Here is a 56128-nt window from a genome sequence, read left to right on the forward strand (position 1 = left end):
GACCTGCTCCCCCAGGTCGTCCCCGGCACCGAGCCGTTCGCGGCCGCGCTGACCGGCACCACACCCGCCTTCTCCACCGCCAAGGCGGAGCGCCTGCTCGGCTGGCAGCCCAAGCGAAGCTGGCGTACCGAGCTCAAGGACGACTCCCCCCTCCTCGAAGCGGCCGGCCCGCACAGCCACCCGTGAGGGGATTCAGCGGCACCTGTCCGACTTTCCGTCCCGCCCACAAGGCCGGGGTTTCTATTCTCAAGGAGATTCCGTGAATCTCAGCGGTGTGCTGTTCTTTCCCGTGACCCCGTTCGACGCCGGCGGCGCGCTCGCCGAGGAGGTGCTGGCCGAGCACGTGCGGCGGGGGATGGAGCACGGCCCCGGCGGCGTGTTCGCGGCCTGCGGCACGGGCGAGTTCTCCGCGTTGTCGGAGTCCGAGCACGCGCGGGCGGTACGGGTGGCCGCCGAGGTCGTGGCCGGCCGGGTGCCGGTGTTCGCGGGCGCGGGCGGGCCGCTCGGCGCCGCGCTGAACCAGGCGCGGGCAGCCAGGGAGGCGGGCGCGGACGGGCTGCTGCTGATGCCGCCGTACCTGGCCCAGGGGCCTGGGCACGGCTTCGAGGCGTACGTGCGGGCGGTGGCCGAGGTGCTGCCGGTGATCATCTACCAGCGCGGCTCCGTGGTGCTCGAACCGGAGGCCGTGGTGGCGCTGGCCGGCCTGCCCGGGGTGATCGGGCTCAAGGACGGCGTGGGCGACATCGACCGGATGCAGCGCATCGTGCTGGCCGTGCGCGAGTCGTACCCGGACTTCCTGTTCTTCAACGGGCTGCCCACGGCCGAGCTGACCATGCCCGCCTACCGGGGGCTCGGGGTCGAGCTGTACTCCAGCGCGGTGTTCGCCTTCGCTCCCGAGATCGCGCTGGCCTACCTGAACGGCGAGGAGCGGCTGCTCACCGAGTTCTACGCCCCGCTCGTACGCCTGCGCGGCAAGGTCCCCGGCTACCCCGTCTCGCTGGTCAAGGCCGGCGTCCGGCTGCGCGGCCTGGACGTGGGCTCCGTGCGCCCGCCGCTGGTGGAGGTGAGCGGCGAGCACCTGGAGGAGCTGGAGACGCTGATCAAGACCGGGCTGGAACGGGTGGCGTCATGACGATCGCGGACCTGCGTACCGAGCTGCGCACCGCCCCGCTGCCGCGCCCGTGGGGCGCGGACGTGCCGGCCAACCACGTGATCGTCACCCATGTCACGCTCGCCGACGGGCGTACCGGCACCGGCTTCTCGTGGACGCCGCAGATCGGCGCGCACGCGGTGCGGGCGCTGCTCGACCACGACATCCGGGAGGCGCTGATCGGGCTGCCCGCCCATCCCGAGGTGGTGTGGGACCGCCTGTGGCGACACCTGCGCGAGGCGGGACCCGGCGGGATCACCACGGTCGCGCTGGCCGGCGTCGACCTGGCGCTGTGGGACCTGCGCTGCGGCGCCGAGGCGCTGCCCGACGTGCTGGGCCGCCGGCGCGACGAGCTTTCCGTGTACGGCAGCGGCGTCAACCTGCACTACCCGCTGGAGGAGCTGGTCGAGCAGGCCGGGCGCTGGGTCGCGGCCGGCTACCGGGGCGTCAAGATCAAGGTGGGCCGTCCCGACCTGGCCGAGGACGTGGCCAGGGTGGCCGCGGTGCGCGCGGTGATCGGCCCCGATCGGCTGCTGATGATCGACGCCAACCAGCGCTGGGACCTGCACAGGGCGCGGCGGGCGCTGGCCGCGCTGCGCGAGTTCGGGCTGCACTGGATCGAGGAGCCGCTGCCCGCCGACGACGTGGCCGGGCACGTGGAGCTGCGCCGCTCGATCGACGTGCCGGTGGCGGTGGGCGAGAACGTCTACACCACGTACGGCTTCCGCGACCTGCTGGCGGCGGGCGCCTGCGACGTGGTCCAGCCGAACGTGGTGCGGGTCGGCGGCATCACGCCGTTCCTGCGGATCGCGGAGCTGGCCAGGACCTATGACGTGCCGGTCTATCCGCACCTGCTGAGCGAGGTGTCGGGGCAGCTCGCCCTGGCCCTGCCGCTGCCGTCGATGGTGGAGGACGTGGAGGACGCCTCGTTCGGGCGGCTGGGGCTGCTGGCGGAGCCGTACCCCGTGGAGATCTCCGGCGGTGTGCTGCGGGCCGGCGGCCGGGCCGGGCTCGGGCTGAGGTGGTCGTGATGGCGCCGGCGAAGGTCGTCCTGGCCGGGGCGCAGGGACACGGACAGCACCATCTGGGCATTCTGCGCGAGCTGAGCGGGCGCGGGCTGGTCACGCTGGCCGGGATCTGCGACCTGCGGCCCGTGGAGGTGGACTTCGCCACGCCGCCGCAGTCGTCCGACCTGGGCGAGCTGATCGTCAAGACGGGCGCGGAGTTCACCGTCGTCTGCACGCCGATCAACACCCACGCCGACCTCGCGGTGACCGCGCTGCGGGCCGGCTCGCACGTGCTGCTGGAGAAACCGCCGGCGCCGAACCCCGACGAGCACCGCAGGATCGCCGCGGCGGTCGCGGAGACCGGGCTGAGCTGCCAGGTCGGGTTCCAGTCGCTCGGATCGACGGCCGTCCCGGCGCTGCGCGAGCTGATCGCGGGCGGCACGCTCGGCCGGGTGCGCGGCATCGGCGGCGCGGGCGCCTGGGCGCGTCCCGCCTCCTACTTCACCCGCTCCCCGTGGGCGGGCCGGCGCCGGCTGAACGGCGTGGACGTGATGGACGGCGCGCTGACGAACCCGTTCGCGCACGCCGTCGCGACCGCGCTGGCCATCGCCGACGCCCCGATCGCGGAGATCGAGACCGAGCTTTACCACGCGAACCCGATCGAGTCGGACGACACCTCCTGCCTGCGCGTCCGGCTGGAGGACGGGCTGACGATCACGATCGCGGTGACGTTGTGCGCGCCCGACGAGCAGCCGCGGCACGAGCCGTACGTGACCGTGCACGGCGACGCGGGCCGCGCCACGCTCTACTACACCCAGGACCGGCTCACGGTGGAGCTGGACGACGGCTCGGTCACGACGACCGCGCACGAGCGGACGGGCCTGCTGGAGAACCTCATCGACCACGCGCGCACGGGCGCGGACCTGCTGGTGCCGCTGGCCGGCACCGAACGGTTCACGCGCGTGCTGGACGCGATCCGGCTGGCCCCAGAACCGGTGCCGATCCCCGAACGGCACCAGATCGTGCACCGGGACGAGTCGGGCGAGGTGACCGGCCGGGTGCTGCCCGGCGCGGTCGGGCTGACCGACCTCAGCGCCAGGGAGCTGGCGCTCTACTCCGAGCTGGGCGCGGCGTGGACGCGGGTGGAGCTGCTGGTGTCGGGCCGGGAGGTGGCCGTCTACGACTGGCGTCCCGACCTGCCCGCCACCGACTCGCCCCGCCCCTACCTGTACGGGGTGCGCACGCTCGGCGGCGTGGAGGTGACCGAGGTCCGCCCCGAGGACCACGTGCACCACCTGGGCGTCGGCGTGGCGATCTCCGACCTCGGCGGGGCGAACTTCTGGGGCGGGCGCACGTACGTCAAGGACCGGGGGCCGGCCTGGCTGGCGGATCACGGCCAGCAGCGGCACGTGGCGTTCACCCGGCTGGAGGACGGCGGGTTCGCCGAGCAGATCGAGTGGATCGGGCCCGGCGGCCTGATGGCCCGCGAGGAACGAACGGTCACGGCCCGGCCGATCGGGACAGCCTCGACGCAGGACCCGCCGCAGCTCGGAGCCTGGGCACCGGGCTCCCCACCGGGCTCCCCACCGGTCGGGGCCGCCTGGGCGCTGGATTTCGCGTTCACGCTGACCAACCTCACCGGCGAGCCGCTGACGATCCAGAGCTCGGCCACGAAGGGCCGGGCGGGCGCCGGCTACGGCGGCTTCTTCTGGCGCGCCCCCGGCACCTCCCACGCCCGCCGCACGCTGCCCGGCGACGAGCGGGCGGTGCACGGCAGCCGGGAGCCGTGGATCGCCATGTCGGGCCGCACCCCGGAGGGCCGGGACTGGACGCTGATCTTCGTCCAGGCGGACGACCCGTGGTTCGTCCGGGTCGAGGAGTATCCGGGCGTGGGGCAGGCGCTGGCCTGGGACACGCCGCTGATCGTCGACAGCACGCTGACCCGGCGGGTGGTCACGATCGTCGCGGACGGCAGGCTGAGCGAGGAGGAGGCGTCGGCACTCGCCGCCGAGGTGCGGCTCTGAGCGAACGCGTCACGGCCCGCCGCGAGCCGCCCCGTCCCCCGGAGCCGCCCCGTCCCCTGGAGCCGCCGCTTCCTGAGCACCGTCCCCCGGCGCGGCCTCGTCCTGAGGCCGCTCCGTGGGGGCGGCCTTGGCCGACGTGCTGCGCAGTAGCCGCAGGGCGCCGCGGGACAGGGCGGTCAGGATGTCGGCGGCCTCGTCCAGGTCGGGGTAGCGCCCCTCCAGGTGCCCCATGGCCAGCGCGTTGGTGGCCGCGTTGATGCCCTCCGCGATCATCTCCAGCCGCCGCCTGTCGCGTTCGTCGTCGGCGGTGTAGCCGAGCGCGGCCAGGTCGGCGGCGTGGTGATCGCGATGGGCCGCCGCCGTCGCCACGGCGAAGTCGCGCAGCGAGGACGAGGGGTCGTACCTGGCTCTGAGCTGGATGCGCAGCAGCTCGGGATGGCGGCAGATGGCGACCAGCGGGATGCGGAACGTGTCGCGGTGCCGTTCGAGGTCGTCGGGGGCCTCGCGGGCCTTGCGGCGGGCCTCGCGCATGGCCGCGAACAACTGCTCGCCGCCCTCGTCGGCGAGCACCCGCAGCAGCTCCTGCATGTCCTTGAAGTGCACGTAGAAGCTGGACTGCGCGATGCCGGCGGCCTTGGCGACCTTGACCGTGGACAGGCCCGCCTCGCCCTCCTCGTCCAGGATCGCCAGCGCGGCGCGGATGAGCCTGCGCCTGGTCAGATCCTTGGCCTCGCTTCTGGTCAGCGGTGTGCCCGTCATCGATCCCCCTCCCCTCGTAACGATTGTCCCGCGGCACTTGTGCGGAATTTCACCGATAGTACTATCGGTGAAATTGCTCTCGGGGGATCAGCCGGGAGGAGGGCGTGCATGAGACGCTGGAGGACGCCGGCCACGTTGGTGCTGGCCGCGACGGTGCTGCTGGCATGCAGCGGGCAACGGCCGGTCGCGGGGCCGCCGCAGTCAGGGGCGCCCGCGACAGTGCCCGTAACAGGGCCCGTGCAGGGCGGACGCCTGGTCTACGCGCTCAGCGCGGACGCCAACGGCTTCAACCCGATCACCGACCAGTTCGCGGCGCAGAGCTACAGCATGGCAGGCACGATCATCGAAGCCCTGGTGAGCGTGGACGCCGAGGGCGACTGGAAGCCGTACCTGGCCGAGTCGCTCACCCCGAACGACACCTACGACGAGTGGACCATCAAGGTCAGATCGGGTATCTCCTTCTCCGACGGCATGTCCCTGACCGGTGACATCGTCAAGGCCAACCTGGAGGCGCAGAAGAAGTCGCCGCTGACCGCGGCCGTCTTCGTGCCGATCAAGTCGTTCGAGCTGGCCGACCCCATGACGGTCAAGGTCGTGCTGAACCAGCCGTGGGTGGCCTTCCCCTACTACCTGTCCACGCAGACCGGCATGATCGTCCCGCCGGCCTCGCTGAACGACCCCAAGGCCGCCAGTCTCAAGCCGGTCGGCACCGGCCCGTTCCTCTTCAAGGAGTACGTGCCGGACAACCGCATGGTCGTCACCCGCAACCCGCGCTACTGGCGCCAGGGCCTGCCCCACCTGGACGAGGTCGAGTTCCGGATCCTGCCCGACAGCCAGACCAGGGCCCAGACCCTCGAAGCGGGCGGCGTGGACGCCATCGGCACCTCCCGCGACGAGGACCTGACCAAGTTCGGCGCGCTCAAGGACGCCTACACCATCCACCGGGCGCAGGGCATGGCCGTGGCCGAGTACATGTTCCTGCTCAACACCGAGGTGGCCCCGCTCGACGACGTACGGGTGCGCAAGGCCATGGCCCACGCCACCGACAGGAAGGCCGTCATCTCGACCCTGCGCGGCGGGCTGACCGAGCCGGCCGACGGCCCGTGGTCGAAGGACTCCAAGTGGTACGCCCCCGGCGGCTATCCCGAGTACGACCTGGCCAAGGCGTCCGCGCTGGTCAAGGAGGTCGAGGCGGAGAAGGGCCCGATCCGCTTCGAGCTGATCTCCACCCCCGACCCCAACACCATGCAGGGCGTCGAGCTGGCCCAGGACATGTGGCGCAAGGCCGGCATGGAGGTCTCGATCAAGCAGGCTGACCAGGCCGACCTGATCAACCGCGCCATCACCGGCAACTTCACGGCCACCGTGTGGACGCAGTTCTCCGCCCAGGACCCCGACGGCGAGTACATCTGGATGCACCAGGGCTACGCCAAGCCCATCGGCGCCGTCTCGCTCAACATGACCAGGCTCAAGGACGACGCGCTGAGCAAGGCGTTCGACGTCGGCCGGATGAACCCGGACGAGGCCGCCCGCAAGGCCGCGTACAAGACCGTGCAGGAACGCCTGCGCGAGCTGGTGCCCTACATCTTCGTCGACCATCTCAACACCGGCGCCATCGTGGCCAAGACGAAGGTGCGCGGTATCGGCGAGCACGTGCTGCCCGACGGTGAGAAGGGCCTGCCGCTGACCGGGTCGCCCATCCCGTACCACCCGTTCGGCCAGCTCTGGGTCAGCGAGCGGTGATCGTCCTCCACCGGCTGATCCGGCTCCTGGTGGTGCTGGTCGTGGTGACCTTCCTCTCCTTCGTCCTGCTCAACCTGCTGCCCGGCGACCCGGTCACGCAGATCCTGGGTCTGTCGGCGACCGAGGAGGCCCGCGCCCAGCTCCGCCAGGAGATGGGGCTGGACCAGCCGCTGCTGGTGCGCTACCTCGACTGGCTCGGCGGCCTGGCCACCGGCGACTTCGGCACCTCGTACATCACCCGGATGCCCGTCGGCTCCGAGCTGGCCGAACGGCTGCCCGTCACGCTGGAACTGCTGGTCGCGGCGCAGGTCATCGCGCTGGGGCTGGCGATCCCCGTGGGCGTGGCCGCCGCCCGCCGCGCGGGCCGCGCGCTGGACCAGGCGCTCACCGCGCTCAGCTTCGCGCTGCTGTCCACGCCCGTCTTCGTGCTGGGCGTGCTGCTGATCCTCGTCTTCGCGGTCACCTGGCAGGTGGTGCCCGCGACCGGGTGGACGCCCATCTCCCTCGACCTGGGCTGGAACCTCACCTCGGTCATCCTGCCCGCGGTCACGCTGGGCGCGGGGCAACTGGCGGTGTACGCGCGGCTGCTGCGTACGGACCTGATCGCCACCCTCCAGGAGGACTACATCACGCTGGCGCGCGCCCGCGGCCTGTCCCCGCGCCGGATCATGTGGCGGCACGCGCTGCGCCCCTCCGCGATCACCCTGATCACCGCCGTCGGCCTCAACCTGGGCGCGCTCATCGGCGGCACCGTGATCATCGAGACGCTCTTCGGCCTGCCCGGTGTCGGGCGGCTCATCGTCGACTCCATCTTTTCCCGCGACTACCTGACGGTTCAGGGAGGCGTCGTGCTGATCTCGGTCGGCTACGTGGTCGTCAACTTCGCGGTGGACCTGGTGTACGCCGCCGTCGATCCCAGGATCAGGCGTGCGTAGGCGGGCGGGGCTCGGCTTCTGGCTGGCGGTCGGCTGGATCGGGCTGATCCTGCTGGCCGCGCTCCTGGCCGACCTGCTGCCGTTCGCCCCTTATGACGAGACGCTCGCCGGGCCGCCCCAGTCGGGTCCCAGCGCCGCGCACCCGTTCGGCACCGACGGTCTCGGCCGCGACGTGCTCAGCAGGGTCGTGTACGGCGCCCGCGTCTCCCTCGGCGTCGGCATCGGCGCCGTCCTGCTCGGCCTGGGCATCGGCGCCCCGCTCGGCATCCTGGCCGGCTACCGCCGCAAGGCCGCGGACGCGGTCATCATGGCGGTCAACGACGTGGCGCAGGCGTTCCCCGCGCTGGTGTTCGCGCTGGCCGTGGTCGCCTTCGCCGGTGCCAACCTGCGTAACGTGCTGATCGTGCTGGGTGTGCTCGGCGTCCCCTCCTGGGTCCGGCTCATCAGGGGCGCCACGCTCACCTTCGCCGAGCGCGAGTTCGTGCTGGCCGCCCGCGTGCTGGGCACCCGCGACCGGCGCATCCTGTGGCGGGAGATCGTGCCGAACGTGGCGGTGCCGGCGGCGTCGTACGCGTTCATCGGCATGGCCGTGGTCGTCGTCGCCGAGGGCAGCCTGGCCTTCCTGGGCCTGTCCGTCCAGGCGCCCACCCCGACCTGGGGCGGGCTGATCAACGAGGGCCGCACGCTCATGGAGACCGCGCCCCACGTGGTGCTGGCGCCCTCGATCGCCATGTTCCTGACCGTGCTGTCGTTCAACCTGGTGGGCGACCGGCTGCGGTCGTTGACGGACGTCCGGGAGAGCGGTCTCGAACCGATACGCCAGGCCGCCCCCGCGCTGCCTGCCACCACGCATCCCGTCCGCGACGTCCTGCTCCAGGTGGAGGAGCTGCGCACCCACTTCGTCACGCCGCGCGGCCTGGTCAAGGCCGTGGACGGGGTGTCGTTCACCTTGGAGCGCGGCCGGACGCTGGCCATCGTCGGGGAGTCGGGATCGGGCAAGTCGATGCTGATCCGTTCCGTTCTGGGCCTGCTGCCCGGCACGTCGGTCAGGGGCGGGAACGTGTACCTGTCGGGCGACGACCTGACCTCCTACACCGCCGCCGAGATGCGCTCGGTGCTCGGGCCGCGGCTCGGCACCGTCTTCCAGGACCCGATGACCGCGCTGAACCCGGTGCGCACCATCGGCACCCAGGTCATGGAGCCGCTGCGGGTGCACATGAACCTGACCCGCCGGCAGGCCCGCGCGGAGGCCGCGGAGCTGCTGGCCTCGGTCGGCATCCCCGATCCCGTACGGATGCTGCGCCGCTACCCCCACCAGCTCTCCGGCGGGATGCGGCAGCGGGTGACGATCGCGATGGCGCTGTCGTGCCGGCCCGACGTGCTGTTCGCGGACGAGCCCACCACCGCGCTCGACGTGACCATCCAGGACCAGGTGCTGCGGCTGCTGCACCGGCAGCGCGAAGAGCGGGACATGGCCGTGGTCCTGGTCAGCCACGATCTGTCCGTGGTGGCCGGGTGGGCGGACGAGGTGATCGTCATGTACGCCGGCAAGGTGGTCGAATGGGGGCCGGCGGCCGAGGTGTTCGCGCGGCCCCGGATGCCGTACACGGAGGCGCTGCTCCAGGCGGCGCCCCGGCTGACCGACCCCGTGCACCATCGGCTCAGGGTCATCCCCGGCCGGCCGCCCGACCTGGTGGACCTGCCCGAGGGGTGCGCGTTCCGGGCGCGGTGCGCGTACGCGGACGAACGGTGCGAGGGGGAGGCGCCGCCGCTGTTCGAGGACGCGCACGACCATCGCCGCTACGCCTGCTGGCACCCGCGCGGGCGGGCCCTGGACGGGACGACGACGGCGCCGTCCTCCGACATCGCGGAAATCACGGAAGTCACGGGAGGGGCTGAGAGCGGTGGCCGATAGCGGAGGCGCTCACCTGACGGAAGGGGCTGACGGCGGTGGCCGGTAGCGGAAGCGCTCACCTGCGTCCTCGTGACGAGGTGGTGCTGCGGGTGGAGGATCTGGTCGTGGAGTTCCCCGCCGGCCGCGGCCGCACCGTCAGCGCGGTCTCCGGGGTGAGCTTCGACCTGGCGCGCGGCGAGACGCTCGGCATCGTCGGCGAGTCGGGCTGCGGCAAGTCCAGCGCGGCGCGGGCGCTCGTACAGCTCCCGCCGCCCCGCTCCGGCTCCGTACGGCTCGACGGACTCGAACTGACCGCGCTGCGAGGCGAGGCCCTGCGCAGAACCCGCCGCCGCCTTCAGATGATCTTCCAGGACCCCATCTCCTCCCTCAACCCCCGCCGCCGCGTCCGCGAGATCGTCGGCGAGGGCCCGCGCGTGTGGAACCTGCCCGGCGACCGGGTGGACGAGGTGCTGGAGGCGGTCGGGCTCGATCCGGCGACGGCGGCGGTACGGCGGCCGCACGAGTTCTCCGGCGGGCAGTGCCAGCGCATCTCGATCGCCAGGGCGCTGATCCTCGATCCCGAGGTGGTGATCTGCGACGAGCCGGTGTCGGCGCTGGACGTCTCGGTGCAGGCCCAGATCCTCGGGCTGCTGGAGGACCTCAAGGACCGCTACCGGCTCACGCTCGTCTTCATCGCCCACGACCTGGCCGTGGTGAAGAACGTCAGTGACCGGATCATGGTGATGTATCTCGGCAAGGTGTGCGAGCTGGCGCCGAGCGCCGACCTGATCGGCCGGCCGGCGCATCCGTACACGCGGGCCCTGATCGCCTCCATCCCCGGCGGCGGCCTCGACCTCCCGCCCGCCGACCAGCTCATCAGCGGCGAGCCGCCGTCGCCGGTCAGCCCGCCGACGGGGTGCCGCTTCCGTACGCGCTGCCCGCGGGCGGCGGCGCGGTGCGCCGAGGAGGAGCCCACGATCCGGCGGATCGGCGCGGACCACTGGCTCGCCTGCCATTACCCGGAGACGTCACCTGCCCCCGCTGTTCCCAAGGAGTGAGCATGGCCATCGATTTCACCCTTTCCCCCGAGCACGAGGAGATCCGCAAGCGGGTCCGCGCCTTCATCCAGGGCACGGTCGTTCCCGCCATGGAGGAGGTGCGGGAGGACGACCGCGACGCCTACCTCCGCACGATCTTCCACCTGCGCTCGCTCGCCAAGGCCGAGGGGCTCTGGCTGCCGCACATGCCGAAGGAGTGGGGCGGCATGGGCCTCGGGCACGTGGAGCTGGCCATGGTGCAGTCGGAGGCGGCCAAGACCCGCATCGGCCCGTGGGTGCTCAACTGCCAGGCGCCGGACGAGGGCAACATGCACACCCTGCTGCACTGGGCGGACGACGCGCAGAAGGAGAAGTACCTGCGCCCGCTGCTCGACGGCGTCCAGATGTCCTGCTTCGCCATGACCGAGCCCGAAGTCGCCGGCTCCGACCCCACGCTCATCCGTACGGAGGCGGTCCAGGACGGCGACGAGTGGGTGATCAACGGCCACAAATGGTTCATCTCCAACGCCCGCCGGGCCAGCTTCGCCATCCTCATCGCCAGGACGGAACAGGACGTGCCGGAGGGCTCGCGCGGGGCCAACACCGCCTTCCTCGTCGACCTGCCCAACCCCGGCTGGAACGACGTGCGCGAGGTCGAGACCATGCACGGCTCCACCGGTCACAGCGAGATCGTCATCAAGGACCTGCGCCTGCCCGGCACCGCGATCCTCGGGGGCCGCGGCAACGGCCACCGCCTGGGCCAGTACCGGCTCGGCCCGGCCCGCCTGGCCCACTGCATGCGCTGGATCTCGCAGGCGGAGACGGCCCTGGACATGATGGTCGACCGCGCGCTCAAGCGCTACAGCCACGGCTCCCTGCTGGCCGAGAAGCAGGGCATCCAGTGGCTGATCGCCGACTCGGCCATGGAGCTCTACCAGTGCAAGCTCATGGTCCTGCACGCCGCCTCCAAGATCGACAAGGGCGAGGACTTCCGTACGGAGGTGTCGATGGCCAAACACTTCGTGGCGGGCAGCCTCAACCGCATCATCGACCGCGCGATCCAGGTGCACGGGGCCCTCGGCTACTCGACGGACACGCCGCTGGCCAGCATGTTCCAGCACGCCCGCTGGGCCCGCTTCGCCGACGGGGCCGACGAGATCCATCAGATGCGCATCGCGGAACGCACGATCGCCGCCTACCAGGCAACCGGCTCCACCAGCGCCGCCACCGGCAACCTCCCCCTGTGACCCGGCACGGCCTTTCTCCGGCACGACCCCTAAAACGGCGCACCAAGCGAAGACTCCGGGTGGGGCTATTCGGGGATGATCCCGCCGAGGCCGGAGCGGCCCTCGGGCATCGCGACGAGGTCGATGCTGGTGCCGGCACGTGTCTCCGCGCCGAGGACGTCGGCGACCGCGTCGGTCAGCCCGGCGACCAGCCGGGCCGCGATCTCCTTGCCGCCGGGACGGGTCAGGGCCGCCTCGCGGATGCCGAACGTGATCGCGGCCGCGGCGTCGTCGACGACCTTGCCGCCGACGGCCCAGCGCCCCCGGGGCACGCCGTCGAGATGGACGACCACCAGGTCGCGAGCCCACTCCCCGTACACGTGAACGACGGCCTCTGTCAGCGCGGCGATCAGTTCCGGCTCGCGGCCGGACAGCTTACTCTCGGGCAGGCGTGCGGTCAGATGTGGCATGGTCGAGACCTCCGTTTGTTTGCAAAACATATTTGATAGCAAAGGTAACAGGGTGAAGAGATGAGCGCCAGTGACGGTATGACGACGGCTCAGGCGGTCCGATCGATGCTGCTGTTGATGCCCCGGCTGGTCGGGCGGGCGAAGCGGCTGCCGGTCCCGGCCGCCCTGCGCGGGCTGGACCTCGCCCCCCGGCACCTCGCCCTGCTGGCCCACCTGCAGTACGAAGGCCCGCTGACGGTGAGCCAGCTGGCCGAGCGCCTGGAGGTGGCACACACCACTGTCAGCCTCATGGTCGGTGACCTGTCCCGGCTCGGCGTACTGACCAGGAAGGAGGACGACGCCGACCGGCGCCGCAGGATCGTCGCGATCGCCCCTGACTACGCGGCCCCGATCACCGAGTGGCTCTCCGGCAGCGCCGCCGCGTGGACGGAGGTGCTGGCCGCGCTCACCCCCGCCGAACGAGCGACGATCGTGGCCACGATGCGCGCCTACGAGGCCGCCCTGGACGAACACTCCGGCACCTGATCTGGAGGCACGGCGACGGGCACGACTGCGGGCACGGCTGCGGGCACGGCTGCGGGCACGGCTCAGCCCCCGGTCGTGGACCGAGGGCTGAGGATCGGGGACCGAGGGCTGAGGATCGGGGGCCGAGGGCTGAGGATCGGGGGCCGAGGGCTGAGAACCGGGGGCTGAGCGGCGGGGGCTGAGCGGCGGGCTTGACGGTCTGGACGCGGTCAAGGAGCGGTCAGGACTTGGGGCCGGCGCAGGCGAACAGCGCAACCAACCGCCCCCTCAAACGGTCATCCGCGGGGCGGGCAACGGCACGATCTCCCGCTCGTAGTAAGCCCGGAACTCCTCCCCCGCCGCGAACATCTTGTCGAGCTCCCCCCGGCAGGCCGCGATCACCTCCCGATCGTCGATCCGCCGCGCCCCGCTGTGCCGGCCCGACGCGTCGTACGTCACCTCGTACATGGCCACCGTCCCCAGCACGACCAACTCCGGCAGCCTGCGACCGACCTCCTGCTCGGCCACCTCACCGGCGTCGAGCACCCGCACCTGCTCAGCAGCCGCCTCTCTCAGCGCGAGTACGTGCATCTCCCACTGCACGTACGGCGTGACGGGCTGCTCCACGATCCTTATCCGCCGCCGGGAGAACCGCTCAACCCGGCCCTCGCCCTCCCCCGCCACACCGCGTCCCCCGTCGATCAACTTCATCGACCGATCCCAGTCGCCTTCCAGCATCGCGACCCAACCAGGCTCGTTCGGCTCACGAAAGCTCTGCACCCGTTCGAGTTTCCAGAAAACGTCATCAATCTTCCGGAAATTAGGCCAGAAATCGTCAAGATACTCATCCGCACTCAGCAAGACACCCGGTATCTCATGAATGCGCTCAAGCATCAGCTATTTCCCTTTTGCCCCGAAAGCAGCGCGTTCCGCAATCCAACCAACCAAGCCCGCCCCCGTCGGCCGGCAAGCACATCCAGCAGCAACCGCCACTCATCATCACTGCCCAAGTCCCTGCCTATCACCATGCCATCCCACTTGTCGAGTTTCCCCAGCCCAGACCGGCACGGTCCGGTATCTCCCCTATCAAGCAACACCAGAGAAGCAGCAAAGCACAACAACTACTCACCAAAACAGACCACTCACCCCGCAATTCTCCAAACGGCCAATCCACTCACCACTCACGATATCCACCCCACCTCTCCGCACTACGGATAACGAGGCGAGGGACCTCGGCCAAGGCGACCGGCGAGACGGCGGAACGGCGGGATGCAAAGGCGCCGCGGTCGGCAGGGCTGAGGGCGGGACGGCGACCCTGCAGGCAGCAGACAGTGGCCAGTCGCCAGTCGCCAGTCGCCAGCGGGCAACGGACAACGGGCAGCGCGTGAAGAGCAAGGCGCTAAGCCGGCCAGCAGCGCAGGCCGAGCTGCCAGCGGTCGACCGGCGGTCGACCGGCGGAGATCACGACGGCAGGCGCTGCCACGGAGAACAGACGATCGGCGGGTTGCGGCGCTGCGAGCAGACAGTGCACTGCGGCCAGCAGGACGCTGCACGCTGAGACCGGCAAAGAGCAGAGCGGGACGGCGGGCCTTGCGGCCAGCGGGGCGCAGGACGCTGAGTCGGGCGGGGAACAGGACGGTGAGTGGCGGTGACCCTGCGATCGGCGAGGGTGGGCGGCCGACGAAGAACACAACGGTGGGCACCACACTCAGCGAAGAACGGGTGGTCGGCCTACAGCACCACAGCAAAGCCCGCACCCGACCATCAACAGACGACCGCCGAACAACACGACGACCAACCCAGCACTCAACCGACAACAAGCGACCGGCGGGGAGCGGGGCGGTGGGCCAGGTAGCGGTGCAGGATGGGGTGCCAGTGGTTGGCCGGTAAATCGCGGAGTGCGGCGACCGCGAGGCAGTATTTGCTCACGCTGACCGGACGCACCCCCATCCGGCGCAGCAGCGTGTCGATCATCGCCTTCCCGTCCGCCGACTTCGACTCCAGCAGAACCAGGTCACCTCGAGCCGGAGTGCTGCGCGACCCGTCGTGGCACAGCAGGCTGGTGTCGCAGGTGAGGCGGGCCCCGCCGGACCGGTCGATGAGCGTCACCCGCCTGTAGTCGGTGGCCAGCACCGGCTCCAGTGTCTCGGGCGTGATGAGCCGCAGCTCACTGAGGAGCGTGTCGCGGACGAAGTCGAGTGCCTCCTCCGTGAGCGCCCCGCTGGGCGCCCCGTCGTAGGGAATGCGATGTTTGTCCGTGCTGCCCCGCGCGCCGCTGAGCTTGAGCTCCAGCCAGCGGCCACCCCCGTCGAGGTAGGTCCGGGTGCGGAGCTTGAACCTGCGTCGCCTGCCTTGCCGGTGCTGGCGATAGGTGAGGAGGTCGGGGGTGTCGAAGTAGGTCGAGGTGTAGCGGAACTGCCGCCGCCCGCCGATCCGCAGCACACAGAGCCGATCCCCCGCTTCGGCCGCGAGCCGAGCCATGGTCGACGCCGTCACGATGTATTTGCAGTCGACCCGGCTCATCAGCTCCGGCACCTCCTCCAGCCCGATCGGCGGCACCCCGGCCGCAACCCCGGCCAGCAGCGCATCGGCATATGACTCACCCATCACCACGCCCCCTTCCACATTCGCGCCTTACTCGTCCCCGCGTCCCGACATGCGCGCCTTACTCGTCCCCAGGCCCCCGTATCCCCGCCCGCACACCCGGCTCATCCATCAACGGACCCTCACCTTGGCGTTCGAGGCCGTGTAACGTACGTCCACCACGGTCACGTCGCGGACGTAATCGACCTGGGTGACCACGCAGTGCAGCACCCGCCCCCGCAACCGGCTCTCCAGGTCCAGTCGCAGCGCGTCCGGGTCGGTGTGCACCACGTCGAGGGTCACCACCTGGTGGCGGGTCTGGCCGAGCAGGCCGGGGTGGTCGGCGAGGTACATCACCACCAGCAGCACCCCGTCGAGCAGCAGCGCGGTCAGGGGCCACGCGCCGGCGATGCCGTTGACCAGGCCCAGCACGATCGCGACGAAGTAGTAGGCGATCTCCTGCTGCGTGATCTCGCTCGATCTGAGCCGGATGATGGACAGCACGCCGAACAGCCCGAAACCGACGGCGATGTCGACCCGCTGCACCAGCAGCAGCGACACGACCGCGAAGATGCCCACGTTGAGCGCTATGTAGGCGAACAGCAGATCACGCCGATGATGGCGCCGATAGTAGAGGCCGTAGGCGAGCGCGATGATCGCCACGAGGTCCATCACGAGTCCGGTCAGCAAGGCCGCTCCTTTGGTAGTGCCCTCGGTGAACAGCTGGTGGTGCTCTTGGTGAACAGCTTGTCGAGGCGGGGTGAGGCGGCGGTGAGGTGACGATTAGGAGACTCTCATCCGGTAGCCGGTGCCCCGGACGGTCTCGATCCGGTCCGCGCCGATCTTGCGCCGCAAGTAACGCACATAGACGTCGACCACGTTGGAGCCGGGGTCGAAGTCGAAGCCCCACACGTGGCTGAGCAGTTGCTCGCGCGTCAGCACCTGGTCGGGGTGGCGGCAGAAGATCTCCGCCAGCGCGAACTCCCTGGTGGACAGGTCCACAGCCCGATCCCCGACGTAGACCCGCCTGGTCCGCAGGTCGAGCGAGAGGTCGGCGACGCGCAGCACGGTCACCTCGGGTGTGCGGTCGGCCCGCAGCCGCAGCCGCACCCTGGCCAGGAGCTCCTCGAAGGCGAAGGGCTTGGCGATGTAGTCGTCGGCGCCGCCCTCCAGGCCCGCCACCGTGTCGCTCACGCTGTCGCGGGCGGTCAGGATGATCACCGGGATGTTCACCATCGCGCTCCGCAGCCGCCGCAGCACCGTGAACCCGTCGCTCAACGGCAGCCCGATGTCGAGGATGAGCAGGTCGAACCCGCCCGCACCGGCCAGGTCGTAGGCCGCGACCCCGTCGCCGACCACGGCCGTGACGAAGCCGTTGGCCCGCAGTCCCTTCTCCACGAAGGACGCGATTCTGGCCTCGTCCTCGGCGATCAGGATCCGGTTCAATGCAGCCTCCACAACTCCCACATGGGCAGGGACATGACAAAACAGGCTCCGCCGCCGGGAGCGTCCGTCACTTGCACGGTGCCTCCGTGAGCCTGGGCGATGGATCTGACGATGGCCAGGCCCAGGCCGGCCCCGTCGGGAGCGCCGTCGGAGGTGCCGGCACGGCCCGCGCCGCGGACGAACCGGCCGAAGATCCGCTCCCGCTCGGCGGGCGGGACTCCGGGGCCGCTGTCGCGTACCCACAGCTCGACCCGGCCGTCGCGGACGGCGGAGCCGACGGCGATCAGGTCGTCGTCGGCGGTGTGGCGCACGGCGTTGGCCACGAGCTGCATGAGCGCCTGCGTGAGCCGGTGGCGGTCGGCGGGCAGGCGGGCCTCGGCCACCTCGTCGACCCGCCAGCGGCGGGGGCCGAGCGCGCGCGCCTTGGCGACCACGCTGACCGTGAGATCGGCCAGCTCGACGTTGTCGAGCGTGAGGAAGCCCGGCTGCTCGGCCTTGGCCAGGATGAGCAGGTCGTCGACGATGCGGTTCATCCGGTCGAGCTCGTCGGTGACGAGCGCGAGGGTCTCGGCCCGCTCGCCGGGGTCGTCGCCCATGAGCTCCAGGTGGCCGCGGATGACGGTGATCGGGGTACGCAGCTCGTGGCCGGCGTCGTCCATGAAGTGCCGTTGCACGACGAAGGCCCGTTCGAGCCGGTCGATCATGTGGTTGAACGTCCCCGCCAGCGCCGCCACGTCGTCGTCGCCGGGCACCGAGAGCCGGCGGGTGAGATCGGTGGAGTCGCTGATCTGCTCCGCCGTCATCCGCACCAGCCGGATGGGCGCCAGCACCCGCCCCGCCACGAACCATCCGGCCGCCCCCGCCAGCCCCATCGCCGCCAGCGCGGACAGCCCGAGCACACGCACGGCGTCGACGATCTCGTCGCGGTGCAGGTCGTAGAAGATCGCCACCACGAGGTGCCCCTGGCGGGGATCGCCGGCCACGGTGACCGGGATGACGGCGTACTGGACCGTTCCCTGCGTGGTCTCCAGCGCCGCGCGGACGACCCTGGTCGCGGTGGCCATCCGGGCGACAAGGGCGTCGTCGCCGTCGATGGGGACGGGCGGCGGGATGAAGGTGGCCTTGCTGGCCTTGCCGTCGATGATGGTGAAGAAGGTCTCCCAGCGGTCGGGGGCGTTGAGACGGAGATAGCCGGTGAGCAGCTCGTCGACGTCGGTCACCCGCTCTCCTGACCCGGGGTCGAGCGCACTGCCGGCGTAGATCCTGAGCTTGTGGACCTCGTTGCGCAGCTCGGCGGAGATCCGGTCGTCGAGCCGGGTGAGCAGGACGGTCCAGGTCGCGAAGATCGCCACCGACAGGGCGAGGCCCACGACGGACAGCATCCAGCCCACGATCCGGGCCCGGGCGCTCACCCACATGCGCCCGCCCCATCAGTCATCGCCGTCATCGTCGCCACCATCGTCGTCATCATCGTCGCCGCCCCCAGGTCTGGGCGCGGGCGGCTCGACCGGCTCGGCCCTCGACCTGCGCACCGTGGACCGCCCGCTCCTGCTCTCCTCACCCGAAGCCGTCGCCGTAGCCGAGGGGGTAGCGGTAGGCGTGACCGTCGTCGTGGCCCTGGCGTCGCCCGAAGGCCGCACGCTCCTTCCGTCGGAAGGCTCCGCGCTCCTTCCGTCCGCAGGCAGCGAGGACGAGGGTGAGGGCGTCCCCGTACGCCGGCCCGGCGAGGAGGACGGCGACGGAGAGGACGAGACCACGATCGGCCCGCCCAGATCCGGCCCCACCTCGGCCGCCCGCACCAGCTGTATCGACATGAACCCCGCCGCCGCCACCCCGAGACCGAGCAGGATCACCGCTCCCCGATGTTTCATGAGCATGACCCTGTCGTCCTTCGAGGAGACCACGCTGAGGCACAGATGAGAAACCTCTCATCTGAAAGCGCTCCACCGACAGTAGAATCATGTTCTAATCTCGAAGCAGCCGCCCCCGGCACGGAGGAGCGATCATGCTGGTAAGGGACAAGGTCGTCGTCGTCACGGGCGCCGCAAGCGGCATCGGCCGCGGGCTGGCACTCAGGTTCGCCGAGGAGGGCGCGGCCGGCGTGGTCGTCGCCGACCTGGACGAGGCGGGCGCCACCGCCGTGGCCAAGGAGATCGGCGACAGGGCCGTCCCCGTACGCGCGGACGTCTCCTCGGAGTCCGACGTGGCCGCCCTGGTCGACACCCCGTTCGGCCCGGTGGACCTGTTCTGCTCCAACGCCGGCATCATCGACGGCCGCGGCCTGGACGCCACCGACCAGGACTGGAACAGCCTCTTCTCGGTCAACCTCATGGCCCACGTGTACGCCGCCCGCGCCGCCGTCCCCTCCATGGTCGCCCGCGGCGGCGGCTACCTGCTCAACACCTGCTCGGCCGCCGGCCTGCTCGGCTGCCCGGGCGACGCCCCGTACGCGGTGACGAAGGCGGCGGCGATCGCGTTCGCCGAGTGGGTGGCCGTTCACTACGCCCCCAAGGGCGTCAAGGTCAGCGTCCTGTGCCCGCAGGGCGTGCGTACGGCGATGCTGGAGCACGGCATCGAGACCGGCCACCCGACCGCGAAGGCCGTGCACGCCGCCGGAGCCATCCTCGACCCGGCGGACGTGGCCACGGCCGTCATCGACGGCCTGGCCGCCGAACGTTTCCACATCTTCCCGCACCCGGAGGTCGCCGACCTGGCCCGCCGCAAGGCCGAGGACCCCGACCGCTGGCTGGCCACCATGGCGCACTTCACCGCCGACCTGATGTGATCCATCGGCCGGCCCAAGGCCGTAAAGCCCACCTCGGCAAACCCCACCAAACGCGACAGAAGTGACGTCTGTGACGTTTGAGGTTGACAAGCTTGGTTAAGTCCTAGGGGATGAGCCTGTGGGATTACGTCGAGGATCGGTGGGACCTCATCCTCTTCGAGACGGTCCAGCACGCCAGCATGGTGGCCCAATGCGTCCTGATCGCGGCCATTCTGGGCGTGCTCATCGGCGTGGCGACCTACCGCCGTCCCAGACCCTCGGCCCTCGCCACCACCATCGCGGGCGTGCTGTTCACGATCCCGTCGCTGGCCCTGCTGGGCCTGCTGATCCCGCCGCTCGGCCTGGGCGTGGCGCCGAGCGTGACCGCGATCGTCGTGTACGCGCTGCTGCCCATCATCCGCAACACCATCGTCGGCCTGCAGGGCGTCGATCCCCTGCTGGTGGACGCGGCCCGCGGCATCGGCATGAGCCGCCGCCGGCTGCTGACCAGGATCGAGCTCCCGCTGGCCTGGCCGGTCATCCTCACCGGCATCAGGGTCGCCACACAGCTGGCCATGGGCATCGGCGCGGTCGCCGCCTACGTCTCGGGCCCCGGGCTGGGTGAGCAGATCTTCTCGGGTCTGGCCCGGCTCGGCGGCGCGAACGCGGTCAACTCCGCACTGACGGGGACGATCGGGGTGGCGATCCTGGCGCTGCTCTTCGACGGCGTCTTCGTGCTGATCGGCCGGTTCACCACCCCCGGCGAACGGCGGGCCGCCATGGGAGGCGCTCATGGCTGACCAGCCCACCAGCGGCGTGCCGATCGAGCTGCGCAAGGTGACCAAGGCGTTCCCCGGAGGCCGCGAACCGGCCGTGCACGAGCTCGACCTCGACATCCCGGCCGGCGAGATCGTGGTCCTGCTCGGCCCCTCGGGCTGCGGCAAGACCACGACCATGCGCATGATCAACCGCCTGATCGAGCCCACGTCCGGCGACATCCTCATCGGCGGCCAGAACTCGCGCGGCATCGACCCCGACCGGCTGCGCCGCCACATCGGCTACGTGATCCAGCAGGCCGGGCTGTTCCCCCACATGACCGTGGCCGCCAACATCGCGCAGGTGCCGAAGATGCTCGGCTGGGACAAACGGCGCATCGCCGAACGCGTGGACGAGCTGCTGGAGCTGGTCGGCCTGGATCCCGGCACGTACCGCGACACCTACCCGCGCCGCCTGTCCGGCGGCCAGCAGCAGCGCGTCGGCGTGGCCAGGGCGCTGGCCGCCGACCCGCCCGTCCTGCTCATGGACGAGCCGTTCGGCGCCCTCGACCCCATCAGCCGCGAACGCCTCCAGGACGAGCTGCTACGCCTCCAGGACGACCTGGCCAAGACGATCGTCTTCGTCACCCACGACGTGGACGAGGCGCTCAAGATCGGCGACCACATCGCGGTCATGCAGCGGCCCGGCCACATCGTCCAGTACGCCAGACCCACCGAAATCCTCACCAACCCTGCGAACGAATACGTCGAACAGTTTCTCGGCGCCGGCTCCTCCATGCGGCTGCTGCGCCTGACCAAGGTGGGCGACATCGAGCTCGACCAGGTCCTCTACGCCTCCGAGGACGCCGACGCACAGGAGCTGCGGGCCGAGATCGAGCGTGACGGGCGCGGGTACGCGCTGATCATCGACGGCATGCGCCGCCCGCTCCGCTGGATCGGCCTGGACCACCTCGAAGGCCGCGAAGGCCCGGTCGGAGAGGCCGGCGACCCGATCACCGGCGCCCTCAGCCACCGCATGACCTTGCAGGACGCCCTGGAAGAGCTGCTCAACGCCGACACCGACAACGTCCCCGTGGTGGGCAGGCGGCAGGCGTACGCGGGCTCGCTCTCGCTGGCCACGGTGCAGAACGCGATCGCCGCCATCAAGGCCCGCGAACGCGAGCGACGCCTGCGCAGGATGACGGCGGCAAGCGCCGCCGCCGAGGAGGCGCCGTGACGATCGAAAGCGCCGCCGCCAGGGAGGCCACGACCCCCGAGCCGGAGATCGGCCGGTCATGGCACGTCTTCCTGCCCCTGCTGGGCTACCTGGCCGTGGGCGTCGCGATGGTCCTCTACACCCAGTTGGCGCCGCTCGACGGCATCGAACGCGGCTCGCTCAACCTGCCGTTCCTGTTCCGCCGCACGTGGGAGCACATCCAGCTGGTCTTCTTCTCCACCGTGCTGGTGCTCGTGGTGGCGCTGCCGCTGGGCGTGCTGCTCACCCGGCGCGGCCTGCGCCGCGCGACCCCGTTCGTGCTGGCCCTGGTCAACGTGGGGCAGGCGACCCCGGCGGTGGGGCTGGTGGTGCTGCTGGCGGTGGTGTTCCAGATCGGCTTCTGGACGGCGGTGGCGGCGCTGTTCGCCTACAGCCTGCTGCCGACGCTGCGCAACACGATGGTCGGCCTCGACCAGGTCGATCCGCGCCTGACCGACGCGGGGCGGGGCATCGGCATGTCGGCGGCGGGGGTGCTGTTCAAGGTGGAGCTGCCGATGGCGGCTCCGATCATCCTGTCGGGCGTACGCACCACGCTCGTGCTGAACGTCGGCACGGCGGGCATCGCGGCGTTCATCGGCTCCGGCGGGCTCGGCGACCTGATCACCACGGGCGTGAGCACGCAGCGCAACCTGATCCTCGTCACCGGATGCGTGCTGATCGCGGTGCTGGCGCTGATCCTCGACTGGCTGGGCGGCCTGGCCCAGCGCTACCTGGCACCGAAGGGCCTCTCATGAGGTCTCGCATGATGGTGACGCTGCTCGTGCTCGTCGCGGTGACGGCGTGCGGGCTGCGCCCCGCGTCGTCGTTCGTGCCGCCGATCGAGCCGGGCAGCATCCGCCCGATCCCCTCGCTCGAAGGCGTCAAGGTGCGGGTGACGTCCAAGGAGTTCACCGAGCAGCTCGTGCTCGGCAAGATCGCGGTGGTCGCGCTCACCGCCGCCGGGGCGGACGTGTCCGACCAGACGAACGTGCAGGGCAGCGTCAACGCCCGGACCTCGCTGACCCGCGGCGACGCCGACCTGATGTGGGAGTACACCGGCACCGGCTGGATCACCTACCTCGGCCAGACGAAGGCGATCCCCGACGCGGAGAAGCAGTACGCAGCCGTACGCGACCTCGACCTGCGCGAGAACGGCATCGTCTGGCTGCCGCCTGCCCCGCTGAACAACAGCTACTCGATGGGCGTCACCCGCGCCACGGCCGAGAGGTACGGCCTGAAGACGATCTCCGACATGACGAAGGTCCCGGTCGCCCAGCGCACGTTCTGCGTCGACCACGAGACCTTCGGCCGCGACGACGGCTTCCTCGGCATGCTCAAGGGCTACGGCCTCCAGTACGGCAAGGACGTCCCCCGGAGCAACGTACGCCGGATGTCGACCGGCGTGCTCTACAACGCGATCGCGGCCGGCCAGTGCACGCTCGGCATGATCACCACCACGGACGGCCGCATCGACGCGCTCGGCCTCGTGCTGCTGGAGGACGACAAACACTTCTTCCCGCAGTACAACGCGGCCGTGACCATCCGCAACCAGGTGGCCAAGGCCCATCCGGAGATCGCCCGCATCTTCGCGCCCATCAGCGCCAAGCTCACCGACGACGTGATCCGCCGGCTCAACGCCCAGGTGGACGTGGACGGCGACGTCCCTGTACTGGTCGCCCGCGACTGGCTGCGCTCGCAGGGCTTCGTCAGATGACCGGCCCCTGGCGTTAGCCGTACCCGATCAAGGGCAGGCCGGAGGGCATGTCGCAGACGCCACCACCCCAGAGCCAGCCGTACCCGGGCAAGAGCGGCGAGATGACGCCGCAGCCGCGTGACGAGATGCGTGACTACGTGGGCCGCGGCCTGCTGGACGGCAAGAAGGCCCTCGTCACCGGCGGCGACTCTGGCATCGGCCGGGCGGTCGCGGTGGCCTTCGCCAAGGAGGGGGCCGACGTGGCGATCGCGTACCTGAGCGAGCATGAGGACGCCGCCCACACCTCCTCGCTGGTCGAGGCGGCCGGGCGGCGCTGCGTGCTGCTGCCCGGCGACCTCGGCGACCGCGCCCACTGCGCCTCGGTCGTCGAGCAGGCCGTGTCGGAGCTGGGCGGCCTGGACGTCCTGGTGAACAACGTGGCCTACCAGGAGCCGGTGGACGGCCTGGAGGAGCTGTCCGACGAGCAGTGGGAGCACACGTTCGCGGTCAACATCCACAGCTACTTCCGCGTCACGAAGGCCGCGCTCGCCCACATGGGCAAGGGCGGCGCGATCGTCAACACCTCGTCGATCAACGGCCTGCGTGGCAACAAGACGCTCATCGACTACTCCGCCACCAAGGGCGCGATCAACGCCTTCACCTACTCCATGGCGCAGAACCTGGTCGAACGCGGCATCAGGATCAACGCCGTCGCCCCAGGGCCGGTGTGGACACCGCTGATCCCGGCCACCTTCCCCGAGGAGAAGGTGGAGTCGTTCGGTGAGCAGGTGCCGATGGGGCGACCCGCCGATCCCGACGAGATCGCCCCCTCGTACGTGTTCTTCGCCTCCAACCGGCTGTCGTCGTACTACACCGGCGAGGTCCTGGCCCCCATCGGCGGCGAGACGCTCCCCGGTTAGCCGAACGTCGGACGGATCACTCCACGTAGATGTTGCCGCCGAGCCGCCTGAACTCGGCCGCCTTCTCCTCGAACCCCGCCTGCCTGATGTCATGACTTATCCGCATCGAGCAGAACTTGGGCCCGCACATCGAGCAGAAGTGCGCGGTCTTGGCCGGCGCCGCCGGCAGCGTCTCGTCGTGGAAGGAACGGGCGGTGTCAGGGTCGAGCGAGAGGTCGAACTGGTCCTCCCAGCGGAACTCGAAGCGCGCGTCGGACAGCGCGTCGTCCCACTCCTGCGCCCGCGGATGCCCCTTGGCCAGGTCGGCGGCATGGGCGGCGATCTTGTACGTGATCACGCCGGTCTTGACGTCGTCCTTGTCGGGCAGGCCGAGGTGCTCCTTGGGGGTGACGTAGCAGAGCATGGCGGTGCCGAACCAGCCGATCATGGCGGCCCCGATGCCCGAGGTGATGTGGTCGTAGCCGGGCGCGACGTCGGTCACGAGCGGGCCCAGGGTGTAGAAGGGCGCGTCGTCGCAGAGCTCGCGCTGCAGGTCGACGTTCTCCTTGATCTTGTGCATGGGCACGTGGCCCGGCCCCTCGATCATCACCTGGACGTCGTGCTCGCGCGCGATGCCGGTCAGCTCGCCCAGCGTGCGCAGCTCGGCGAACTGGGCCTCGTCGTTGGCGTCCGCGATCGATCCTGGACGCAGCCCGTCGCCGAGCGAGAACGACACGTCGTAGCGGGCCAGGATCTCGCACATCTCGGCGAAGTTCTCGTACAGGAAGCTCTCGCGGTGGTGCGCGAGGCACCAGGCCGCCATGATCGAGCCGCCGCGCGAGACGATCCCGGTCTTGCGGGTGGCGGTGAGCGGCACGTACGAAAGCCGCACGCCCGCGTGCACCGTCACATAGTCGACGCCCTGCTCGCACTGCTCGATCAGCGTGTCGCGGTAGACCTCCCACGACAGCAGCTCCGGCCGGCCCTTGACCTTCTCCAGCGCCTGGTAGATGGGCACGGTGCCGACCGGCACCGGCGAGTTGCGCAGGATCCACTCGCGGGTCTCGTGGATGTCGTCGCCGGTCGACAGGTCCATGATCGTGTCGGCGCCCCACCTGGTGGCCCAGGTCATCTTCTCGACCTCCTCCTCGATCGAGGAGGTGACGGCGGAGTTGCCGATGTTGGCGTTGATCTTGACCAGGAACTCCCGGCCGATGATCATCGGCTCGGACTCGGGATGGTTGACGTTCGCGGGGATGATGGCCCGGCCCGCCGCGACCTCCTGCCGGACGAACTCGGGGCTCACCCCCTCGCGCACCGCCACGAACTCCATCTCCTTGGTCACCAGCCCGCGCCGGGCGCAGCCGACCTGCGTGACCGGCTCACCCGCCACCCGCCGCGCCTCGATCCACTCCTCCCGCAGGCGCGGCAGCCCACGCCGCGGGTCGGGCTCGAAGGAGGGGTCGGTGTAGGGGCCCGAGGTGTCGTACAACGTCACCGCCGAGCCGTTGGACAACCGGACCTGCCGCATCGGCACGCGGAGGTCACCGGAGTAGATCTTGGAAAAGCGCGCGCTGCTCATCGCGCAAACTCCCTTCGCCGGCATTACCCGGAGCAGGTTCTGGCGGTCGGCGGCTGTCAGCCGTCCTCTCAGCCCGGTCTGCACCGGGCTCCCGCGTTGGTCGGCGATGATCGTACCCACGCCTGCCCCCACCCGAAACCTGGCGTCGAGGTTTGACGATCGCCGTGAGCGGTACGGTCCCCATCAGGGGGAACATGAAGAGATTCGCTGCTGTCGCAGGACTACTCGTCGTGATGGCCGCGTCCGGCGCCACCGCAGCCGCCGGAGACGGCATGGACCAGCACGAAGTCAGCCAGGAACAGTACGACACTCTCATCGCCCAGTGCCGCTACGCCGACACGGGCAAGGCCAAGTGCCGTGCGGCGGTCAGAGAGATGTACCGCGTCGGCGCCGACGACAGGCGACTCGACTGCCGCACCTACTCCGGCGTGACCGTCTGCGGCACGCTGCGGCTCAGCAGGTCCGAGCGCGCCTGCGTCCGTGACTCCCAGGCGAACGGGATCTCGTTCCGCCGCGCCGAGGTCGAATGCTACGCGCTGTCCTGAGGAGCTGAACCTGTGATCATCGTCGGGGTGGACGGCTCCCGCGCCGGCCTGGAGGCAGCCGGCTGGGCCGCCGCCGAGGCCGCGCTGCGCGGATCGCCGCTGACCGTGGCGCACGCCGTGCCCAAGTGGGTGTGCGAGGAGGACACCGTACGTTACGCCGAGGTCGCCCGGTGGATGCGCGAGGGCGCCGACACCGTGCTCGCGGCGGCCCGCGACCGCGCCCTGCGGGAGTCTCCGCAGGTGCCGGTGGAGCAGGTCCTGCTGCCGGGCGATCCCCGTACCGCGCTGATCAAGGCGTCCGAGGACGCCGAGCTGCTGGTCGTCGGCAGCAGCGGCATCGGCGGCGTGCGCGGCCTGCTCGTCGGATCCGTCGCGCACGGCGTCACGGCGCACGCACGGACGAACGTCGTCCTCGTCCACGAACGTCCCCCGGCCGTCCGGGGCGAGATCGTCGCCGGCACCGACGGCTCGCCCAGCGCCGGGCAGGCACTGGAGTTCGCCTTCACCGAGGCGGAGCTGCGCGGGGCGCGGCTGCGCGCCGTACAGGCGTGGGCCTGGCCGCAGGCCGGCGGCTTCCCACCGGCCGACCGCGGCAGCGAACAGGACACGCTGCGCCGGCTCAAGGAGTCGCTGACCGAGCACCGGGAGCGGCACCCTGGCGTCGAGGTGGTGACGGAGGTCGTGCACGGCCATCCGGTCGAGGTGCTCCGCGAGACGGCCGCCGGGGCCGATCTGCTGGTGGTGGGGTCGCGGGGGCATGGGCAGTTGGCAGGGATGCTCTTGGGCTCGATCAGCCAGGCTCTCCTGCACCACACGCCCTGCCCGCTTGCGGTGGTCCGCAGCTGACCGCCGCCGTCGGCGGCTGAAAGTTACATCCGTACCCCCAGGTCAAGCGTCCCTCGTCGGTGACTTCCTTCCCGTCGCGCGGCCCGCGATCCTACGATCTGCGCAGGCTGACGACGGGAGAGCAGACCATGCGCAAGATCGGCTCCGTGCTGGCCGCGATAGTGGCGCTGGCCGCGGCGGTGCTGTTCGCCACCACGGCCACCGCGAGCGCAGCCCCCGTCAGGATCATGCCTCTGGGCGACTCGATCACCGGATCCCCCGGCTGCTGGCGCGCCCTGCTCTGGAACCGCCTCCAGAGCACCGGCCACACGAACGTCGACTTCGTCGGCACCCTGCCGCCCCAGGGCTGCGGGGTGGCGCACGACGGCGACAACGAGGGCCACGGCGGCTACCTGGCCACGAATGTGGCGAACCAGGGTCTGCTGACCGGCTGGCTCGCCGCCACCCGGCCGGACGTGGTGCTCATGCACTTCGGCACCAACGACGTGTGGAGCAACATCGCCCCCGCGACGATCCTCAGCGCGTTCACCACGATGGTGAACCAGATGCGGGCGAGCAACCCGAACATGAGGATCCTCGTCGCCAAGATCATCCCCATGAACCCCTCCAGCTGCGCCGACTGCGCCCAGCGGACCGTGACCTTCAACAACGCCATCCCCGCCTGGGCCGCCGCCACGACCACCCCGCAGTCGCCGATCACGGTCGTGGACCAGTGGACGGGCTTCAGCACCGCCACCGACACCTACGACGGGGTGCACCCGAACGCGGCGGGCGACCAGAAGATGTCCGACAAGTGGTACCCGCCCCTGGTGGACGCCCTCGACACCGTGGTCACACCACCGCCGCCTTCTGGTGGATGCGCCGCCACGTACCAGCGCACCGGCCAGTGGCAGGGCGGCTTCCAGGCCGAGGTCACCGTCACGAACACCGGCACCTCACCGATCAGCGCCTGGACGGTGGCATGGACGCTCGCCGACGGCCAGCGGATCACCCAGCTGTGGGGCGGGACGCTGAGCGCGAATAGCTCCTCGGTGACGGTACGGAACGCCGGCTGGAACGGGCAGCTGGCGCCGGGCGCGGCGACCACGTTCGGCTTCCTCGCCTCCTGGACCAGCACCAACACCGCCCCCGCACCCACCTGCTCAACCTGACCAGGAACGACACCTTCGGCGCGGCCGCCTGCATGCCGACCGCCGATCAGCTACCAGGGACCGTGATGTTGGCCACCCGCGGCGCCGCCAGCCGAACATAATCCTCGGTCACCAGCGCCACAGAACGATCAAGCCGCCCCGCGTTGAAATAAAGCTCAGGCTGATCCAGCAACGACGGATCGGCGACCAGTTCAAGCCTGGGATCGTAGCTGAACGGCAACACCGTCCCGCTCACACTCCCCGCCAGCTCCTCGGCCTTCTCCTTGGCGGCGAAGGACACGTACGTACCGTCGTGCAGCGCCTTGACGGCCTGCAGATCGAGCCGGGCATCACCGGGCACGACGGCCAGCACGTGACGCGTCTGCTTCTTACCCACCTTCACCATCACGATCAGGCACTTGGCGGCCTGCGCCACATCATGCCCGCGCAGGGCGCTGACCAGCTCGGTCCGGCCCTCGGGCGCGTGCTCGATCACCCGGTACCGCGCCCCGCCGGCATCCATGTCGGCGATCAGGCGCTCGTAGGCGCCGTTCGGCTCACCATTCACCGCTCAACAACTCCTTCGCCGCGGCGATCCGCTCCTCGTCACGCTGGTAGAACACCCACTGTTTGATCTTGGTGCCGCGAACCAGCCCCGCCTTGGCCAGCACCTTGAGATGCTCGCCGCAGGTCGGCTGACTCACACCCAGCTTCTCGGCGATGAACAGCGAGCAGACGCCGTCCCGTACGAGATCGCCGTCGCGCTGCGGCGGAAAGTGACGTACGGGATCGCGCAACCACTCCAGGATCAGCAGCCGCTTGTCACTGGCCAGCGCCTTGATCAGGTCGACGTCCATCACTAAGGCATTATGGCAATTAGCTAATTACCTGTCTACCGAGGATGGGCCTGAGCACCCTCAAGCGCTTTAAGCGGAGGGAGTTGGGACAGGAGCCCCTTCACTGGCCTGCACCAACACAAACCCCTGCCCCCTGAACGCCAGTTGCATAGCCTCCCCACTCCCCCGCCCGATCAACGCCCCCACCTTCATCGTCCGGTTGATCCCGACCTCAAGCCCCGTACTCCAGCACACGGCCGACTGCCCATCGGCGAACGTCGGCATCCGCGCGGCGTCGAGCAGCACCGGAGTGCCATGCGTCGTCACCGCCACCCACCCGGTCCCGGTAACCGTCGTGTTGAACAGCCCCCCGGCCGCCACGCCGGCCCCCTGAACCCGCTTGATGTCCCAGCCGAGCTGCGGCTGGAACGCCAGCAGGTTACGCCCGTTGACCGTGAGCCCTTCGTTCTCAAGAAAGAACAGATGAATGTCATCGGCGTTGTCCGCCAGATACAGCAGCCCGTCGCCCCGCACCCGCATGAGCGAGGCGCCCTCCCCCGTCATGGCCTTCTTGAACAACTTCCCGAGCCCGCCCGACCCCTCGTAGTCGAAGTCCATCTGCCCCTGGAAAGCCACCATGGACCCCTGCTTGGCCAGCACCTCATGCGGAAGCTGGACCCGCAACATCTTGTGGTTCTCCAGGGCGAAGCCCGGGGGGAGCTGCTGGGAGTCGAGGTTGTTGAAGATGGAGCTACGCACGTTGTCCAGCCTTTCGCGGAGAGGAGGCGATGCGGCCAGCGTACGAACAATCCACCAAGAACGCGTGCCCTCAACCCCGGCACGCGCCACCCCACCAGGCCCCAGCCACGGACAGCCGATACCTGACCGCCAAGACCGACAACCAGGGATCAGCTACGCCCCTGACTACCCCTCATGGCCAGATCCCGCACGACCTCAATCAACTCAGCCGGATCGAACGGCTTGGTCAGGTACGCGTCCACCCCGATCCCCAACCCTCGGGTCCGGTCATCATCCTGAGCCCTGGCCGTGATGAGCACGACCTTGATGTGACTGGTGGCCTCCTCGGTACGCAACCGATGCGCCGTCGTCCACCCGTCCAGAAACGGCATCATCACATCGAGCGTGATGACATCCGGCATCACGTCGAGCACCCGATCCAGACAATCCTGCCCATCCGTGGCGGTAGACACCTCGAACCCCTCCAGGTTCAGGTTGACCGCGATGAGCTGCCGGATGACCTCATCGTCATCCACGACCAGTACTTTCCCAAGAACCTCGCCCACGGGCGCAAAGCTAACCTGTAGCGGCCCCGTCACGCCGGGTTTCGCGGGAAGTGTTCAAGGACCTTTATCTGGTGCCGAGCAGTACCGGGATACTGATAGCCTTTCACTCGGCGCGCCCCCTTAGCTCAGGGGATAGAGCACCGGCCTCCGGAGCCGGGTGCGTAGGTTCGAATCCTACAGGGGGCACACGATCTTGACTAGCGGTTCCGGCCGCTGACCAGGGCGAACATCGCAGGTACGGGCGGGCCTCCAGTCTCACGGAGTCCCGCCCGTTCTCGTTGACGCTCGCTGGTTGTGGACCAGTTGTGGACCATGATCGAGCTTCCGTTAGTGCCTACAACGGCGAGGCGGCTCCATGGCACCCGTGCTTCCTCAGATGCGATTGAGATCGGCGCGGGTCAGCAGATCCCCATATCACCCAGGTGCTGATGTCTCGTCGGGGGCCACGATCAGCGCGAGATCACTTGATCGGCTGGCCGGTCTTGTCGTTGTGCCAGACGGCCGCGGTCAAGGCCAGGACCTTGATGAAGATGCGGACGATGACGCCAGCCCGGGAGCGTCCGCCGTGTCGTTCGAGGTCAAGCTGGCCCTTGAAGGTCTGATTGATCGATTCGATGGTCTGGCGCAGCGGCTTGAACAGATGCGCGCCGGCCCGCTCGGCTTCGCCCGCGCGAGCCGGGCGCAACAGGGTGAGCGCACGGTCGGCTAACTCGCGTTCGAAGGCACGACCGTAGTACTGCCGGTCGGCGATGATCGTCTGATGGGGGTGCTCAGACAGCACCCGGGGAGCGGCGGCCAGCATGGCGAGCAAGACCTCGCGTTCGTCGGCCTTGGCGCCGCTCAGCGCGAACAGCACCGGCAGCCCGCCCAGGGTGCACACCAGGTGCAGGCGCAGTCCCCAGAAATACCGTGAGTGACTGGCGCAGTAGCCGTACTCGGCCCACCCGGCCAACGCGCTGCGCCGTGCGGTCTCCACCGAGCGCCCGCACTCCACCGGGGTGGAGTCGGCCACCCACACCTCATCGCTCCACAGCGCGGTGTCGCAGGCCAGCACCCGCACGACCGCCATGACCAGCCCGATCGAGCGACGCAGCCGCTTACCGTAGCCGGACTGCTGGGGCACGTAAGGGAACATGCCGCGCAGTTCCGCATGCGCATACCGCACCCAGCGGCGCTCGCAGTGAAAGCCCAGCAGCGCCGACAGCACCGCCAGCGTCACCAGCTCGGCATCACTCAGCGTGGGCGCGATGCCCACCTTCGGCCGCCACGGGACCAGCTCCGGCGCACTCTTCAGAAGATCATCGACCCTCACATAGAGTGCGGTTGCGAGGGTGTCCAGTTCGGTCGTCACAACCCGAGAATGGACATCCTCGCCCTATCTCCGCAGCTATGCCTTGGACTCATCCATCTAGTGGCCGGGCGGTATCGGGAAGCCATACCGTTCAGAAATCTCCCGCACGGCACGCTCACACGCGGAGTAGACAGGCTGGAAGTCGGCGTAGTGGAACTTGACGCTTGCGAAGGGCGTCTCCCCGCAAGGCACACCCTCATTTGTCCCGTGCCACCCACAGCGCCCGGCTTGGCCCTCGGTCTCCGGCTTGTGGTTAGCCGGATCGAACGGCTTGACCCAGATGATCTTCTTGTCGCCCATAGGTCGAACGTACACCGAGATCTCCGTGTTATCCGCCGATGTTCAGCAAGACGGTCACGACGACACCGGCGGCGAAGAACGCTCTGCGCGATCTGGCCTGGGAAGCCTGTGATGCTATTCCATGTTCCAGTCAGCAAAGCTCATAGTTGCAAGGTTTTCCTTCAGTGCGGTCACGATCGCGGGGTCTAGGTTGGCAAGGTCGTCACTGCTGATCTCGATGTGAATTGAGATTCTAAGCCCTGCGTTGGTAAAATGACTGACGATCTCTTCGTTGATCCTGGAAACGTCCCGAATGATGCGAGACGGATTTAGGGCAGTCGTTGCATACATACGATGCACCCTAGTTGATGGCGACTGCGCTCCTATTTCGCCTCCGCCAGTCTTCTCCGAATGGTCCTGGGCAACGGTTTCGATACTTTCCCCGGAGCCAGCTTTGTTACCGTCATCTGGAACAACCGTTGCCGTCCGCCGTTTCTCTTCGCGTTCCGCTTTCGCTTGCTCAGCTTTCTCATGGTCCGCCTCGATCTGCCGATTGGCGACCTTCGGATCCACGACGAGTCCGGATGCTTGCACATGACCGGTCGAAGAGAGGGTCAGTCCGATATAACGACCGTCGCCGTCGATGTAGTCGGCATATGCGATGCCTTCATTATCAGTGATGAGAACGGTATCAGGGCGTGTCAGGATAGTCGTGTGGAGGACGTCATGGGCGACGATTCGCGGCATGTAGACGTACTGGGTGAAGTACCCAGCTAGCTTTCCCAATGCGATGTGCGGTTCGTTAGACCATAGGTCGAGCCGATCGATCCAGCGACGCAGGAACGACACAGTGTAAGAGGTATAGACAAGCTCGGACTGCTCGGCTTTCCGAGTAACACGTTCGGCAAGGGTGCCGTTGCCGTTCATCAGGATCGCATCGATACAGATGGCGGCGTCTCCAGGTTCCTGGCTCGGGTTAAGGATCCAGCGGTACGCTTCCTTGATCGTCGCCTGCATCGTCTGCCGAGCCTGGTCGAGTCTCTGCCGAGCGCCGCGTGTCGCTACCGGTGTCAGGTTCAGGTCATCGGCAGTGTCTACGACGGATTTCCATGCCTTCCAGGCGCGGACGGCACGCAGCATGGTGTCGCAACGGTCTGCGTCGGGGGCGGCGAACACCAGAGCGTTCTTATGGATGCGAGCGTTGGTGCCGCGCCGCTGGATGAACTCGATAGCGGCTTTCTCTCCATCGGATACAGGCTTGCCGGCACCAGCCTTTCGGAATGCACGATTCGGACCGAAGACAACGAGCGCGGCGGTCGGTTCGTCATCAACGTCGGCGCTGGTGGCGGGCATCCGGTGGACTCTCTGGAACACTCCCTTGTCTTTCTCCTCCCTCAGAACGGCCATAAGCGTGTCATCTATGTCGTCATCGTGGTAGCCGTCGGCGCGGGAGCGCGCTAACTGAGCCAGGTTCTGTGACAGGCTCAGCGAGTATCGGTCGTCGTCACGGTCGATGTAGGAGCCCCGGTCAGCGATCTGCCGGAGCGCATCGGCTACGTGCGCGGGGTTGTCGCCCGGGTACGTCGCGCCAAGCACGACGCGCTTCTGTTCGATGCCACGGTTGACCGCGATCCGGCCGTCTTTGTCGCGGCGGTTCGCGGACGGCACCGATCCAAGGAACACGCAACGAGCGGCCCGTTGAGCCGCCATCGTGCGTCCCAGCAGCGGGATGTCCCGGTCGACCCCTGCGGCAGTCGAACCGTCTCCAGCCAAGTCCGTCTGGATGACCGGCCCCCACTTGTCGTCCAAATGGCTCGCAAGCTCCTCGACCACCTTCTGATCGTCCAACGGCACGGAGGCGGGCAGGATCATTGCAGATGTGTCGCCGCGCGTCCAAAGGGCGTGCACGACCGTCGCCATGAGTCGCAGGACACCGCGGGTCCGCTGGAACCGCTCCAGCGTTGACCAGTCCTCGTATAGGCGGGTGAACAGCTCCGGGTGAATAGGGTATGCATCGCGCATCGTGGTCTCGTACCCGTACTCACGGACCTCGGTGGGCACCTCAGACGGGTAGCGGTGGTAGAACTCGCGGAACTTTGTTACGACCATGTTCCGGGCGGCGACTTGCTCTACCCCGAATGGTTTGAAAAGCCGCCGTCGGACGATCTTGTATGACTCTTCCATCGTCGCTGGCTGCCATGGTGTTTCCACCCGGTGTATGACCGACCGAAGCCCCCGCAATGCCTCCAGGCCGGGAGTGCCACCCACCTCGTGGGCGTTGTCGATGATTCCGTCTCCCATGTCCCGTACCGAGTCCGACGCAGGCAGTGACACGACCAGAAATGCACGCGGCGCGTTCTTCGTCGCCTCCGTCAGCGACTGCACAAACGTCAGGTGCCCATCAAAGGTGCCCGCAGGCAGCGCGGGACCGTCACCTCCGGACGACCACAACTGCCTAAAGTACGCGACCCACTCGTCGATGAGGATCACGCATGGGGAGAACGCGTTCAGCAGATTCTCGAGTGTGGTCGTCGGCGGCGGCGAGCTCGCTCGGTCATACTCAGCAACCATGTCGTAGGCGACACGACCGCCCAGCTGCCAGGCGATCTCCCCCCACATTGTGTTCACCCGAGTGCCATCGGATTTCGCCGACCCGAGGACTGAGAGGTCGTTCCCGACGAGGACAACCCTATTCACCTGGTCCGGCAGTGCGTCGACACCTGCCTCAGCACACAACTCACGCAGCCCGTCGAGCCGGTCCGGGGAGATGCCCGAACAGGCGTGGTATACGCCGAGCAGCGAATGGGTCTTCCCACCGCCGAACGTCGTCATCAGGTCCACGATTGGGTCACCACCCCGGCCCGACATACGAAGCACAGCCTGCTTGAGCAGGTCACGCAATCCACGCGTGAGGAAGGTGCGCTCGAAGAACTCGGCTGGGTCGCCATACTCAGCCCCCGCCTTGCCCTGGTGAACGAGGCGAAGGTCAGCGGCAAACTGTGCCAACTGGAATGTACCCTTGGCGACGTCGTCATGCGGCGTCACCACGTCACGCCACGCTGGAAGCCCGCCAGCGGAGATCCGTACGTCAAGTTCCCGCTCGGCAGCCCGTTGCAGGCGGCGCTGGTCATCCTCGAAACGGACTCGCCGGAACTCGCGCCTCATCTCCTCTACCTGGTCCGCGACATCCGGGGCGCCCAACGTGCGCAACAGGTGCTCCCCGTCGACGAGGACCCGCTCACACCGGTCAGCCGTGAACTTCGCCCCCTCCGTGGCGTACTCGACCGCCGACCCTAACAGCACATCCACGCAGCGGCGTTCCTCCACACCGAGAAGGCCCTGGGCTACGTCAGCCCAACGCTGCTGCACGCACCACAACAGGAGCCATGCATCCCGATCTGAACCACCCGACAGAGGAAGCTCACCAGGCACGGTCAGCGCCCTTAGCCAATCGTCCCCGAACAGTTCCCTCATCCGTGGCACAGCCCAGTCCCTCAGCACCGGACGTATCATGTCCAGTACCTCACCGACCCGGTCCCGGTTCGACACCGCCATCAGAACAGCCCTTCCTGAGCTGACGACGCCAGCCGCGTCCACGCGTCGATAAGCGCGTTGTAGCGTTCCTCGTCCTTGGTCCTTTTCGTCTTCGCGGCCACTGCCGCGAGCCGATACGTCAACGCCCGAGCGGAATCGGCTACCCCGCGCTGCGTTACCTTCTGCAAAAGCGCGGCCGCCTCGACTTCGCCGCCACCGTCGATCAGCCGGTCAGCGAGGTGATGCACCGCTTCCCATGCGGTCGGACGGTCGTCTTGCAGCGGATCCCAGCCTCTATCTAGGACATCACCACCTAACACAGCGACTTTTCCTCCCTTGCTCGTTACGACCTGGGCACGCATCACATCGTCGACGCTGATGCCCTTCGCTCGAGCTAATTGATCCGCTTCTCCGAATGGACCCTCTGCCCAGCCGTGCTTCTGCCACCAGGTCACTGCGAACTGCGACTCAGAGTCCAGCTCGCCTTCCTGCTCCTCCTGGACCTCTCCGAACACAGAGTTAATCAATCGCAGCGCAGCGTCTACATCTACGCGCGCACCCGACTGACCCGCCACTATCGCGTACCGGGAGTAAATCGACATCCCTGGCCCCATCACGGCCTGCGCCATGTCCACTGGCAGAATCGACGTAGCCTGCAGATCGCGCACCGCGCTTCCCAGTTCACGGCGTAGAGCTTTTGTAAACTCACCCAATGAACACGACGTCGCCGTAGGGCTACGAAGTCGCGCCGCCATGACGACGTACGTTGCAACCGCGCTTGACCCAAGCCCTCGAAGTCGCGTACCTCCAGTGCCAAGAATCGGCCATGTACCCGTGATCTCCAATCCAGCATCAATCATCGCTGTCAGGATCGAGGCCCAGCGCGATTGTTCATCTTTTCCGCCGTTTTGCTCCTTTGATGCATAGACGACTAACATTGGAAGCTCAGGCAGCATAGCCTTTTGTAGATTTACGAAAGTTTCCGTAAACCCGTCGATGAAATACTGCTTGGCCGCATCCCGACTTCCCCCGTGACGCGAGGGGATCGCTGTTAATTCACCTGTCTTAGGGGTGGCAACAGTGCCGTAGAGATCGCTATGAACAGTCCGCAGGGCCTGTCGATGCCATACATAGAAATAGTCAGAGAGGTCTGCGTACCCAATCGCATCGAAATATGGAGGGTCAGTTGCTACTAGGCCCTTTGTCGGTGGCTGGCTAACCCGCGCGTCGAAGCGCTGTACTGTGCCCACCCCGGTAGCAACCAAAGATAGCGATGCCAACATTGTATCTACGCACTGTAACCAACTGCCTGCGCCTCGAGCTAAGGGGTTCGCTTCGGCGAAGTCCCATGTCATTGGCAGGTCGTTCCGCGGAAAAGCGCGCTCCGCCTTCCCCGTACCCGACCGTGAATCCAACTTCCAGCCACTCTGTGTAGAGCCGAACTGCGCCCTCTTGCCGAGTGCAAGGCCAAGCATAGACGACACAGCATCTGCCCATTCTCGACTGCCGCCGTCACTTATGACGGTGCTGTGAATATCCGCGACCAGATTAGCAAAAGTCGCTAAACACAATAATTGGCGTGGTGTATGCAGCGCCGCCCACGTGTTAATACCATATGGCCCTACGCGAATACCTTGTCCATTGACATTGATCGGAACGTCAGCTGAGTCGTCTGTGATAGCAACTTCAGAAGCCGCTCGAAGCTCTTCAGGCGTTGGCGTCCGGTATATGCGCACGGTCTTGCCTTGGACAGTGATCTCGGAGACAACTGCAGTCATCCGAAAGCCTATGCGTCCCTTCTGACCCTGAATACGTAGGTGATCACCGTCAAGAGTGGCACCGCACGCAACGCAGGCAAAGACCCCGTCACCGATCTTCGCCGCAGGGGGTGCTCCACCGACCCTCTGCCCACTGATCACGTCGAGGTGCACATTTTTGCTTTCAACACGAGGTTGAATCCAGGCTAGTTCGTTTTTTCTCTTAGAGAGCCACCACGACGTTGACAGTAGCGTCTCGATACCACAGGCAGGGCTTGGGCAAATGGCGGTGCGTGCCCACAACCATGCCACGGGAGTCTCCCCGGGCTCAGCCGGATAAGCATGCTTGAGTTTTTCCCATGCTTGGTTGCGGATCCGTTCGGCGTAGTAGATGACGTCTCGGGCCACTCCCTTATAACCGCTGTACGCCCTAACTCTCTCCGAGGTATCGAGCAATATTTCCTGTTCATCCCTGACGATGAGTTTGCCTCGTCCCCTCTTCGGTTTCGGCGCCTGAAGGGGTTCCGGATGCAAGGGCTGCTGTCCATAAACCTTAGGAAGGAGCTCCGTGAGGGTTCGGGAGATAAGAACGGGAACGGGGTTGAGATCGGATCCATAAGTGGGCAGTCCAAGGCGCTGTGCCTCCATGAGGGTGGAGCCGCCGCCGCAAAAGGGGTCCATAACGATGGGAACACCCGCAGGGAATTGCTTAGCGAGGATCTCGCGGGCTTCGGCGAGGGTATCGTCGTCCGGAAGATCAGCGCCGTTGGCGACCAGCCGTTTGATGACATCGAGGAGGTAGATGCGTTTTTCCTCGTCACCAGGATCATCGACGAGAGCGGCGAACAGCAGGGCGCGCCATGCAGGTAGAGGCATTGGCGCGAACCACTTGTGCAAGTTGCGGATGGTGCCGGTCTTGCGGTCTTTATCGGCTTTGCAGGCGGCGTTGATGTCGTCGAGGGGAAGCGCGACCTCGATGAGCTTGCGGTTCATTGCTGCATCTCCTGACCATCATCCCAGAACTGGCGCCACTTGAAGTTGATGTGGTTACTACGCGGGTCCGCCGGGGTGGTAACCGGATTCCTGACGTAGCGAACAGTGGTGGTTCCGTCTAATTGGACTTCGACCAGGCTGAGGACGGCACGGTCGCCCTTATTCAGTAGCGTCACGGTTTCCTGCCGAGTGAGAATGAAGTCCTCTGCCCCGGCGACGCGCCCCTTGACTTCGATAAAGTCCAAGCCGGCAGGCGTGTCCGATTCAATGTCGTAGCCCGGATTGTTGTGGGCCATCTCTCGGGGCTTATGCCCCAGGGCGCGTTCGACGGCGAGGGTGGCCTCGACCGCCGCCCGTTCGACCCGCTCCGTCTCTCGGGCATAGGCGGTAGCTGCCTCACGGTCTTCCTGTGCGGTGAACCAGCCGTTGGGGACAACGAGGCATGCGCCGGTGATGCGAGGAGTGCGCGGATTGATGCTGGCCTCGCGGTCGAGGGCAGCCATGCGTACGTTAAGCCGACGGGTGAGATTGTCTGCGCGGGCTTGGAGCTGGCTCGCGCTGAACTTCTTCTGCTTGCCTGCCCGCTCATCTTCGCGGAGTTCCGCTGCGCGCCGATCCCAGTAACTGATGGCGCTGGTGAGGCGTTGCCTAACGAGGCGGCGACTCTTGTCGATGCGTTCGGCGGTGCGGGCGGTGACCTCGGCGGCGTGGTCGCGTGCGACGGTGGTCGCTGCAAAGCGGGTGAGCCTCTGCTCGACATCAGCGCTGCTGAACCCTGGCTCTCGAGTAACTGCGGATGCCTGATTCAGTCGTTCGCCGACGAGGGGTTCCAGGTTGGGAATGGGCGTCTGGGTGAGGGCAGTGATGGTCCCGTCGGCGCCGAGGCGCAGGTACTGGGCGCGGCGGCTGATGACGAGAGGCTGGCCGTCTCTTCCCGTGCGCCCGTCGACGATGTCGTGCTCAAGAAGGCACACCAGGTACGGGGTGATGCTCGGGTCGGTTGGGTCTCCAAGGATGGCCCCGCGTCGGAGACTGTCGGAGTGATCGTCCCCGATAAGGCTGATCACCGCGGCCATTAGCGGGTGGCCAGGGTGGATGAGGTCAGCTTCGGTCACGTGCCCTGGGATCCGGCGGGTGGCCGGGTCGAACGTAATGCGGTGGTAGGAGGTGACGACGGGGACGCCGTGGCCGATGACTCGGTCGCGTTCGCGAATGCGTGAGGGGACGTTCCGGAGTTCGTAGCGGTGCTGTTCACGGGCGCCTGGGCGGCCGCCGAGCGCGGTGAACGCGTCGAGGAAGAACGCCTCCACGTGGTGAGGTTGGAGGCGTGCAGCTTCCGCGCGTTCCATTTGCCGGCGGACCTCTTCAACCATGCCGCCGTCGAGGGAAGTGGGGACGAGTTGCTCGTTGGCAAGCAGGTCGGAAATGCCGTCACCGACGGTTGCGTCGACGACCTCGAACAGCTTTTGCTGCTGGGCCGGATCGTCGCCATATCGAATGGCGTCGATCATGAGGTCGCGCAGGGGCTTGCCATCGAAGACGGCCCCAAGGACATCGAAAACTCGGCCGCCGAGCGCAGCACGCTGCTCCTCAAGCTTCTGCAGAAGGCGCGTGAATACGTCACCTTCTCGGGTGCCTTCGGCCAGCAGGCTCCACATGTGACAGACGTTCTGCTGCTTGATGCGATGAACGCGGCCGAACCGCTGCTCGATACGGTTCGGGTTCCACGGCAGGTCATAGTTGATGAGTAGGTGCGCATTCTGCAGGTTGACGCCTTCACCGGCCGCATCAGTTGCAACGAGGAAGATGCACCGGTCGTCTTGGCGGAATATCTCCTGTGCCTTCTTCCGATCTTCCCGTCGAGTGCCACCGTAGATGGTGACAACCGCGTCATCACGGCCCAGATGCTGCCGGAGACGGGTCGTGAGGTCGTCCAGGGTGTCCTTATGCTCGGTGAAAATGATGAGCTTGCGACGGGCTCCAGACGCGTCGCGCATCTGCTCGTCATCGTCGAGAGTGTCTCGGAGCGCGTTCCACTTGGCGTACGTTGGGCTGTTGCGGATCCGCTGGGCCTGCGCGACCAGATCTTCAAGAATGCCGACCTCTGTGGCAAGCTCGTCAACGGTGTGGGCCGCTGTCGCGCTGGACAGATTCTCGTCCTCGAGCTGGGTGCGTTCCTCATCAGTCAAGTCGTCGACATCGTCGAGGTCTTTCGGTATTGCCGGTGCCTCGGTGTCCACGATCCGCGCGCCAAAGCGTGCTTCGCTGAGTTCAGCACGCAAGCGGTTGAGGCGCCGCTCCAAGGAGCGATAGATCGCTTCTGGGCTGGAGGCAAGGCGGCGCTGAAGGGTGGTAAGGGCGAAGCCCACAGCGACGCGTCGTCGCCCGTCGCCGGTATTAAGCCGATCAGCGAGGTTCATCTGATTGCGCACGTAATCGGTGACGGCGGCGTAGAGATCCGCTTCGGGATCGCTGAGTAGGTAGCGGACAGTATAAGCTCGACGCTCTGGGAAGAGGCGCGTCCCCTCGAAGGTGAGCAGGTCTTCTTTGACCATGCGCCGCATGAGGTCGGACACGTCAACGCGGCGAGTGCCTTCGCGCGGGGCGCCCTCAAACCGGTCGCTGTCGAGCAGCCCCATGAATAACTGAAACTGTTCTTCCTTCCCGGAGTGCGGGGTAGCGGTCATTAGCAGAAGATTGCGGGTGGAAGAACCGAGGCGCTCGCCCATTTGATAGCGCTTGGTCTTCTTGACCTCGCCAGCCCATACCGTTGCGCTTAACTTGTGAGCCTCGTCGACGATGATAAGGTCCCATTCAGTGTCGCAGGCCTTGTCGAGAATCTGCTCAGAGTTGCGCGCCAGGACATCGAGACGGCACAGCCACAGGCCGCCGCGTTCGAAACAGTTCCCCTCAGTTTCGATTTTTTCACGAGTGAGCAAGTTGAACGTGAGGTCGAACTTCTCAGACAGCTCGTCCTGCCATTGATCTACGAGAACTCCTGGTGCGACGATCATGACGTTGTGGGCGTCCCCACGAAGGACCAATTCCTTCACGAGCAGGCCCGCCATGATGGTCTTACCGGCGCCGGGGTCGTCTGCTAGCACGTATCGGAGTGGATGCCGCGGGAGCATCTCGCCATAGACTGCCCGCAACTGATGAGGGAGCGGGTCAACGTTCGAGGTACCGAGAGCGGTGTGCGGGTCAAACAGGTGCGCCAAGCGCATGCGGCGCGCTTCGGCGGCGAGACGGAAGCTGCGCCCATCGGCATCGAAGGAGAACGTCTGGCCTTCAGTGAGGACAGTTAGCTGCGGCAGGTTCTCCCGGTAGACGAGCTTCTCGGCGATGCGGCCCTGGTCGTCGCGGTACACCACCTCGAACGCGTCGTCAGTCAGGCGCACGACCGACTTGATCGTCACCGGGTCCTGCCCCACGAGCCCTCGGATGCGGGCTTCGGCACGCAGGACAGCTGTCAGGTCATCCTGCTCCGTCACCAGCACCAACTCGCAGTCTCCATTGCGGCGACAGGGACAAGGAGCGCTCGCTCTAACATCGTGAGCCCCGCCTTTCGTCTGTAGCCGTGATGATCAAGCCTGCGCCGACAACACCACTCGTTCGATCGTTCCATCAGCAGTCTTTTGCTGAGAGAACACCATCTCAGCCGGGATGTCGAAAATACACCAGAAGTTATGAAGATGTAGCGCGGGACTGGAAGGGGAGTCTGTGAAGCTATTCGACTACTTAAGATCCTTTGGTCGCTACTGTCCAATTTCTTGGAGCGCTCAGCTCCATATGTCTTATCTGTCATGACGATCGCGCACTTCGACACTCACCGACCGTGGTTGAGGCGATCGACGCCGAGGCCCTCCTAATGAGGAGGGCTTGGCCGGGGTCTCCAGACGCGCATCGAGGTTCCGTCCGTCCTCGCTGACCCTCACCGCTTGAGCGCGTGGTTCAGATTCCTGCCGATTGGACCTGATCAGGTTGCAAGGGCAGCCTCGATTCGGCGATTGATCTGGCTGTCGCGCCCATCGAGGCACTTGGCGTACCGCTTGAGGAGGACCTCCACGCTGTTGCCAGCGCGCTCCGCCACCACCGTCGCGTCAACTCCTGCGTTGAGCCACGTGGACAGGGCGGCGTGGCGCAGGTCGTAGGGCTTTCCGGCGAGGGGTGAGGCGACCTGTTGCGGGGTCAAGGCGAAGCGGCGGGCCTCTTCCCAGGCCCGTGAGTAAGTCGAAGCGCCGAGGACGCCACCACGTTCGTTTCGAAACAGTCGGCCGTCTGTGGCCGTGCCAAACTCTTCGAGGTGCGCCCGCAGGATGCGAACCAGTTCCGGCGGGATCGGCACGGGCCGGACCTCTCGTTCCTCTCGCTGCTTGAGCCCACGCTTGTCGTGCACTGTCCCGCTGTCGGTCCATTGCTTGCCGCTGCTTGGACGGGTGACTTCAAGAGTGAGCAATCCCCATCTTTCCTCCGGCAGGAGGCAGTCGGTTTCCCTGAGCCCGATCGCCTCGGCCGGGCGCAGGCCGGCGAAGTACAGCGTGGCGAAGAACGCCACGAGGCGGCGGCCTCGCCCGCGGTGCCAACTGCCGACGTAGGAGAGGCTCACGAGGAGTTCGCGGGCCTGGGCGGGGTTGATCACGCATCGCCGGTCAACGGTGTTGTCCCTGGCAACCTTCTTCTGCTTGACGCGCTTGAGTGGGTTCTCGGCCAACTCGCCGAGGTCGATCGCGTATTCAAGAGCGGTGTTCAGGCCGCGGCGTCGGCGGGCCGTCGTGTCGGCTGCTGCGCGCTTGCCGTCGCGTGTGAGGGAGAGTTCCTCGCAGACGTTGCGCGCTACGATGGGGTCTGCGAGGTCGCTCACGTTGATGGTGCCCTTTTGGAGCAGGCGAACGGCGTAGTCGAGATGAGGCGGGGCCGCCTCGTCCTCCCTGTGCGGTATGAGGGCCCACTGCATCGCGGCTCTGATCTCTCTCTTGGAGAGACCGGAAGCCTCGTCGGCCAGGAGGGCGAACGTGGCAACCGTGAGACTGTCCACGATGCTCTCGCGGGTCTTGGCAGCGGCACCTTTCCAGCGCATGCACACGTACTTCCGGCAGAAGTCGTACCAACTCAGAGCCACCTTCTCCGTCTTCGTCATTGAGGCGGGCAGGCCGGTGACCACGTCGAAGGGTTCACCCTTTTTCGCGGCCTTGAGGAGATCCGCGCGGAAGTGATCGGCGAGCGCCTTGGTCAGGAACGCCTTGGACTTCGGCTCCGTACCGACCTTCCATCGGAGTTGGTACGGCTTGGCGCGGCCCTTGCGGCTGCGGATGCTCCAAATCACGACGTCATGGGTCTGCATCTGTCGTTCTCCTAGGCTGCGGTCTGCTCGAAGGTGGCGAGCCAGGCGTCCAGGTCGCAGCGGCGGACCTTGCGCTTGCCGTTGGGGAGTTTCAGGGACCTTGGACCGCGGCCGGTGTTCAGCCAGCGGTAGAAGGTGGACTTCGGGACATCGATCTCGTCGAGGACCTCGGCGATGGTGAGCAGGGTCTTGGGGCGCGTCGTCATGGTGGTGACTGCCTTTCGGGCATCGTGATCAGTGCGGGGTGGCGCCTCGACGGTTGTGCTTGGCGGCTGGTCGCCGAGGGTGCTCATGGCTGGTTGTGGACGGGGCAGCCGTCCCAGCCGTCCCAGGCTCATTTCCGCAGGTCAAGCCTGGGACGGCTTGATTTGGCGGGACGGGTCATGCCGTCCCGGCGGTAGGAGCCGTCCCGCTCTGACCTGCGGTGACGAGGCTGGGACGGCTGGGACGGTTCTCCCTCTCGATCGGCACGACATCGGCCTCTGGGACGGGGCCGAGGCTCGGGCAGTAGCGCCCCCAGGCGTCGGCGAAGTCGGCGCGCTGGTAGCCCTTGGCCTGCATGCCGTTGGGGAAGCGAATGTTGCCCGAGCGGATGTCGTACTCGCGCAGCATCGTGCCGAGCTTCATCGCGGACAGTCCGGCCGGGCCGTGGTCGGCCCATTCGCTCTCAGGGTCGGCCTTGAGCCGCTCCAACAGGACGGCGGTGGGCAGGGCGGTGTCGGGGCCGAACGCGGTGCGGCAGGCGGCCAGCAGCCGTATGCGGGCCGAGGTCTGGCCGTTGTCGTCGGCCTCGGCGGTCAGCGTCAACGTGGCGGTGCGGGCACAATCAGGCCAGCTCTCCCCCGCATGGTCGGCAACGATGACCAGCGGTTCCCAGGTGTCGGCGGCGCGGTCTTCCACCGGCATGCTGGGCTCTGCCGCTTCCAAGACGGACAGGTCAGCGCGGAGCCACAGGGTCAACTCGGCGGCCAGATCGCGCAGCGGAGGCCGGTCGCGGCGGTGCCGGTACGGGGCTGCGGTCTCACCCGGGGCGCGGCGGCGCATCCGGATAACCACAGCGCGGTCTTCGATGGTGTCGGGCATTGCGCCGATGCCGGCCAGCGCGGCCATGGCGAAGGTCGGGATGCTCTCCACGCGGTTGGTGGCGGCGTCGTAGCGCTTGGCCGGGCGGTTGCGCTGGTGCCCAGCGTTCAGGAGGCCGCGCAGGTCTTCATTGCCGTCCGCCTTGGGGCCGAAGATGGTGTCGGCCTCGTCCACAAGCATGGTCGGCGGGTCTTCGGTGATGGAGCGGTAGACGGCGGCGCTGGATGAGTTGACGGTGATGAACGGGTCGTGGCAGGTGGCCTCCACCACGTCCAAGAGCCGCGACTTGCCGCAGCGCTTCTCCGGGCCTCGGATGACCAGGCGGGGAGCGTGCGCCCAGGCCGGTTGGGCGTGGGTGGCGGCGATCCACAGCGTGACCGCATCGGCGGCCTCGGGACTCGGCAGGATGACGTAGCGGGTGAGTGCGGCGCGTAGCCGGTCAAGCAGCGCGGCGCCGTTGAGTGGGCGGTGGTTCATGAGTGGTGCTCCTTGATGAATCTTCATGCGGCCCTGCGGCGGCGGGGCTGAGCTTTCATGCCTGCCGACAGGCCCGAGGAGATGACGGCGGCGATCTCGCGAGGCGGGTTTGGTTCGCCTTCGGCGTTGGCAGCCTCGGCGGCGGATTGGAGAGCGGTAATGACGACCTCGGCGGGCAAGACACCGCATGCGACGAGCTGGCCGAGGTTGAAGGCGGCGGTGTTGAGGCTGCGGTTGCGGGTGCCGCGCCGAGCGGTGGCCACGCGTGCGACCTCGCCGCATAGGGCTGCCTCGCCGTACTTGCTGAGGCGGTGGCTGGGCAGGTTGGCCAGCAGGTCGGCGGCGCTGGGCAGCGGTGGCGGAGTGGCGGGTGTGAGGGCCTGGGTGAGCCAGGCCGGGAGCGGTGCGGGTGGTAGGTCGCGGGTGATCTCGTACGGGCCGGTGCCATCCGGCTGGCTGACGTGGCTGCCGGGGCCGACGACGTAGCCTCCGCAGGCGCGGGTGTCGATCAGCCAGCCGAGGCCGCCCTTGTGGCCCGCGCTGTTGCGTAGCCGTACGCCCTCGGGCGCGGTGAAGTAGAGGTGCGTGCCGCCGCGCCGGGTGCAGACGGTGAAGGTGTCGGCCGGGTACGGCTGGCCGTGCTCGGCGCAGAGCAGGTGGAAGACCTGCTCTCCCGATTGCGGGTGGTGCTCGGCGTAGGTCGCGGGTGGGTGGTCTCCGCGCTTGGGCTGGTCGAGGTCGATCACGACCAGGTGGGACGGACCGCAGGCGATGCCGATGTTGTACGGCTGGCGCGGCCAGAACGCGGCGATCCGGTCGGTGTCGGTGGTGGCGTGCCGCTCCCAGTCGTTGAAGCCGCGCAACGGCTTCTTGCCTCCCGGGGTAAGCGGAAAGACGTGCCAGCCGCGGGCTGCGGCCTGCAGGGCGTAGCGGGTCAGGTCAGGCCACCCATTGGACGCCTCCTTGACCACAGGAAGGCGGAGGCGGTTGACCTCGGTGAGGTCCTGGTGGAGAGCGTCCAATGGGGAGGCGGCGTGCGGGACGGCCGTGAGCTGTGCCCGACCGTGGCGGCGTGCATCGTCGCGGATGTCGGTAGGTGTCATGCTGGCAGTGCCTTTCCTCGTGATCGGGGTGGGTGGCCTCGGCGGTTGTGCTTGGCGGCTGGTCGCCGAGGCCGTATCCCGGTGCGGTGTTGGCGGAGCTAGAACGGCGGCTTGTCGCCCGGTGAGGCGGTAGCGGCCTCTGGGCCGGTGCGCGACTTGCGCGCGGCCCTGGCGGGCTTGGCGGTGGCGAAGCGCAGGGATGGGCCGATCTCGTCCACGGTCATCTCGAAGACGGTGCGTTGATCGCCCTCGCCGGTCTCGTAGATGCGCATCCGGAGCTGTCCGGAGGCGATGACGCGGGTGCCGCGGGTGAGTGACTCGCAGACGTGTTCGCCGAGGTCCCGCCAGGCCGAGCAGCGCATGAACAGGGCCTCGCCGTCTTCCCACTGCTCAAGCTGCTTGTTGTAGACGCGCGGGCTTGAAGCGATGGTGAAGGTGGCGACGGCCGTACCGGTCGGGGTGAAGCGCAGTTCGGGGTCGTTGGTCAAGTTGCCGACGATCGTGATGGTGGTCTCGCCAGACATGGCGGGCTTCCTTCCTTGGGGTTGGGATCAGCGGGTGCCGTCGCGGTGGAGGCGGCGGGCGTAGACGTAGAGCTGCCAGCCGAGGCGGGGCCGCTTGCCGGTGCCGTTGCAGGCACGGCAGGTGCGGTTCTTGCCGCCCGGGCGGCATCGGGCGCAGCGCCTCCAGGGCGACGCCAGACAGAAGACGATGTAACAGAGAGTCACGGCTGGTAGGCAGACGACTAGAAGGGTGATGAGACTGGTCATGAGGGCCTCCAGGGCCGTTTCCGGGGTTCCGGCAGGTCGAGCTCTAGGCGCTAGACCCCTGCTAGATCAGGGATTTGGGCTCTAGGGCAACCTCTAGACCTAGAGGGGCGTGCCTCTAGGTCTAGAGGCGATGGCGAGAGCTAGGAAGCCTTGCCTTTGTCACGGTGAGTGACAGCAGTGACGATGTCGTCGCGAGCGATGCCGATGCGGTTCGCGCCCTTGCCACCACCCTCGGGCGTGCCCCACACCTGCATAGAGCGGACGCCGTACGGCTTGAGCGCGGTCGTGAGCTGGGCCGTCTTCGCGCCGCCCTCCAGGCTCGCCCATGTGCCGTAGACCTCGGGCCGCAGTTCGGCCAGGCGATCGACGATGACCTCGTTCCACACCTTGGTCTCCGACGGCGGGACCACGGCCAGGATGTCGGCCAGCAGGTCGAAGGCCGGGGTAACGTGCTCGGGTGTCTCGCCGAGGGCGTGCCCGGTCAGGGTTCCGGCGGCCTTGCGGAGGGCGTAGGCGCGATCGGCGATGAGCTGGGTTTCGGGGGTGTTGAGGTAGGCGGCCTTGACGACCTTGGGCATCGGGGTTGCGCCGACCAGGTATCCGGTGCCCGCGTCCTTCTCTGGGACGAAACCCGTGGCGCGGATGCCGTTCTTGTAGGCCGAAGTGCCGAGGATCATGTCGTTTTCGAGCTGGCCGGCCACCCGCAGGCAGTAGCGGATGGAGACGTTGGCGGAGATGCCGGTGGGCAGGCTGTCTCTATCCGGGCGCTGGGTGGCCAGGATCAGGACCACGCCGAGGGCGCGGCCGAGTTTGATGATGAACTCGGCGTCGTCGCCTGCCTTGTCGCCGTGCTCGGCGTGGGCGAACAGGTTCTGGCACTCGTCGATGATGCACACCAGCGGATGCAGGCCCAGAGAGCGCTTGTCAGCGATCTGCCGGGTGACGCGCTTGTCCGGGCAGACATCCGCGGGCAGGGCCTTGAGCGCCGCCGAGCGGCGCATGACCTCCTTGCGCAGCAGGATCAGCGAGTCGGCGGCGTAGGCGATGGCCTCGTCTTCGATGCCGGAGACGTAGCGGTGGCAGACCTTCTCGTACGGGTCCAGGTCTCCGGTGCCCTTGAGCTCGTGGAACCACGCTTCAACGGTGGGATCCAGGACCACTCCGGCGGCCAGCTCGCGGATGGAGGAGGTCTTGCCCTGCCCGGGCTGGGAGCCGATGAGCACGTTGTGCTGGATCAGCGGCACCGTTACCAGTCGGCCACGCGGGTCGTTGCCGAACGGGACGCCCTTGAACACGTCGTGAGAGCTGGCCTGCTTGAGTGGCGAGCGCACGATGGTCTTGGACAGGTCCTTGTCGCCCACCCAAAGGATCAGCCGTCCCTCGTGGATCGAGGAGTCGCCCTCGGGCCAGATGCAGCCGAGCGGGCGGCGCAGCGCGGACGCGAGCCGGTCGCGCTTGTCCATGACGTCGGCCACGGTCACGCCGTACGGCAGGTCGATATCGGCGCGCCAGCCGGGGCCGTCGCGGGTGATCGGGGCGACGAAACGGATGGCGTCCTTCGGGTTCTTGGACAGGGCTTGCGTGATACCGGCGATGCCGAGCACGCTCAGCGAGCGGACGACGATGTCGCTGGTGAGTTTCTCTACCTCGGACGCGATGACGGCGCGGTTGATCAGTGGACGATCGGCGGGCTTGCCGAGGACGCCAAGGGCGGCCAGCGCCACGGCGAGGGCCGTCCACTGGATCTGCGTCGGCTGGTCGGCCACCATGGTGGCCAGGATCAGCAGCGTGATCAGGGCCGCGCCGGTGACCAGGACACGGAGCCGTACGCGGGAGTCTCGTTGTCTGCTCAGCTTGAGGTATCCCTCGTAGTCGGCCTTCTGGACGGCGGCGAGCCGTACGGGTTCGCCCTCCAGGTCGAAGGTCCACCGGACCATGCCGCTCACCAGGCGAACCAGGCCGCGCGGGGTGCGTACCATCAGGCGTCCGGCGTACAGCGGGGTGCGCAGGATCTGGTAGCCGGCCACGTGCGCGTAGTGGAGGCTGGCCCACCTGAGCGTCTCGATGGCCTCGGCGCGCGAGCACAGCCACAGCGGAACAAGAGGCTGGCGACTGCTCGCCTTCCGCTCCAGACTCGCCCGCCAGTCCGGACGGTCCCGACCGGGCTGGTCCACGCGGACGATCTCGCCTTCCAGTACCGGTCCGTCCGCGCTCTCCGATACCGGCTTGGGCTCGCCCTTCGACCGGTCGGCGTCGGGCTGGTGGGCGTTGCGTCCGGAGCGGGCGGCGTCGAGGTCGACGATGTCCGCCCCCTTGTCGCCCTGCCGGTCCGAACCCGTAGCGTCCGGACTGGCGGGCCGTTCCGGCGTGTTGTCCTCCGGGTCGTGGTTGGGGTCGTCGGGTCGCTGCGTCATGATGAATGCACCTCTGTTGCCTTGTGCGTAGCGGGGTCCTGGGGCGCGGTCGTTGTCTTGGCGGATGAGGCCGCGCCCCACGTGGCGGTCAGAGACGATGCGCGGTCGGACCGCGTTTCGTCCGGTCGGTCGGTGGCTGTGATGTCGGCGGTCGGCGTATGCGGTCCGTCGGCCTCGGTGATGCCGAGTTCCGTCCGCCAGGTGGCGGTGAGCAGTTCGATGCGGTCCTCGGGGAACGGTCGCTGGGTCCGAACTTCGGCCAGCAGCATGGCCGTGATCGCCTGATTGCGGTCGAAGGTTCGTCCGGGGTAACCGGTGACGCTCCAACGGTCGCCTCGGAGCTCAGCCACATTCGGGCAGGCGTCGGAGGTCATGTGCGTGTCGGTGATGCTCAGGGTCATCAGGCGGCCTCCCCTTCGGGTATGGGACCTTCTGTTTTCAAATGCGCCAGGAGTGCTCCCGCCCGATCAGTGGAGATGCTCTGGCCGCGTTGGCGGATGGCATCGCGGAGTCGGTCACGGGTCAGTGGTTGACCCTGCGCGGCCAGCTCGGTGGCGACGCGTCGTCCCAGAGGCAGGAGGTTCGCGACGTTCGGCGGTGTGCTGGTGCGCGCCTTGCTGCTGCGCTTGCGGCCACGGGCCGCGCGCTTGGGCAGGACGGGCGGGAGGACCGGACGGTTGTTCTCGTTAGTGGCCTGTACCTGGATGGATGGAGCCGGGTGAATCTGGATGTCTTTGGGCGCGAGTTCGCCGAGGCGGTACAGGGCACGTTGGCGGCGGGTGGCCTTCAAGCGCCACAGCAGGCCGTACCGGTCCTGTAGCTCCGTCTTGGCCAGGATGCGCTCACGCTCGCGCCCGAGGGCCTCGGGATAGCTGCGGATCTCCCACAGCACCATGCGGCGCCACAGCGCGATCGTCGCCAGCGGGGCCAGCAGCCAGCGCGAGCGCCGGATGCCGTCCATGTGGTCGGGTCTGGCGAGGTCCGCGCGCTTGCGGACGACGTGGGCACCGACCTCGATCGCGATGACCCACAGCAGCGGGAGCAGCGCGTGCGCCACCACGGCGAACCAGTCGGTGCGTCCGGGCGCGCTGAGGTAGGCGGCCACGTTGAGGTAGACCGTCGCGGCGGTGAGCGCCCACGGGATGAACCGCAGCCAACCCAGCCGCATGCCGAGGCGGGCCAGCACGATGTCCAGCGCGGAGAAGGCCGCGATGCCCAGGTCGATGCCGAGCGGCACCGTCCAGGCGAACCAGCCGAACGAAGGGCTGGCGGCGCTGGCAACACGCTCGAAGCTGTTGACGAACCCCAGCAGGCCGAGCATCCCGGTTACTGCTGCGGTGGCGGTGATGGCGGCGCGTTCTCCCTCGGTGAGCGGGCGGATCGTGTCCGGACTGGTGTTCATGCCGCCACCGCCTCTGCACAGTCCAGGCAGATGCCCAGGTGGCGCGGCAGCACGTACCCGACATCCGTCAAGCACTCGGGGCAGGTACGCCGCGCCGCGTTCGCCTTGGCCAGAGCGCTCCACTGACGCGGGCTCACGGTGCGCTTGGGCAGGGCGAACCGCACGTCGTACAGGTAGGCGGCGCGGACACCGGGGGCGCCGTAGCGACGCGAGCACCACAGCACCTGGGCCTGTACGCCCTGCCCGCCCGGCCGTAGTCCCTCGGCGGTGAGCTGGCGAAGAGTGCGCAGGTGCGGCGGGGCCATCTTCCACGGGTAGGTGGGGATGCCGTACCGGTCGCCGGTGGGGTCCCAGAAGCGGGCCCGGATGCGGCTTGCCATTTAAGCCACCTCCAGGTCGTCCAGCTCGGTGGCGTACGCGGCGATCTCGGTGGGCGTGCGGCCAGCCCAGATGCCCGAGGTCGGACGGGCCTCCAGCGCGTACAGCTCGCAGAACAGCAGGGCGGGGCAGGTGGCGCAGATTTCGCGGGCCACGGCCTCGCGGGCGGCGCGCTCCGGGGTGCTCTCGATCGTCAGTCGAGGGCCGGTGTGCAATTCGGGGTCGTAGGTGCATTCGGGGAGCGGTGTTTCGCCGTCAACCCGCCATGCAGTTTCGACTTCGGCGAGCGACATACGGGCCGGGTGGATTGGGTGGTTCGTGTGGAGTGCCACTGGTGGATCTCTCTTCCTACGGTCAGTTGCTGACGGTCTGGACGAACCGCGCGAACGACTCGGACGCGCTCATGACCAGGTGGGCCGCCGCCTTGACCACGGTTGCCGCGCCCTCCGGGTCCTTCATGGCGTAGAGGACGGCGCAGATCGTGAGGACGGTCGGGAGCACCTTTCGCGGACGGACAAGCATGTTGAGCCCTCTCGGTTCGTGAACCTGCAAGCAGGTTCTAAGAGACATAGAACATGTACAGTCACGGAGAGTCAAGCCCTAGACACTGGTCGTCATGGGTCTCTGCGGGTCTTGCCTCGCTCGCTCCTGCTGACTCAAGCCTTCCTCGCCTGGGCCCGCCACAACACCGTGCTCGGGATCGAGACTGAATGCACGGGGGGTGCTTTTTGGGGGTGATTACGGCCTCGACCTGCTGAAATGCGAGGCGGAGAATCTGCGAAATGAGCGCCCCTCGGGCCTCATTCAGGCCATGATTGCCAAGGCCCGTGCTTTTGTGGAGGTGAGAATGTCCCGAATGCCCAATATGGCACTCGCGCACGCAATGCGACGTGCCGATTGTTCGAATTCGGGACTTGCCTCACGAGTACGGCAGATTGCTATCGAGGATGGCGTAAGCCTGAGTTGTACGCACGTGGACGTTAAACGTTGGCTTGATGGCGTTCGCCCGCGTCATGCTACTGCGCGGTTCATCGCCGAGGCTCTCAGCCGGAAAGCCGGCGTGACGTTCACGCTCGATGACATCGGCCTGGCCGGTGTCGTTACTCCGGAGACCCTTGAGGCAACTCTCGCGCATGGCGGCGGGATATCTGATGCCGGCAGCCGACTCCTGGCCCTGACGCGCCGAGATCTCGCCGACGATCCCGTTGCGCTTCAGTCCGTGGTCGTGCCGGACGCATGGGGAGAGTCCCTCATCTCCTGGCTACTGGCCCGTCCCGAGCCGCTTCAGATCAGGCAGAACGCCAGGCCGTCCGTCGGGAAGTGGGACGTCCACGCCATTCGTGCGACCACCGAGCTATTCGCCAACATGGGTTTCCAGTTCGGTGGCGGCCATGCCCGCTCGGCTCTTATCCAGTACTACAACCGCGAAGTCGTCCCGATGCTTGGTGGCAAGTTCACCGAGCCAGTAGGGCGCGCGCTGTACGCGGCGGCAGCCGAAATCACCGAACTGGTCGCCTGGACGGCTTACGACCTGGGCCGGCACGGACTCGCGCAACGGTACTTCCTGCAAGGGCTGCGGCTCGCTCAGGCGTCCGGCGATCGCATGATGGGTGGCCTGCTACTCGCGGACATGAGCCATCAGGCCAACTACCTCGGCCGATACGACCAGGCGATCCAGCTCGCCCGCGCTGCTCAGGAAGGATGCAAAGGCGTGGCAACCGCCACACCCATGGCCTTGTTTTACGCGATGGAGGCACGCGCACACGCCGGAAACGGCGATGAGGCGGCGTGCGTACGCGCGTTGAATGAGGCTGAGAAGCATTTCAGTAGGCGTGACGCCGACAATGACCCCTCATGGGTCAGTTACTTTGACGCGGCCGAATTGGCCAGTGAGGGCGCGCACTGTTATCGCGACCTCAAGAAGCCATCACAGGCGTTGGAGTTCGTAGGCCAGGCGGTTGACCTCTGTGACCCGATGTACGTGCGTACGCTCGCCTTCGATCGCCTGGTCCAGGCAGCGAGCTACGTGCACATGAACGAACCGTCACAGGCGGCGACGGTCGCGTTGGAAGCCATTAATCTCGCCGGACCGCTCAAGTCCGAACGCTATTTGCGGTACATCCGAGATCTGAAAGCCGACCTCCTGGGCCGTGAGTGTGAGGAGCAAGTGGCGGCATTCAACGCCCTCGTCGCTGACAGATACCCCTCGCTGAACTCCTAAAAGGCTCGCCATCTGCGTGGCGCGTCCGGGTTCTGGAGGCAGAACAGGCGATTGCGAAACTCCCGCGCAATGGCCTCGTCTTCGTCGACGTTCTGCATAAGCCACGTGGTCATTTTCAGCTCGTTGATGTCCCTGAGCACGGGATAGCCCTCCCACGCCAGGACATCGAATCCGTAATGCTCGGCGAATTGCTCGTATTCGGCGTGTGTTCCCCAACCCAAGGTGTGCTCAATGGCCGTGACAGCGAGATCCGTCTCGGGAGGACCGAACGCAAAGCGTTCAAAGTCGATAAGTACAACGCTGCCGTCTGCAGTCTTGATGAGGTTATCTGAATGAGCATCGCCATGGACAGCGCAGGAGACAAGGGGAAATTTTAGGGCCTCATATGAGGACCGAAGCACGTCATGTTTGGCCAGCAGGAATTCGCGCTCTTGATCGCTGAGGGCAGTTGTAGATGCGATGCGTTCAGAGACGCGTCCGAGGATATTCAGTTCCGGGAGGGCGAGATGCTTCGGAACAGGCATGTGATGGAGATCGCGAAGCGCCAAGGCTAGATCGATGAGGCTCGCGGGAGACCCACTGTCAGGCACCCGATTCCACAGCGTCACCGGCTTCTCTCGCACGACAAGAGGTTGGACCTGAGACGTTACCGTCGCCGCCGGAAACCCTGCCTCATGCAGCCATGCGGCGACCGCGACCTCTTTTTGGACATCGTCGAAGACGTCCATGCTCCGCGCTATCCTCACGACGACCTGTTCGGCTTCCAACATGAATAGAGCGTTCTCGCCGAGGCGTATCAGCCGAGCATCCTCGCTGGCCAGCCCGACAATCCGACAGGTCTCGCGGAGGGTTATGAGTGCCTCCTGCGAGGTAAAGGGAACAGTGGGTGTGTGAGAGACAGTCACCTAACGGCCCTTTGGTTGTGACCTTATAACGCGACCCTTTCCAGCCCTTTTCTCGACCATCCCTTCCGCCTCCAGCAGGGCGAGAGCACGTCTAATGGTAATGCGGCCTACCCCCCGTTCTTGGGCCAGGGCATTCTCTCCGGGCAGAACGGATCCTATGGCCAACTCGCCACTAGTGATTTCCCTCCTGAGGGCGTCGGCTACTTCATCGGCTCGCGTCTGTGCGTGATCACGTCCCCCGACGAACCATCCCTTGCCGTGAACGGATGCGATCAAGTTCTCAGTGGCCAGCACTTGAAGCGCCTGCCGAGCGGTTCCCTTGGACACCCCGAATTCGTCCGCCATGGCCGCTTCCCCCGGCAACTGCTCGCCGGCAACAAGCGCACCGCTCTCGATGCGTTTGCGAAGGGCCTCGGCGATCGTCTCGTACTGCGTCGAGGCCGCACGGCGGACGCCTGGCGGCCCGTCGCCCACGACGCGGCGCCCGCGGCCGGCCTCGCTGGCCACCAGCCCAACACGTTCCAACTCGGCGACCGCCTGGCGAACCGTTCCTCTCGCCACACCGTACGTACGCGCTAGGACCGCTTCGGAGGGCAGCATGTCTCCCGCAGGAGGATCTCCTTGGCGAATACGGCTACGAATGTCCTCAGCTATCCGAACGTAGGTGGGACCATCCTTCGCCTTGCTCATCGCGCTCCCTCGCCGAGGCACACTGTCTCCAGGGTAGAGCGGACAGGCTAGGACCTGCGAAGGATCGCAGCCCCGCGCCTCTCATAATCCTTCCCGCGGAGAGGGCGGACGACGCGGTACAACGTCAACACGTCGGCGGCGCGGTCGGCTTCTCTCGCCGGAACACGAGGCGGACGTGACATTCTGAGTGGCGTCCGTGCGCGGCTCGCAGGGTTGCCCGGCAGGCCCGATAACGCTGCTGGGTTGCCGTGTGCTCTCCTGTTGCGACGCTTGGGCTTGGCGGCGGCAAGGGCCGCATATCTGCACTGATGCTCCTTCTCGTGCTCGGCAATCAGTGCTACCCAGACCGCACGCGTGTGCTTGTAGAGCCCCCTGCCGGTCTCTTCATAGCCCTCGGGGCCGCCGGGTCGAAGGATCAGGAACTGCCCTCCTTGACAGGCCCACTCGTACGCTCCGCAGCATGCGGTCTCGGTGATCCGAATGTGATCTTTTGCGGGACGTTCATACGGCTCCCACCTGAGGGCAAGCACGTCAGGAGCCACCGCACGGCCTTTCAAGCGCGTACTCCTGCAGGTAGCGATAGACGTTGCGGCGGCTGCGCTGCCACGTGCACGCGAAGGCGAGTTCTAGGGGCGTGTCGGCTACCAGCTCTTGCCGAAGGCCGTAAGCGATCTCGTCGGGGGTCAGCTTGGGCAGCGGCTTGGCCCGCCAGTCACCCCGAGCGTCGCGCCAGACGTAGAACCGTCTGAACGCGCCGCGTAGGTCGTCAGGCAGCGCACGGCGTGTGGAAGTCATACGTGGTTGATCTTCCGGTGTTGTACTGGACATGGAAGTCAATCAAAAACCCGTCTGGAATGACGTTTGCCCACCGTAACGCTAGGGCCTTATGGCCACAAGGCTCATGTCAACATAGCCGCGTGACACTTGTGTGCTGTGATCGACTACAGCTCTGGGGTGCCGGTGTATCGGCAGGTCGCCAACGCGATCCGCGACGACATCACCGCCGGCCGCTACCGGCCAGGAGCGTGGTTGCCCTCAGAGTC

The 56128-nt window shown here is 67.5% G+C and carries 54 protein-coding genes, 1 tRNA gene and 1 riboswitch (2 of these 56 running past the window's edge); of the genes, 23 read left to right on the forward strand and 32 right to left on the reverse strand.

The window, feature by feature from the left end:
- From AB0C28_RS46395 to AB0C28_RS46410, 4 genes are all read left to right on the forward strand, one after another.
- Positions 1 to 186, forward strand: partial view of an NAD(P)-dependent oxidoreductase gene (locus AB0C28_RS46395; protein ID WP_357861742.1) — the 3' portion only. Its footprint begins 741 nt before the window's first position; the window shows 186 of its 927 coding nt (coding positions 742–927); its start codon lies beyond the left edge, outside the window; its stop codon occupies positions 184 to 186.
- A gap of 73 nt (positions 187 to 259) precedes the next feature.
- Complete coding sequence (locus AB0C28_RS46400; RefSeq protein ID WP_357861740.1) at positions 260 to 1132, forward strand: 5-dehydro-4-deoxyglucarate dehydratase; 873 nt, start codon at positions 260 to 262, stop codon at positions 1130 to 1132.
- Positions 1129 to 2181, forward strand: a complete 1053-nt coding sequence (locus tag AB0C28_RS46405; protein WP_358082452.1) for a mandelate racemase/muconate lactonizing enzyme family protein — start codon at positions 1129 to 1131, stop codon at positions 2179 to 2181. Before AB0C28_RS46400 ends, AB0C28_RS46405 begins: the two co-directional genes overlap by 4 nt.
- Entirely contained in the window at positions 2181 to 4181 is a 2001-nt protein-coding gene (locus AB0C28_RS46410) for a DUF6807 family protein (protein WP_358082454.1), read from the forward strand. Before AB0C28_RS46405 ends, AB0C28_RS46410 begins: the two co-directional genes overlap by 1 nt.
- A gap of 9 nt (positions 4182 to 4190) precedes the next feature.
- Here the strand turns inward: AB0C28_RS46410 and AB0C28_RS46415 are convergent, their stop codons facing one another.
- On the reverse strand, positions 4191 to 4940 hold the full coding sequence (locus tag AB0C28_RS46415) for a TetR family transcriptional regulator (RefSeq protein WP_357861734.1): 750 nt from the start codon (positions 4938 to 4940) through the stop codon (positions 4191 to 4193).
- 108 nt (positions 4941 to 5048) lie between these two features.
- Here AB0C28_RS46415 and AB0C28_RS46420 point away from each other — a divergent pair, with 108 nt between their 5' ends.
- Genes AB0C28_RS46420 through AB0C28_RS46440 form a run of 5 tightly spaced genes read left to right on the forward strand, consistent with a single transcriptional unit; the run spans position 5049 to position 11796 of the window.
- Positions 5049 to 6683, forward strand: a complete 1635-nt coding sequence (locus tag AB0C28_RS46420) for an ABC transporter substrate-binding protein (RefSeq protein WP_358082457.1) — start codon at positions 5049 to 5051, stop codon at positions 6681 to 6683.
- A complete protein-coding gene (locus tag AB0C28_RS46425) occupies positions 6680 to 7618 on the forward strand; it encodes an ABC transporter permease (RefSeq protein WP_357861730.1) in 939 nt (312 codons plus the stop codon). The genes AB0C28_RS46420 and AB0C28_RS46425 overlap by 4 nt, the downstream gene beginning before the upstream one ends.
- Positions 7611 to 9533 (forward strand): dipeptide/oligopeptide/nickel ABC transporter permease/ATP-binding protein, encoded by a 1923-nt coding sequence (locus AB0C28_RS46430; RefSeq protein WP_358082460.1) that lies wholly within the window; start codon positions 7611 to 7613, stop codon positions 9531 to 9533. Before AB0C28_RS46425 ends, AB0C28_RS46430 begins: the two co-directional genes overlap by 8 nt.
- A 35-nt stretch (positions 9534 to 9568) precedes the next feature.
- Complete coding sequence (locus AB0C28_RS46435; RefSeq protein ID WP_358082462.1) at positions 9569 to 10570, forward strand: ABC transporter ATP-binding protein; 1002 nt, start codon at positions 9569 to 9571, stop codon at positions 10568 to 10570.
- A gap of 2 nt (positions 10571 to 10572) precedes the next feature.
- Positions 10573 to 11796, forward strand: coding sequence for an acyl-CoA dehydrogenase family protein (locus tag AB0C28_RS46440; RefSeq protein ID WP_358082465.1), 1224 nt, complete (start codon positions 10573 to 10575; stop codon positions 11794 to 11796).
- A gap of 65 nt (positions 11797 to 11861) precedes the next feature.
- On the opposite strand, the gene AB0C28_RS46445 is transcribed toward AB0C28_RS46440, so the two are convergent.
- The gene (locus tag AB0C28_RS46445) at positions 11862 to 12245 is read right to left on the reverse strand and encodes a tautomerase family protein (protein ID WP_357861722.1); all 384 of its coding nucleotides are present in this window, start codon (positions 12243 to 12245) and stop codon (positions 11862 to 11864) included.
- A 60-nt stretch (positions 12246 to 12305) separates the two neighbouring features.
- On the opposite strand from AB0C28_RS46445, the gene AB0C28_RS46450 reads away from it, so the two are divergent.
- Entirely contained in the window at positions 12306 to 12770 is a 465-nt protein-coding gene (locus tag AB0C28_RS46450; RefSeq protein ID WP_357861720.1) for a helix-turn-helix domain-containing protein, read from the forward strand.
- A 267-nt stretch (positions 12771 to 13037) separates the two neighbouring features.
- On the opposite strand, the gene AB0C28_RS46455 is transcribed toward AB0C28_RS46450, so the two are convergent.
- The 5 genes from AB0C28_RS46455 to AB0C28_RS46475 all read right to left on the reverse strand — a co-directional run bounded on the left by AB0C28_RS46455 (position 13038) and on the right by AB0C28_RS46475 (position 18196).
- Positions 13038 to 13643, reverse strand: a complete 606-nt coding sequence (locus AB0C28_RS46455; RefSeq protein ID WP_357861718.1) for a DUF6879 family protein — start codon at positions 13641 to 13643, stop codon at positions 13038 to 13040.
- 912 nt (positions 13644 to 14555) lie between these two features.
- On the reverse strand, positions 14556 to 15356 hold the full coding sequence (locus tag AB0C28_RS46460; RefSeq protein ID WP_358082467.1) for a polyphosphate polymerase domain-containing protein: 801 nt from the start codon (positions 15354 to 15356) through the stop codon (positions 14556 to 14558).
- 108 nt (positions 15357 to 15464) lie between these two features.
- Positions 15465 to 16004, reverse strand: a complete 540-nt coding sequence (locus AB0C28_RS46465) for a DUF4956 domain-containing protein (protein ID WP_357861838.1) — start codon at positions 16002 to 16004, stop codon at positions 15465 to 15467.
- 111 nt (positions 16005 to 16115) lie between these two features.
- On the reverse strand, positions 16116 to 16778 hold the full coding sequence (locus AB0C28_RS46470; RefSeq protein ID WP_357861714.1) for a response regulator transcription factor: 663 nt from the start codon (positions 16776 to 16778) through the stop codon (positions 16116 to 16118).
- A complete protein-coding gene (locus AB0C28_RS46475) occupies positions 16775 to 18196 on the reverse strand; it encodes a HAMP domain-containing sensor histidine kinase (protein ID WP_358082469.1) in 1422 nt (473 codons plus the stop codon). The genes AB0C28_RS46470 and AB0C28_RS46475 overlap by 4 nt, the downstream gene beginning before the upstream one ends.
- A gap of 181 nt (positions 18197 to 18377) precedes the next feature.
- On the opposite strand from AB0C28_RS46475, the gene AB0C28_RS46480 reads away from it, so the two are divergent.
- The 7 genes from AB0C28_RS46480 to AB0C28_RS46510 all read left to right on the forward strand — a co-directional run bounded on the left by AB0C28_RS46480 (position 18378) and on the right by AB0C28_RS46510 (position 24165).
- A complete protein-coding gene (locus AB0C28_RS46480) occupies positions 18378 to 18698 on the forward strand; it encodes a hypothetical protein (RefSeq protein WP_357861711.1) in 321 nt (106 codons plus the stop codon).
- Positions 18699 to 18783: 85 nt separating this feature from the next.
- Positions 18784 to 19563: an SDR family oxidoreductase gene (locus AB0C28_RS46485; protein WP_357861710.1), complete on the forward strand. Its 780-nt coding sequence runs from the start codon at positions 18784 to 18786 to the stop codon at positions 19561 to 19563.
- Between the two features lie 110 nt (positions 19564 to 19673).
- Positions 19674 to 20342 carry an ABC transporter permease gene (locus AB0C28_RS46490; RefSeq protein WP_357861709.1) on the forward strand — a complete coding sequence of 223 codons (669 nt, stop codon included), beginning with the start codon at positions 19674 to 19676 and terminating at the stop codon, positions 20340 to 20342.
- Positions 20335 to 21534 carry a betaine/proline/choline family ABC transporter ATP-binding protein gene (locus AB0C28_RS46495; RefSeq protein ID WP_358082472.1) on the forward strand — a complete coding sequence of 400 codons (1200 nt, stop codon included), beginning with the start codon at positions 20335 to 20337 and terminating at the stop codon, positions 21532 to 21534. Before AB0C28_RS46490 ends, AB0C28_RS46495 begins: the two co-directional genes overlap by 8 nt.
- A complete protein-coding gene (locus AB0C28_RS46500; protein WP_358082475.1) occupies positions 21531 to 22307 on the forward strand; it encodes an ABC transporter permease in 777 nt (258 codons plus the stop codon). The genes AB0C28_RS46495 and AB0C28_RS46500 overlap by 4 nt, the downstream gene beginning before the upstream one ends.
- Positions 22304 to 23266: a glycine betaine ABC transporter substrate-binding protein gene (locus AB0C28_RS46505; RefSeq protein WP_358082478.1), complete on the forward strand. Its 963-nt coding sequence runs from the start codon at positions 22304 to 22306 to the stop codon at positions 23264 to 23266. Before AB0C28_RS46500 ends, AB0C28_RS46505 begins: the two co-directional genes overlap by 4 nt.
- Positions 23267 to 23313: 47 nt before the next feature.
- Positions 23314 to 24165, forward strand: coding sequence for an SDR family oxidoreductase (locus AB0C28_RS46510; RefSeq protein ID WP_357861701.1), 852 nt, complete (start codon positions 23314 to 23316; stop codon positions 24163 to 24165).
- Positions 24166 to 24181: 16 nt separating this feature from the next.
- Here the strand turns inward: AB0C28_RS46510 and thiC are convergent, their stop codons facing one another.
- Positions 24182 to 25726: a phosphomethylpyrimidine synthase ThiC gene (gene thiC, locus AB0C28_RS46515; protein ID WP_358082480.1), complete on the reverse strand. Its 1545-nt coding sequence runs from the start codon at positions 25724 to 25726 to the stop codon at positions 24182 to 24184.
- Positions 25719 to 25831: riboswitch (TPP riboswitch) on the reverse strand. Its footprint overlaps the gene before it by 8 nt.
- An 89-nt stretch (positions 25832 to 25920) precedes the next feature.
- Between thiC and AB0C28_RS46520 the strand changes: the two genes are divergently transcribed.
- The 3 genes from AB0C28_RS46520 to AB0C28_RS46530 all read left to right on the forward strand — a co-directional run bounded on the left by AB0C28_RS46520 (position 25921) and on the right by AB0C28_RS46530 (position 28268).
- Positions 25921 to 26271, forward strand: coding sequence for a hypothetical protein (locus AB0C28_RS46520; protein WP_357861697.1), 351 nt, complete (start codon positions 25921 to 25923; stop codon positions 26269 to 26271).
- Positions 26272 to 26283: 12 nt separating this feature from the next.
- Complete coding sequence (locus tag AB0C28_RS46525; RefSeq protein WP_357861695.1) at positions 26284 to 27117, forward strand: universal stress protein; 834 nt, start codon at positions 26284 to 26286, stop codon at positions 27115 to 27117.
- Positions 27118 to 27245: 128 nt separating this feature from the next.
- Entirely contained in the window at positions 27246 to 28268 is a 1023-nt protein-coding gene (locus AB0C28_RS46530; RefSeq protein WP_358082482.1) for a cellulose binding domain-containing protein, read from the forward strand.
- A 46-nt stretch (positions 28269 to 28314) separates the two neighbouring features.
- Here the strand turns inward: AB0C28_RS46530 and AB0C28_RS46535 are convergent, their stop codons facing one another.
- The 4 genes from AB0C28_RS46535 to AB0C28_RS46550 form a co-directional block, all read right to left on the reverse strand.
- Positions 28315 to 28815 carry a YbaK/prolyl-tRNA synthetase associated domain-containing protein gene (locus tag AB0C28_RS46535; RefSeq protein WP_357861691.1) on the reverse strand — a complete coding sequence of 167 codons (501 nt, stop codon included), beginning with the start codon at positions 28813 to 28815 and terminating at the stop codon, positions 28315 to 28317.
- Positions 28805 to 29104, reverse strand: a complete 300-nt coding sequence (locus AB0C28_RS46540; protein ID WP_358082561.1) for a winged helix-turn-helix domain-containing protein — start codon at positions 29102 to 29104, stop codon at positions 28805 to 28807. Before AB0C28_RS46540 ends, AB0C28_RS46535 begins: the two co-directional genes overlap by 11 nt.
- Positions 29105 to 29173: 69 nt before the next feature.
- Positions 29174 to 29842, reverse strand: a complete 669-nt coding sequence (locus AB0C28_RS46545; protein WP_357861689.1) for an AIM24 family protein — start codon at positions 29840 to 29842, stop codon at positions 29174 to 29176.
- Positions 29843 to 29991: 149 nt separating this feature from the next.
- Positions 29992 to 30387 (reverse strand): response regulator, encoded by a 396-nt coding sequence (locus AB0C28_RS46550; RefSeq protein ID WP_357861687.1) that lies wholly within the window; start codon positions 30385 to 30387, stop codon positions 29992 to 29994.
- Positions 30388 to 30501: 114 nt separating this feature from the next.
- Between AB0C28_RS46550 and AB0C28_RS46555 the strand changes: the two genes are divergently transcribed.
- A tRNA-Arg gene (locus tag AB0C28_RS46555) sits at positions 30502 to 30573 on the forward strand.
- A 274-nt stretch (positions 30574 to 30847) separates the two neighbouring features.
- On the opposite strand, the gene AB0C28_RS46560 is transcribed toward AB0C28_RS46555, so the two are convergent.
- From AB0C28_RS46560 to AB0C28_RS46640, 17 genes are all read right to left on the reverse strand, one after another.
- The gene (locus AB0C28_RS46560; protein WP_358082484.1) at positions 30848 to 31738 is read right to left on the reverse strand and encodes an IS982 family transposase; all 891 of its coding nucleotides are present in this window, start codon (positions 31736 to 31738) and stop codon (positions 30848 to 30850) included.
- Positions 31739 to 31795: 57 nt separating this feature from the next.
- Complete coding sequence (locus tag AB0C28_RS46565; protein WP_358082487.1) at positions 31796 to 32038, reverse strand: hypothetical protein; 243 nt, start codon at positions 32036 to 32038, stop codon at positions 31796 to 31798.
- A gap of 114 nt (positions 32039 to 32152) precedes the next feature.
- Entirely contained in the window at positions 32153 to 35326 is a 3174-nt protein-coding gene (locus AB0C28_RS46570) for a DUF499 domain-containing protein (RefSeq protein ID WP_358082489.1), read from the reverse strand.
- 245 nt (positions 35327 to 35571) lie between these two features.
- Complete coding sequence (locus AB0C28_RS46575) at positions 35572 to 38301, reverse strand: DUF1156 domain-containing protein (RefSeq protein WP_358082492.1); 2730 nt, start codon at positions 38299 to 38301, stop codon at positions 35572 to 35574.
- A complete protein-coding gene (locus tag AB0C28_RS46580) occupies positions 38298 to 41798 on the reverse strand; it encodes a helicase-related protein (protein WP_358082564.1) in 3501 nt (1166 codons plus the stop codon). The genes AB0C28_RS46575 and AB0C28_RS46580 overlap by 4 nt, the downstream gene beginning before the upstream one ends.
- A 479-nt stretch (positions 41799 to 42277) precedes the next feature.
- A complete protein-coding gene (locus AB0C28_RS46585; protein WP_358082494.1) occupies positions 42278 to 43642 on the reverse strand; it encodes a site-specific integrase in 1365 nt (454 codons plus the stop codon).
- An 11-nt stretch (positions 43643 to 43653) separates the two neighbouring features.
- Positions 43654 to 43848, reverse strand: coding sequence for a helix-turn-helix domain-containing protein (locus AB0C28_RS46590; RefSeq protein WP_132638274.1), 195 nt, complete (start codon positions 43846 to 43848; stop codon positions 43654 to 43656).
- Between the two features lie 175 nt (positions 43849 to 44023).
- Complete coding sequence (locus AB0C28_RS46595) at positions 44024 to 45202, reverse strand: DUF3631 domain-containing protein (RefSeq protein WP_358082497.1); 1179 nt, start codon at positions 45200 to 45202, stop codon at positions 44024 to 44026.
- A gap of 23 nt (positions 45203 to 45225) precedes the next feature.
- On the reverse strand, positions 45226 to 46305 hold the full coding sequence (locus tag AB0C28_RS46600; protein ID WP_358082500.1) for a bifunctional DNA primase/polymerase: 1080 nt from the start codon (positions 46303 to 46305) through the stop codon (positions 45226 to 45228).
- Positions 46306 to 46403: 98 nt separating this feature from the next.
- Positions 46404 to 46829, reverse strand: a complete 426-nt coding sequence (locus AB0C28_RS46605) for a single-stranded DNA-binding protein (RefSeq protein WP_358082503.1) — start codon at positions 46827 to 46829, stop codon at positions 46404 to 46406.
- Between the two features lie 27 nt (positions 46830 to 46856).
- Positions 46857 to 47033: a hypothetical protein gene (locus tag AB0C28_RS46610; protein ID WP_358082506.1), complete on the reverse strand. Its 177-nt coding sequence runs from the start codon at positions 47031 to 47033 to the stop codon at positions 46857 to 46859.
- A 182-nt stretch (positions 47034 to 47215) separates the two neighbouring features.
- A complete protein-coding gene (locus tag AB0C28_RS46615; protein ID WP_358082509.1) occupies positions 47216 to 49489 on the reverse strand; it encodes a cell division protein FtsK in 2274 nt (757 codons plus the stop codon).
- Complete coding sequence (locus tag AB0C28_RS46620; protein ID WP_358082511.1) at positions 49486 to 49890, reverse strand: hypothetical protein; 405 nt, start codon at positions 49888 to 49890, stop codon at positions 49486 to 49488. The genes AB0C28_RS46615 and AB0C28_RS46620 overlap by 4 nt, the downstream gene beginning before the upstream one ends.
- Complete coding sequence (locus AB0C28_RS46625; RefSeq protein WP_358082514.1) at positions 49890 to 50891, reverse strand: DUF2637 domain-containing protein; 1002 nt, start codon at positions 50889 to 50891, stop codon at positions 49890 to 49892. The genes AB0C28_RS46620 and AB0C28_RS46625 overlap by 1 nt, the downstream gene beginning before the upstream one ends.
- The gene (locus AB0C28_RS46630; protein ID WP_358082517.1) at positions 50888 to 51271 is read right to left on the reverse strand and encodes an RRQRL motif-containing zinc-binding protein; all 384 of its coding nucleotides are present in this window, start codon (positions 51269 to 51271) and stop codon (positions 50888 to 50890) included. Before AB0C28_RS46630 ends, AB0C28_RS46625 begins: the two co-directional genes overlap by 4 nt.
- Entirely contained in the window at positions 51272 to 51484 is a 213-nt protein-coding gene (locus AB0C28_RS46635) for a WhiB family transcriptional regulator (RefSeq protein WP_358082519.1), read from the reverse strand.
- Positions 51485 to 51623: 139 nt separating this feature from the next.
- Positions 51624 to 51791 carry a hypothetical protein gene (locus AB0C28_RS46640; protein WP_358082522.1) on the reverse strand — a complete coding sequence of 56 codons (168 nt, stop codon included), beginning with the start codon at positions 51789 to 51791 and terminating at the stop codon, positions 51624 to 51626.
- A gap of 289 nt (positions 51792 to 52080) precedes the next feature.
- Here AB0C28_RS46640 and AB0C28_RS46645 point away from each other — a divergent pair, with 289 nt between their 5' ends.
- Complete coding sequence (locus AB0C28_RS46645; protein ID WP_358082525.1) at positions 52081 to 53490, forward strand: hypothetical protein; 1410 nt, start codon at positions 52081 to 52083, stop codon at positions 53488 to 53490.
- On the opposite strand, the gene AB0C28_RS46650 is transcribed toward AB0C28_RS46645, so the two are convergent.
- From AB0C28_RS46650 to AB0C28_RS46660, 3 genes are all read right to left on the reverse strand, one after another.
- Positions 53487 to 54260 carry an aminoglycoside phosphotransferase family protein gene (locus AB0C28_RS46650; protein ID WP_358082528.1) on the reverse strand — a complete coding sequence of 258 codons (774 nt, stop codon included), beginning with the start codon at positions 54258 to 54260 and terminating at the stop codon, positions 53487 to 53489. The two genes, AB0C28_RS46645 and AB0C28_RS46650, sit on opposite strands and share 4 nt — an antisense overlap.
- Positions 54261 to 54395: 135 nt before the next feature.
- Positions 54396 to 55085 (reverse strand): GntR family transcriptional regulator, encoded by a 690-nt coding sequence (locus AB0C28_RS46655; protein ID WP_358082530.1) that lies wholly within the window; start codon positions 55083 to 55085, stop codon positions 54396 to 54398.
- A 531-nt stretch (positions 55086 to 55616) separates the two neighbouring features.
- Positions 55617 to 55880, reverse strand: a complete 264-nt coding sequence (locus AB0C28_RS46660; protein ID WP_358082533.1) for a hypothetical protein — start codon at positions 55878 to 55880, stop codon at positions 55617 to 55619.
- A gap of 138 nt (positions 55881 to 56018) precedes the next feature.
- Here AB0C28_RS46660 and AB0C28_RS46665 point away from each other — a divergent pair, with 138 nt between their 5' ends.
- Positions 56019 to 56128: the beginning of a GntR family transcriptional regulator gene (locus tag AB0C28_RS46665; RefSeq protein WP_358082535.1), read on the forward strand. 352 nt of this gene lie beyond the right edge of the window; only the first 110 of its 462 coding nucleotides appear in the window; its start codon is at positions 56019 to 56021; the stop codon falls past the right edge of the window.

The sequence above is a fragment of the Nonomuraea sp. NPDC048892 genome, from assembly GCF_040649735.1.
In the GTDB taxonomy this organism is placed as follows: domain Bacteria; phylum Actinomycetota; class Actinomycetes; order Streptosporangiales; family Streptosporangiaceae; genus Nonomuraea; species Nonomuraea maheshkhaliensis.

What these genes read in the sequence shown, in the direction of transcription:
- AB0C28_RS46455 (WP_357861718.1), bottom strand. Translation starts at nt 13,643, where the DNA reads ATGCTTGAGCGCATTCATGAGATACCGGGTGTCTTGCTGAGTGCGGAT.
- AB0C28_RS46415 (WP_357861734.1), bottom strand. Translation starts at nt 4,940, where the DNA reads ATGACGGGCACACCGCTGACCAGAAGCGAGGCCAAGGATCTGACCAGG.
- AB0C28_RS46590 (WP_132638274.1), bottom strand. Translation starts at nt 43,848, where the DNA reads ATGACGACGCGCCCCAAGACCCTGCTCACCATCGCCGAGGTCCTCGAC.
- AB0C28_RS46485 (WP_357861710.1), top strand. Translation starts at nt 18,784, where the DNA reads ATGCTGGTAAGGGACAAGGTCGTCGTCGTCACGGGCGCCGCAAGCGGC.
- thiC (WP_358082480.1), bottom strand. Translation starts at nt 25,726, where the DNA reads ATGAGCAGCGCGCGCTTTTCCAAGATCTACTCCGGTGACCTCCGCGTG.
- AB0C28_RS46585 (WP_358082494.1), bottom strand. Translation starts at nt 43,642, where the DNA reads ATGCAGACCCATGACGTCGTGATTTGGAGCATCCGCAGCCGCAAGGGC.
- AB0C28_RS46600 (WP_358082500.1), bottom strand. Translation starts at nt 46,305, where the DNA reads ATGACACCTACCGACATCCGCGACGATGCACGCCGCCACGGTCGGGCA.
- AB0C28_RS46615 (WP_358082509.1), bottom strand. Translation starts at nt 49,489, where the DNA reads ATGACGCAGCGACCCGACGACCCCAACCACGACCCGGAGGACAACACG.
- AB0C28_RS46495 (WP_358082472.1), top strand. Translation starts at nt 20,335, where the DNA reads ATGGCTGACCAGCCCACCAGCGGCGTGCCGATCGAGCTGCGCAAGGTG.
- AB0C28_RS46475 (WP_358082469.1), bottom strand. Translation starts at nt 18,196, where the DNA reads ATGTGGGTGAGCGCCCGGGCCCGGATCGTGGGCTGGATGCTGTCCGTC.
- AB0C28_RS46440 (WP_358082465.1), top strand. Translation starts at nt 10,573, where the DNA reads ATGGCCATCGATTTCACCCTTTCCCCCGAGCACGAGGAGATCCGCAAG.
- AB0C28_RS46660 (WP_358082533.1), bottom strand. Translation starts at nt 55,880, where the DNA reads ATGACTTCCACACGCCGTGCGCTGCCTGACGACCTACGCGGCGCGTTC.
- AB0C28_RS46565 (WP_358082487.1), bottom strand. Translation starts at nt 32,038, where the DNA reads ATGGGCGACAAGAAGATCATCTGGGTCAAGCCGTTCGATCCGGCTAAC.
- AB0C28_RS46530 (WP_358082482.1), top strand. Translation starts at nt 27,246, where the DNA reads ATGCGCAAGATCGGCTCCGTGCTGGCCGCGATAGTGGCGCTGGCCGCG.
- AB0C28_RS46465 (WP_357861838.1), bottom strand. Translation starts at nt 16,004, where the DNA reads ATGGACCTCGTGGCGATCATCGCGCTCGCCTACGGCCTCTACTATCGG.
- AB0C28_RS46450 (WP_357861720.1), top strand. Translation starts at nt 12,306, where the DNA reads ATGAGCGCCAGTGACGGTATGACGACGGCTCAGGCGGTCCGATCGATG.
- AB0C28_RS46595 (WP_358082497.1), bottom strand. Translation starts at nt 45,202, where the DNA reads ATGAACCACCGCCCACTCAACGGCGCCGCGCTGCTTGACCGGCTACGC.
- AB0C28_RS46650 (WP_358082528.1), bottom strand. Translation starts at nt 54,260, where the DNA reads ATGTTGGAAGCCGAACAGGTCGTCGTGAGGATAGCGCGGAGCATGGAC.
- AB0C28_RS46410 (WP_358082454.1), top strand. Translation starts at nt 2,181, where the DNA reads ATGGCGCCGGCGAAGGTCGTCCTGGCCGGGGCGCAGGGACACGGACAG.
- AB0C28_RS46540 (WP_358082561.1), bottom strand. Translation starts at nt 29,104, where the DNA reads ATGGACGTCGACCTGATCAAGGCGCTGGCCAGTGACAAGCGGCTGCTG.
- AB0C28_RS46575 (WP_358082492.1), bottom strand. Translation starts at nt 38,301, where the DNA reads ATGAACCGCAAGCTCATCGAGGTCGCGCTTCCCCTCGACGACATCAAC.
- AB0C28_RS46645 (WP_358082525.1), top strand. Translation starts at nt 52,081, where the DNA reads ATGATTGCCAAGGCCCGTGCTTTTGTGGAGGTGAGAATGTCCCGAATG.
- AB0C28_RS46460 (WP_358082467.1), bottom strand. Translation starts at nt 15,356, where the DNA reads ATGGGTGAGTCATATGCCGATGCGCTGCTGGCCGGGGTTGCGGCCGGG.
- AB0C28_RS46630 (WP_358082517.1), bottom strand. Translation starts at nt 51,271, where the DNA reads ATGGCAAGCCGCATCCGGGCCCGCTTCTGGGACCCCACCGGCGACCGG.
- AB0C28_RS46605 (WP_358082503.1), bottom strand. Translation starts at nt 46,829, where the DNA reads ATGTCTGGCGAGACCACCATCACGATCGTCGGCAACTTGACCAACGAC.
- AB0C28_RS46405 (WP_358082452.1), top strand. Translation starts at nt 1,129, where the DNA reads ATGACGATCGCGGACCTGCGTACCGAGCTGCGCACCGCCCCGCTGCCG.
- AB0C28_RS46420 (WP_358082457.1), top strand. Translation starts at nt 5,049, where the DNA reads ATGAGACGCTGGAGGACGCCGGCCACGTTGGTGCTGGCCGCGACGGTG.
- AB0C28_RS46640 (WP_358082522.1), bottom strand. Translation starts at nt 51,791, where the DNA reads ATGCTTGTCCGTCCGCGAAAGGTGCTCCCGACCGTCCTCACGATCTGC.
- AB0C28_RS46490 (WP_357861709.1), top strand. Translation starts at nt 19,674, where the DNA reads ATGAGCCTGTGGGATTACGTCGAGGATCGGTGGGACCTCATCCTCTTC.
- AB0C28_RS46655 (WP_358082530.1), bottom strand. Translation starts at nt 55,085, where the DNA reads ATGAGCAAGGCGAAGGATGGTCCCACCTACGTTCGGATAGCTGAGGAC.
- AB0C28_RS46510 (WP_357861701.1), top strand. Translation starts at nt 23,314, where the DNA reads ATGTCGCAGACGCCACCACCCCAGAGCCAGCCGTACCCGGGCAAGAGC.
- AB0C28_RS46520 (WP_357861697.1), top strand. Translation starts at nt 25,921, where the DNA reads ATGAAGAGATTCGCTGCTGTCGCAGGACTACTCGTCGTGATGGCCGCG.
- AB0C28_RS46625 (WP_358082514.1), bottom strand. Translation starts at nt 50,891, where the DNA reads ATGAACACCAGTCCGGACACGATCCGCCCGCTCACCGAGGGAGAACGC.
- AB0C28_RS46505 (WP_358082478.1), top strand. Translation starts at nt 22,304, where the DNA reads ATGAGGTCTCGCATGATGGTGACGCTGCTCGTGCTCGTCGCGGTGACG.
- AB0C28_RS46620 (WP_358082511.1), bottom strand. Translation starts at nt 49,890, where the DNA reads ATGACCCTGAGCATCACCGACACGCACATGACCTCCGACGCCTGCCCG.
- AB0C28_RS46445 (WP_357861722.1), bottom strand. Translation starts at nt 12,245, where the DNA reads ATGCCACATCTGACCGCACGCCTGCCCGAGAGTAAGCTGTCCGGCCGC.